Below are 55,163 nucleotides of genomic sequence, written 5' to 3' on the forward strand. Positions count from 1 at the left end.
CGCTTCGTCGACCTGCTCACCCTGGTCTCGGTGATCGCCCCGGCCGTCTACTTTGGTGCGCTCGCCGAACACCCGGCGCAGCGTGCGGTCGGTGGCGGTGGCGCGGGCCGCGAGGACCCGGGCCGGATCGGCGGTCCGCCAGGTGTGGGCGGCGTAGCGCTGCACCATGCGCGGGGCGAAGCTGTAGAAGAGGGAACCGACGAGTTCCGGGCCGACCGGGCCGAGCGGCGCGGCGCGGTAGGCGAAGTACAGGGGCCACCGGTCGTCGGTGGCGTAGCCGAGGGTTCCGGCCTCCTCGTAGGACTCCGGCGCGAAGTAGACGACGGCGTGAACGGGTTCGAGCAGCTGCCACAACCGGCGGATCGTTCCCAGTCCGTGCACACCGCTGTTCGTCATGTCCCTGTCCCCCATGGTCAGTTGAGTGGCGTTGTTGGCAGGTGGCCAGCCTAGGGGGTGCCGGTGGGCCGGGCCGTGGTCGGCCACGACGTGGTCGCTGCCGGAACACGGTGGACTGCGCCCGCAGGGGGTGTTTAAGATCGTGATCAGGGCATCGCGTGTCGGTCACCGGCCGGGTGAGGCATGGAGGCGCCCGTGACGTGCCTTTCGGAGGCATTCACTCATGGCAGTCGAACTGAACCACACGATCATCCACTCCCGTGACAACCGGGAATCGGCCACTTTCCTGGCGGACATCCTCGGACTCGAGATCGGGACCGAATGGGGCCCCTTCATCCCCGTCGAACTCGGCAACGGCGTCACCCTGGACTTCGCCACCATCCCGGCCGAGTCCATCACCCCGCAGCACTACGCGTTCCTCCTCTCCGAGGAGGAGTTCGACGTGTCGTTCGAGAAGATCCGTTCGGCGGGAATCCCCTACTTCGCCGATCCGCACGGCAAGCGGCCCGGCGAGATCAACCACAACGACGGCGGGCGCGGCGTGTACTTCCCGGACCCCGTCGGCCACGGCATGGAGATCATCACCCGCCCGTACGGCTACCAGGAGACAGCGGGCGAGTAGCCCCCGCAGCGTATGAACGAATCCGCAGGCGCCCGTGGTGTGGCGCGCAACCCGAGTACGCCGCTACCGCTGCTCCTGCGGATCCTGCACGCGCGTCAGCCTGACCTCCGGGAGGCTCTGGCCTCCCGGAGGGACCGGCTGCCGGATCCCCTCTACGACGCGATGGTCGCGCATCCGGACGCGGAGGTACGCCGGCGCCTGGCGCGCAACCCGTGCGCGCCGGGGGCCCAGCGGGGGCGGCTCGCGGAGGATGCCGACCCCGAGGTGCGCAGGTTGACGGCCCTGGGGCCCAGCGGCTTCCGCGAGGTGGCCGAGCCGCTGCCCGGCGCGGCCTATGCCCGGCTGGCGGCGGATCCGGTCGTGGCCGTACGGCTCAGCGCGGTGGAGCGGTGGCCGGACCCGCCCGCCGGGGCGCTGGACGCCCTGCTGACCGACCCCGATCCGGCGGTCCGCGAGACCGCTCGCGCCCGGGAGTGCACCGCGCGGCCCGAGCCGGGGCTGCTGCGGGAGGTGCTGCTGCGCGACGAGGGCGATGCCCCGTGGTGGGGCCGGAAGGCCGCGGAGACGGCGCCCCTGGAGCGGGCGCTGGCCGAGGACCTCGTACGGAGCCTGCTCTGGGGGCGGCGCCAGGCGGTCGCGGCCAACCCGCACCTGCCTCCGGACCTGGTGGCGGAACTGGCCCGCGACCCCGATCCGGACGTCCGCCGGGCGGTGGCCATGCGGCAGGAACTGGCGGAGGACCAGCGGGCCGCCATCGACGCGGAGGTGGGCCCGCACGACTACGTCACACCGGCGCGCTGGGCTTCCACCACCGAGGATCCGGCGCTGATGGAGCGGGCGGCGCACTCGCCGTACCTCGGGCTGCGGCGCAGCGCGGCCTGCAACGACCGGCTCCCGCCCGCCCTGGTGGCACACCTGGCGGCCGACGAGGACTTCGTGGTACGGCTGCTGCTGTGCGAACAGCATCCCGCGCCGCCCCCAGACCTGTTGTGGGAGGTCTACCACCACCGTCAGGCCAGTGAGATCACCAGCTTCGAACTGCTGGGGCGTCCGGGTTTCCCTGTGCACCGGTTCGCGCCGCTGGCGCGCAGCGGGACGGAGCACGAGCGGTGGCTCGCGCTACGGGATCCAGGGCTGCCGGAGGCGGTCGTCGACCGGCTCAGCCGGGATCCGAGCGGCGAGGTCCGCCGTGCCGCGGCCACGCATCCCGCGATCGGCCCGGACCGGCTGCTGGAACTCCTGGAACTGCGCGACGACGTCCGGGTGGTGGAGGCCGCGGCCTCGCACCCGGCGCTGCCGGTGCGAGCCATGGAGGCGCAGCTCGCAAGGGCGGGCCTGGCTACGGGCTAGAGGGCAGGGGCTACGGGTTGCGGGCCACCGGCTACCAACTACCGGCCACCGGCCACCGGCCACCCGCTACGGAGCGTCGGGGACCGTGTCGGCCATCCGGGCCATGACCGCGAGCGGCAGCACCGGATTGCGTGCGGCAGCGTCCGCCGTGTGCTCGTCTGCCAGCAGGGCGAGCAGGACCGGCACGGGGAGCCGGGGGTGCCGGGCCGCCATCGCCCGCACGCCGGCGTCCGGATCCGCCAGCAGCCGTACCGCCGCCTCGGCGGAGAGCCGCGGGTCGGTCGCCGCGCGCAGCCGGACCTCCGGGTCCTCGTCACTGCTGAACCGTTCCACCAGCCCGGGCGTCGAGTCCGGGTCGTCGAGGGCGAGCTGCCGCAGCCGGGGGTGCGGGTCCTCGGCGTAGCGCAGCAGGTCGCGCCGCGGGAAGTTCGGGTGCCCGTAGGGGCGGTCGGGGGTGGACAGGCTGCCGTTCCACCACTGCCAGACCTCCAGCAGCATCTCCGCGGGCGCGTCGTCGCACCGCTCGGCGAGGAAGAGGCGTACGACCCGGTCATCGTCCCGGGCCAGCCGCTCCACCACGTCCGGCGGCAGCCGCCGGGCCGTGGCGACGCTGCTGCGCACCAGCAGGTGCGCGGAGGCGGCGAGGCGGCGCATGGCCTCCGGATCCTCGTGCAGGGCCTCGACCCACGGGAGCGGGTGCCGGGTCAGCAGCGGGTCGATGTCCACGCGGACGGCGGCCCGCTGCTCCTCGGTCAGCTCGGGCCGCGTGGACACCGCGAGGCGTACGCCGTCATCCGGGTCGGCGGCCAGCCGTTCGAGGAGGTCCGGGTCCAGGTACGGGTTCCCGGCGAGGGCACGCCGCGTCCGGGGGTCCTCGTCCGCCGCGAGCCGTGCCGCCAGCCGACGCTCCAGCCGGTGGTCGCCGACGAGGTGGCGGTCGCTCTGCGCCGCCTCGAAGAACGCCACGGTGAGCGGTACTTCCTCGTGCCTGGCCAAGGTGACCGCGGTCCGCACGGCCGGGGCGGGGTCCGCGGCGAGCCGGGCCCGTGCCGCGTCACCGAATTCGGGCCAGCCCCCCGCACACGCGGCAGCCCGGACCCGCGGCTCCGGGTCGGCGGCCAGAGCCGTCCGCAGCCGCAGGGGCAGCCCGGAGAAGCGGGCCACCTCCTCCCGGATCCGGACCGAGGAGTCCGCGGCGAGCACCTCGTAGGCCCGGCCGGTCAGTTCGGCGCGGGCGTCGGCCGCGGCGCACAGCATCAGGTGCCGTTTGCGCTGGTCCGGCTCTCCGAGCAGCAGCCTGGACCAGTGCTCGGCCGACATCCCGGCATGCATCCGGGCCTCGGCCAGGCGCCCGCGGACGGCGCGGTCCGGGTGCTCGACGGCCGCGTCCACGACAGCGGAGGGCAGGTCACGGCGCCAGAGTTGTGACGGGGTGGTATCGAGCAGCCGCACCAGGATCTCGTCCGGGGCGGCACGGTTCCAGACCAGGCCGTCCCGACGGGCCTGCCTCAGCCGCTCCCCGACGGCGTCCCCGTACTCCAGCCCGTCCCACTCGTCCCCCGTTGCCCACGCGTCTCCCATCCACCGAAGGTAGACGAGTCCGGGGGCCCGTACGACGTCGGGCCGGACCCTGGAGGGGTCCGGCCCGACGACATGCTGCCGACAACTCTTTGCAGGGGCGGCAGGATTCGAACCTGCGGCCTTCGGTTTTGGAGACCGGCGCTCTGACCAGCTGAGCTACACCCCTTCGGCGAGACCAACCATGACACGGCACGCCCCGAAGATCCACCGAATTCGGCGGGCAACTGGGTGGAAGTTCGCCGCGCGTCACCACACCGGGGGCTTCCGGCCGCCCGATCAGGCCGTTCACCCTGGTCAGCGCGCTACTGGACGGGGTCGTCCGGTCCTGGCCGAGCCGGCCCAGTCGGCTCGCCGTCCGCTCCGTGAGACGGCACGTGCCGGGGGCCGGGCTGCGGACCCGGCGAAGACAGCGACCCGTGGAGCCTGCCCCTGGCGAGCGGCACCAGAGTCCCGTCTTCCGGTCGGCTACCCGGCTGCCACCGGGGCCCACTTCGGGTCGCCCCCTTGACCCACTCTGGTCCAGACCAATAGTTTCCGGCATGCACAGCGCACGCGCACCGCCTCATTCCCCGCATCCGCAAAGGAAGCCCATGCGCCGCAGCATGCTCGGCAGGCTGGCCGTCGCCGCCTGCTCCCTCTCCCTGCTGACCGCCTTCGCGCCCGCCTCCGCCGCCGGCGCGCACGAGGACGACCGCGCGGGCGGCCACGACCGCGCCCACCGAAAAGTCGGCTACTTCACCCAATGGGGCGTCTACGGACGGGACTTCCAGGTCCAGGACCTCGAAGCGAACGGCTCGGCCGGCAAACTGACCCACATCAACTACGCCTTCGGCAACGTCAGCGCGGAAGGAAAGTGCTTCACCGGGAACGTGCCCGGTGAGGCCGACGCCTGGGCCGACTACGGCCGTCCGCTCGACGCCGAGAACTCGGTCGACGGCGTCGCCGACACCTGGGACCAGCCGCTCGCCGGAAACTTCAACCAGCTCCGCGAGCTGAAGGCCAAGCACCCGGGCCTCAAGGTCCTGATCTCCCTGGGCGGTTGGAGCTGGTCCACCCACTTCTCGGACGCCGCCCTCACCCCGGCATCCCGCAAGGCCCTCGTGGAGTCCTGCATCGACCTCTACATCAAGGGCGATCTCCCGCAGGACGGCACCCGCGGCGGTGCGGGCGCGGCCGCCGGCGTCTTCGACGGGATCGACCTCGACTGGGAGTGGCCGGGCTCGGCCGGTGACGCCGACACGAAGTTCCGCCCGGAGGACAAGCGCAACTTCACCGAACTCGTGAAGGAGTTCCGTACGCAGCTCGACGCGTACGCGCACAGCCAGCGCAAGAAGTCCGCGTACGAGCTGACGGCCTTCGTCCCGACCGCCCCCGCCAAGATCGACGCGGGCTTCGACGTCCGCCGGATCATGCGGGACCTCGACTTCGTGACCCTCCAGGGCTACGACTTCCACGTCTCCGGCGAGAAGACCACCGCCCAGCAGTCCGCGCTCTACGCCCGGAACGACTTCAGCGTCGACGGCACGGTGGACGCCTGGCTGCGGCGCGGCGCGCCCGCGAGCAAGCTGGTGGTGGGCATGCCGTTCTACGGGCAGGGCTGGACCGGCGTCAGCGGCGGCGGGGACGGCATGGGCCAGCCCGCGACGGGACCGGCTCCGGCCACCTGGTCCGCCGGGTACGAGGACTACAAGGCGCTGAAGAAGCTGGCCGATTCGGGGACCTACCAGGTCCACCGCGACCGGCGGAACGGCCACGCCTGGCTCTTCGACGGGACCACCCTGTGGACCTACGACGATCCGCAGGTGCTGCGCGCCAAGTCGCGGTACGTCCGCGAAGAGGGCCTGGGCGGCGCCATGTTCTGGTCGCTGGACGCGGACACCGCCGACGGCGAGCTGCTGACGGCCGTGGACCGGGGCCTGCGCGGCCGCTGAGCCGGACCGGGGCGCCTCCGAGGAGGGCGGCGCCCGTACCCCTCCTGAGGGAGGCCCCCCGACGGCGCCGCCGGGCCGCGGACTTCGATCCGGCCCGGCGGCGTCACTCCACACACGCCCACACACGCCCACACACGCTCCACGCACGCGCCGGGCACGCGCCGGGCACGCGCCGGGCAGCGCTAGGACCTGCGGAACTTCCCCCGCGGGGTGGGCGGGAGGCCTCGATACGATCCGCTGATGACCACAGCAAAGATCGACGCGGCCGCCTCCGGCACCTGGACGCTCGGCGACCTGACCGTCAACCGGCTCGGCTTCGGCGCGATGCGCCTGACACACCTCGCCGACGGCTCCCCCAGCGACCGCGACCGGGTGACGGCCGTACTGCGCCGGGCCGTGGAGCTGGGCGTGAACCACATCGACACCGCGGCCTTCTACTTCTCCCCGCTGCGTTCCGCGAACGAGCTGATCAACCGGGCCCTCGCCCCGTACGCCGACGACCTCGTCATCACCACCAAGGTCGGTCCGGGCCGCGACCCCGCCGGCGACTGGTGGTGGGCGGAGCCGGGGCAGTTGCGCGGGCAGGTCGAGGAGAACCTGCGCCAGCTGGGCCGGGACCACCTGGACGTGGTCAACCTGCGCATCCCGCGCCGGGAGACGAGCGGGTCCGTCGCCGAGCACTTCGGGGCGCTCGCCGAGCTCCGCACGGCCGGGCTGATCCGGCACCTGGGGATCTCCAACGCCCGGCCCGACCACCTCGCCGAGGCGCGGGCCATCGCGCCGGTGGTGTGCGTGCAGAACCCGTACGGGCTCGGCTCCCCCGCCGAGGACCACGCCTTCCTGGACCTCTGCGGGGAACAGGGCGTCGCCTTCGTGCCCTTCTTCGCCATCGCGGGCGCGGGCAAGGAGGCCGGGGTGGTCTCGGAGGACGGCGAGCGGGTACGCACCGTGGCCGAGGCACACGGGGTGTCGGCGGCGCAGCTGCGCCTCGCCTGGACCCTCAGCCGCGGGCCGCACGTGCTGGCGATCCCGGGAACGGGGAATCCGCAGCACCTCGTCGAGAACGTGGCCTCCGGGGCGCTGCGCCTGTCCGCGCAGGAGATGGCCCTGCTCGAAGGGGCGTAGGGACTCCCCTGCTCACGCGCTCCGGTGGGCGGCCGCCAGGGCAGCCGTCCGGGCGAAGGGCGGGACGTAGCCGGTGCCGCCGCGCCCGGACACGGACAGGGAGGCGGCGGCCGTGCCGTAGGCCACGGCGTCCGCGAGGGTGTCGCCGAGGGCCAGCCGGGCGGTGGCGGTACCGGTGAAGCAGTCCCCCGCGCCCGTGGCGTCGACCAGATCGGGGTTGACGGGGACGGAGTGGCAGGTGAGTACCCCGTCTTCGTCGAGCAGCAGCCGGTCGGCGCCGGCGGTGACGGCGACCGTACGGGCACCGAGGGCGCGGTAGCGGGCGGCGGCGGTGCGCGGGTCGCCGGTGTCCACCAGGGCCCGTGCGTCGCCCGGGCAGGAGGTCTTGAGCAGGCCGGTCAGGGGCGCGATCCGGGCCAGTAGTTCCCTCGCCTCTTCCCGGCCGGTCAGCCGGGAGCGGAAGTTGGGGTCGTACGAGACGTGCCCGCCCGCCGCGTGCACGGTCTCGGCGGCGGCCAGTACGGCGGCGCGGCTGCTCGGGGAGAGGGCGCCCGTGATGCCGCTGGTGACGAGCGCCGTGGAACCGGTCAGCAGGTGCCGCCAGGAGGCGATGTGCCGGACCGACAGCGTGGATCCGGCGCTGCGCGTGCGCCAGTAGACGAAGGCGCGGTCGCCCTCGGTGTCGGCGGAGAGCAGGTAGGCGCCGTTCGGGTGCGGGGCCCGGCGTACGTGGGAGACGTCCACGCCGAGTTCGGCGGCGCGGCGCAGCAGGGGAACGCTGAGCTCGTCGTCGCCTACGACGGCGAGCAGGGCCGTCCGGGCCCCGGCAGCGGCCGCGGCGGCCGCCGCGTTGAGGGCGTCGCCGGAGTAGGAGATCCGGGCGGGGGTGCCGTCGACGGCGTCCCGCAGGGCGGTGCCGGCGTGGACCTCCACGAGGACCTCGCCGAGGACGAGCACGTCGTACCCGGTCGGCGGGGCGGCGGGCCGGGGCACGGCGGGCCCCGTCACGGGCGGGGCTCCGCGACGGTGCGGTCGGCAGCCCCGTCGGCCCGGCCAGGCCGATCAGGCCGGTCCGCGCAGTCGGCGCAGCACGGCCGGGCCAGCTGGGCGAATACGGCGGCCAGTTCGGCCGGGTCGGCGGGCAGGCCGTCGCCGATGCCGACGGCGCTCGCCCCGGCGGCGAGCCAGTCGTGGACGTCGCCGGGCCGGACGCCCCCGGTCGGGATGATCAGAGCCTCGGGCAGCACGGCCTTGAGGGAGCGGATGAACCGCGGGCCGCCCACGTGGGCCGGGAAGACCTTGGCCGCGCCCGCGGACCGGGCGGCGGAGGCGATCTCCCCCGGGGTGAAGCCGCCTTCGATGAAGACCGCCGCCCGGCGACCGGCGACCTCGCGGACCTCGGGGGCCGGGTACGGGGAGACCAGGAAGGCGGCGCCCGCTTCCAGGGCGGCCTCCGCCTGCCCGGTGGTGGTGACGGTGCCGACGCCGATGAGGGCGCGGCGGCCGTGCGCGTCGGAGAGCGGGACGGTACGGGTGACGGCCTCGGCCCAGCCGGGGGTGGAGGTGGTCAGCTCCACGGCGCGGCAGCCGGCGGCGAGCAGGGCGGCGGCCTGCCGGACGGCCTCGTCGGCATCGGCGTTGCGCAACACGGGCAGCAGCCGCTGGGCGGATATGACCGCGTACGGATGGCAGGACGACAAGGAGCCCTCCTTTTGTTCCACGTAGTGGAACGGAGTATCGTGTACCGGAACCTGTGGTCTAGACCCTACACAGGCTCGGAGATCCCGTGTCAACGGACGAGGCGGCAGAGAAGAAAGAGAAGAAAGACTTGGAAGGGACAGAAAGCGCGGGAGAGGCGTCGGAGCGCGGGCGCGGAGGCCGGACCTCGGCGGCCGGCTCCGCGCTCGAGAAGTCGCTGCGCGTCCTGGAGGCAGTGGCCGCGCCCGGCGGTCCGCACCGCCTCACCGACGTGACGGCGGCGGCCGCGGTCCCGAAGTCGAGCACCTTCCGCATCCTGGCCTCGCTCGTCGAGCAGGGCTTCGTACGCGTGGACGGCGACAGCCGCTACGGCGTGGGCCCTCGGCTGCGCGGGCTGTCCGCCCTGGTCAGCGGAGGGGAGCCGGCGAGCATCGGGCGGATCCTCGGGGAGCTGCAACGCACCACCGGCCAGACGGTCCACCTCGCCCTGCACAGCGGGGAGACCATCACCTACATCCGGAAGCTGGAGGGCGACCAGCCCTTCCAGACGGCTTCCCGGGTCGGCATGCGCATGCCCCTGCACACGACCGCGATCGGCAAGAGCGTCCTGGCCCACCTGCCGGCCGAGGAGGTACGGGCCCTGATCCGCGCCACCGGGCTCCCGCGCCGGACCCCGCGGACGCTCACCACCGAGGAGGCGCTGCACGCGGAGCTGGCGGCGGTGCGCGCGCGGGGATTCGCGCTGGACGACGAGGAGAACGAGCCCACCATCCGCTGTATCGGCGCCGCCGTCCTGGGCCCGGGTGGCCGTCCGGTCGGCGGGGTCAGCGTCACCACCGTCACCTTCCTGGTCTCCCGTGAGGAACTCGAGGCCTACGCACCCGCCCTGCGCGCGGCTACGGAGGCCCTGGCTCCGCTGCTGTGACGGCAGCGCCCAAGGCGTGTCGTCACAGCACCAGTTCCCGGGCGAGGCGCAGATGCCGGTGGCCGTGCTCCAGGCTCCGCCCGGCCGCTTCCAGCGTGCCGGCCACCAGGGCACGGGCCTCCTCCGGCCGCCCGCCGGCGATCAGTGCCCGGGCCCACTCCAGCCGGGCGTGCACCACGTGCGGGTGTTCCTCCCCCAGGACGCCGGTACGGTCGGCCGCCACAGCCGCCCAGGACCGCGCGGCCTCGGCGAAGCGCCCGGCGCGGGCCTCGAGCCCCGCCCGCGCGGCGCGGACGGCCAGGGTGTGCGGGTCGAGGGGGCCGAGCAGGCGCTCCGCGTCCACGAGCAGGGCCGCCAACTGCCGCTCGGCCTCGGCCGTTTCGACTGCTTCGGCTGTTCCAGCCCGTCCAGCTGTTCCAGCCGATTCGGCCCTTTCAGCCCTGTCAGTTCTTGCGGCTCTCTCGGTCGCAGGCGGGGCGGACACGGCCCGGAACCAGATCAGGCCGCGCCGGGTGGCCACCACCTGCGGGTGGTCCGGCCCGTGGCGGCCCAGCCGGTCGGTCAGCAGCGTCTCCAACTGCCGGGCCGCCGACCGGGGGTCTCCGGCCAGGCCGGTGAAGTACGCCAGTTGGTGCCGGGCCGCCAGGGTGTCCGGGTGGCCGGGGCCGAGCGCCGCCCGGGTGTCGGCCACGAGGGTGGCGAACCGGGCGGCGGCGGCCCGGGCGTTGCCCGCCTCCCCGGTGAAGTACGCCAGCTGGTGCCGGGCCGCCAGGGTGTCGGGGTGGCGGGGGCCGAGCCGCAGCTCCCGCCGACGGACGATGCCCGCGAGGTCCGCTGCGGCCCTGCGCGGTCGCCCGGAGTCGCCGACGGCGAGGGCCAGCGGCAGTTCGGCCGCGGTGACCCCGCCGCTCCGGGCCCGGGTGAAGGCCTGGACCGCGCGGCAGAGGCGCCCCTCCTGGTGGGCGACGAGCCCCATGTCGTACGCGTCCTCGGCCTCGGCGCGGGCCAGCAGCCCCTGCCACAGGTGGTCGGGAACGGGCCCGAGGCCCGGTGCGTTCAGCACGTAGCCGCAGGCGGTGTACCCGTGCGCGCGGCTGCCGGTCAGCAGGGCCCCGGTGGTGCGGTCCGCCCCGCGCGCCCAGTCCAGGGCCTCCGCGAAGGGCTCGGGCCGCAGGGCCTCGCCGCCGCGCCCGGCCAGGTAGGGCAGGTGCAGCGCGCGCAGCCACTCCTCGGCGACCGGGCGGCGCAGCCCGGCCCGCCGGCAGTCCACCGCGGCGGCCAGGACGGCCGCGCCGCGCGGATGGGCACCCGCTGCCCATCCGCTGTCCCACCGGGCCGGCAGTCCGGGCGCGCCCGCCAGAACCTCGGCGACGCCGAAGCGCCCGCCAGCGCCCAGGGCCGCCGCGATCCGCGGATCGTCCCGGTGGGCCTCGGCCCGGCGCCGCTCCCCGGGAGACCAGCTCCGGTCCAGGCGGATGACGGTCGCGCGGCCGAGCAGGTCCCGCCGGTCCCGCCAGGCATCGCGGTCGGAACCGGTGAGCCGGCTCGCGTCGCGGGCCTCGTAGCGCCCGTACTCGTCGGTCCGCATCGTGGCGACCACCACCGCCCGGCGCAGCCCGTCCAGTTGGGCGGCGGTGAGGCCGCCCGCGCCGAGGTACTCCTCCAGGTCGTCCAGCCACAGGACGGCGTGCCGGCGGCGCCCGGCGACCCGTACGGCCTCGGGCAGCGCGGCCCGGGTCAGCGGGCGGACGAAGGCGTACCGGGGGTGCAGCGCGCGGGTCACCTCGTACGCGAGCCGGGTCCTGCCCGCCAGGGGCTCGCCCACCACCAGCACGAAACCGGGCCGGGACAGGGCTGCGCGCAGCCTGGGGGCCGCGTCGCGCTCGATGTACGCGGGGGTCGCGGCGCCGGCCTCCACCGAGCGGACTCCCGCCGGATGCACCTCCGCCGCGCGGTCTCCCCCCGGGTCCACCTCCGCCGAGCGGACTCCCCCCGGGTCCACCTCCGCCGAGCGGACTCCCCCCGGCTCCGCCTCCGCCGCGTGGGCCCCGCCCGGGCGCACCCCCGCCGAGTGAGCCCCAGCCGCAGGGGCCCCGACCGTATGGGCCCCGACCGGACTTGCCACCGCCGGGTGGACCCCGGCCGTTTCGGGCCGGTCCAGCGTGCGCAGCCGCGGTATCCGCCCGGCAGGGGTGCGCAGCAGCGCCCCGGCGGCGCCCCCGGCCGGCTTCCCGGACCGCGGCCGGCCGGCGGCCAGAACCGCCAGACCGGCCAGACCGGCCAGACCGGCCAGACCGGCCAGACCGGCCAGACCGGCCAGACCGGCCGCACCGGTCAGCGCCGCCAGCGCGGTCACCCCGGTCACGGCCGCGGCGAGGCGGCTCCGCGTGCGACCTGATCCCCGTAAGAGCAACGTCGGCATGCCGCCCCCCACACCCGTCCCGTAACCGCCCATTGTCACCCGATCAGGCGTTCGGTGACCCCAACGGGCGGGACTGCGGCCGGAGTTCCCGGCCGGGGCGGGCGGCCCCTGGCCCCGGCGCCCAGGGTGGTGGCGGGGCCCGCACCGGGGGATGCGATGCTGACGGCGCCGCGGCGGACCCCCCGCCACACGGCTCCCCCGAGAGGCCACGCACCAGTCTTCGGGATAAGTGTTATCGGAGCCCCACTCGACGGTCTCCCAGTCATTGGGCATCATCGACCGCCGGTACGGACAGGGATCATCACATGAGTACACAGCACACGGCAGAGCTGGTGGCAGCGGCCCGCGCGGGCGACCCCCGCGCGCAGGACGCGCTGGTCAGCGCCTACCTTCCGCTGGTCTACAACATCGTCGGCCGGGCTCTGGGCGGGTCCTGCGACGTGGACGACGTGGTGCAGGACACGATGCTGCGGGCGCTCGACGGACTGGGCGGCCTGCGCTCGGACGAGAGCTTCCGGTCCTGGCTGGTGGCGATCGCGATGAACCGGGTACGGGCCTACTGGCAGGCCCGCCAGAGCGGCTACGGCGAGAGCGCCCTCGAGACGGCCGCGGACATCGCCGACCCGGGCGCCGACTTCGCCGACCTGACCGTCGTACGCCTCCAGCTGGAGGGGCAGCGCCGCGAGACGGCCCGCGCCACGCGCTGGCTGGAACCCGACGACCGGGGGCTGCTCTCGCTCTGGTGGCTGGAGTGCGCCGGCGAGCTGACCCGCGCCGAGATGGCCTCGGCCCTGGAGCTGTCCCCGCAGCACACGGCGGTCCGGGTGCAGCGGATGAAGGCCCAGCTGGAAGCGGCCCGGGTGGTGGAGCGGGCCCTGGACGCGCAGCCCCCGTGCGACGGGCTGCGGACGGTCACGGCGGGCTGGGACGGCCGGCCCTCGGCGCTGTGGCGCAAGCGAATAGCCCGGCACGCGCGGGAATGCGTACGCTGCTCCGGGCTCTGGAGCGGCCTGGTCCCGGCGGAGGGCCTGCTCGCCGGTCTGGCCCTCGTCCCGGTCTCGGCGGCCCTGCTGGCCGGCGTACGGGCGGCCGGCGCGGCGGAATTCGGCCTCGCGGGATCGGCGTCCGCCGACGGCTCCGGGGCGGACTTCGCGGACGCGGCGACCCAGCTCACCCCGGTCGCCACGACCATGCCCGCGGAGGGGGCCGGCGGGGCGCCCGGCAGCCGGGGCGCGCTCCGCAAGCGGCGGCAGAACCGCCGCCGGGTGATCGGGGGCGCGGTGCTCGCCGCGTGCGTCACCGGCGGCGGCCTGGTGTACCTCGGCACGCTCCCCGGTTCCGGTCACTCCGAGGCGGACGGGGGCGCCCCCGCCTCCCCCCTGACCGCACTGTCGGCGACGGACTCCGCCGCCCTCCCCTCGGAATCGGCCTCGCCCACCCCCTCGGCGTCCGCGTCACCGTCTCCCTCCCCCTCGGCCTCGGTTTCCGCGTCCGCCTCGCCCAGCCCGTCGACCGCGAGCCCGAGCCCCTCTCAGCCGCGCAGCAGTTCGCCGACACCGCGTGCCTCCGCGCCGGCGCCGGCTCCCGCCCCGCAGGGCGTGGCGGGCCAGGTGGTGGCCCTGGTCAACAAGGAGCGGGCGGCCGCCGGCTGCGGCCCGCTCAAGGAGGACGCGCAGCTGCGCACGGCCGCCCAGGGGCACTCCGACGACATGGCGAACCGGGACTTCTTCTCCCACACCAGCCCGGACGGCTCGGACCCGGGCAAGCGGACGACCGCCGCCGGGTACCGCTGGTCGACGTACGGGGAGAACATCGCGAAGGGCCAGCAGACCGCCCAGTCGGTCATGGACAGCTGGATGAAGAGCCCGGGCCACCGTGCGAACATCCTCAACTGCTCATTCAAGGACATCGGCGTGGGCATCCACCAGGGCCAGGGCGGCCCCTGGTGGACGCAGAACTTCGGCGCCCGGATGTGAGCGGACACTCCCGCGCCCGGTCCGTGTCTTCCGGCGTGGCCTCACCCGCTCCCGCCCCCGATGAGTCAAAATGGGGGCGGGATAGAGGCTGGAGCGGAACCGCCTGATCAGCGGGCGGCGCGGCGAGGACGGTGGGGTGACGGCAGGGTGAAGAAGGAGCTCCGTCCGCACCAGCGCGAGGCGGTCGACGCCGTGGTGCGGGCGCTGGAGCTGCCCGCCGGGGGCCGGGTGCCCGAGGCCGGACTGCGTACCCAGGTGATCATGGCGACGGGCTCGGGGAAGTCCCTGGTCGCCGTCGGCTCGGCCGAGGAGCTGCGGGCGGGACGGGTGCTGGTGCTGGTGCCCTCCCTGGACCTGCTCGCGCAGACCGCCGGGGCCTGGCGGGAGGGCGGCCGGTCCGGCCGCTACCTCGCCGTGTGCTCGCTCGCCGAGAAGGACGCGGGCGCGCCCACCACGACCGATCCGGCCGAACTGGCCCGCTGGGGCCGCCTCCCGGGGGATCGGGTGACGGTGTTCGCCACGTACGCCTCACTGGGCCTGGGCACCATCGAACGCGCGCACCTCGCCGGGCTGCCCGGCTGGGACCTGATCGTGGTGGACGAGGCGCACCGGACGTCCGGGCGGATCGGCAAACCCTGGGCCGTGGTGCACGACAACGCGCGGATCCCCGCCGTCCGGCGGCTGTACATGACGGCCACGCCGCGGGTCTGGCAGGACGGCGAGGAGGCCGAGGGCGACCGTCCGCCGGGCCGCGGCGAGCTGGTGGCCTCCATGGAGGACGACCCGCGGGGCCCGTTCGGCGCCCGCTGCTACACGCTGTCCCTGTCGGCGGCCATCGACCGCGGGATCTGCGCGCCGTACCGGGTGGTGTGCGTGGACGTCACCGATCCGGGTTTCCAGGCGGCCTCGCTGCTGGGCCGGGACGGACGCTCGGACGCGGTGCGCGGGGCGCGGCTGGCCGCGCTCCAGGCGGCGCTGGTGAAGGCGGCCGCCGACCAGGGCTTCCGGCGGACGCTCGTCTTCCACCACCTGACCAAGGAGGCCGAGGCCTTCGCCGCCGGACTGCCCGCGGTGGCCGCGCGGCTGCGGCTCACCAGCCGGTCCCCCCGGCCGGAGTACCCGCGTACCGTCTGGGCGGACTGGCTGTACGGGCAGCACACGGCGGCGCACCGGCGCCGGGTGCTGGACGCCTTCGCGGACGGCCGGATCGCCGACAAGGCCTTCCTGGGCAGTGTCAGGGTGCTGGGCGAGGGGGTGGACACCAAGGAGTGCGACTCGGTCTTCTGGGCCGACGTACGGGGATCCATGCCCGACCTGGTCCAGGCGGTCGGCCGGGCGCTGCGGATCCGGCCCGGGGAGGGCAAGGTCGCCTCGCTGGTGGTGCCGGTGCTGCTGGGGCCGGGCGAGTCACCCGAGACGATGCTGACCTCGCGGGCGTACGGGGACCTGGCGCGGCTGCTGGAGGCACTGCGGGCCCACGACACCCGGCTCGTGGAGTCCCTGGCCCAGCCGCAGGCGCCGAGCCGCCGGGGCAAGCCCGCCGCGACCTCCGGCGTGTCGGGCGGGGCACGGTCCCTGCTGAGCTTCTCCACGCCCAGGGACCCGGCGCAGCTGGCGGCCTTCATCCGGCTGCGGGTCCTGCATCCGGAGCGCGAGCACTGGCGGCGCGGGGTGGAGGCGGCGCGGATCTACGCCGCCGGGGCCGGGGACCTCAAGGTGCCGTTCGCCTTCCAGGTCCCGGCGGGCGGCGAGGGCTGGCCGCCCGGGCTGGCCCGGTTCCCGCTGGGGCAGTGGATCGCGGACGCGCGGCGCACGTACCGCCGGGGCGCGCTCGGCCGGGAGCGGGCGGCGCAGCTCGATGAACTCGGCATGGTGTGGAGCCACTTCGACGTAGCGTTCGAGGAGGGGCTGGAGGCGGCCCGGGCCTGGGCGGCGGAACACGGCCACCTGCTGCCGCCGGTCGAGGCGACCTGGGGCGGCGCGCCCGTCGGCGTGTGGGTCAAGAACCAGCGGGCGGCGGCCCGCCGCGAGGGGCCCGGGTCGCTCTCGGCGGAGCGCCGGGAGGCCCTCGACGCCATCGACCCCTCCTGGTGCCCGGCCTGGGACATCGCCTGGCAGCGCGCCTTCCATCTGACCCGGGTCCACCTGGACGGGGGCGGCCGGCTGCCGCTGGGCCCCGGCGAGGTGCTCGTACAGGGCCAGGACCTGGGCGTATGGGTGCGCGGCCAGCAGTTGTCCTGGGAGCGGCTGTCCTGGGCCCAGCGCTGGCTCCTGGAGCACACCCTCGGCCTGACCCCGCAGGCCGGGGCGGGGCCGGTGCGGCAGCGCCGCGGCCATGCCCTCGCGTGGGCGGAGCACCTGGAGGCGGCACGGCAGTTCCACTCCCGCGAGCGCCACCTCAGGGTCCCCCGCAAGCACGTGGAGCGGGTCGGCGACCGGGAGCTGCGCCTCGGCTCCTGGATCGCCAATCAGCGCTCCCGCGCGGACTCCCTCGCGCCGGAACGGATCGAGGCGCTGACCGCCCTGGGGATGCACTGGCCGTCCCCGCGTCAGCCGGGGCAGGTCGCGGGTCACTGAGCGGGGCCGGTCAGGCCCCCGTCCGGTCCGTCCGCCTCCCCGCCGGGGGAGGAGGCGTATGGTCCCGGCCGTCGGCTCAGTGGTGGAAGCCGGAGCGGGGTTCGGTGGCCGGGGCCGGCGGGGGCGCCGTCCGGAGGTGTTCCACCGCCCGGCGCAGGTCGGTGACGAGCAGGGCGATCTGATCGCGGGTCACGCCGTGCCGGACCAGGACCCGCTGGATGACCGTCTCCTCGCGGTCGGCGGGCAGCGGGTACGAGGGCACCTGCCAGCCCCTCATCCGCAGCCGGTCGGAGAGGTCGTAGAGGCTGAACCCGGCTCCGGCCGGGTCGCTGAGCGTGTAGGAGACCGCGGGCAGGGCGCCCTGGCCGTCGTACAGGAGGGTGAAGGGGCCCATCGCGGCGATCTCCCGGGCCAGGTACTGGGCGGTCTCGGCGCAGGCCTGCTGGACGCGCCGGTAGCCGCCCCGGCCCAGGCGCAGGAAGAGGTAGTACTGGGCGACGACCTCGCCGCCGGGGCGGGAGAAGTTGAGGGCGAAGGTGGGCATGTCGCCGCCCAGGTAGTCCACGTCGAAGACGAGGTCCGCGGGCAGCAGGTCGGCGGTGCGCCACACGATCCAGCCGACGCCGAGGGGCGCGAGCCCGTACTTGTGGCCGGAGGTGTTGACGGAGGCGACGCGCGGCAGCCGGAAGTCCCACACCACCTCCGGGTGGAGGAAGGGCGCCACGAAGGCGCCGCTGGCTCCGTCCACGTGGATGGGGACGTCCCAGCCGTGCTCGGCCTGGATGCGGTCGAGTTCGGCGGAGATCGCGGCGACGGGCTCGTAGTCGCAGGTGTAGGTGACGCCGAGGATGGCGACGACGCCGATGGTGTTCTCGTCGACGTGCGCGGCGAGCTGATGGGGTCGCAGGCCGGTGGCGCCGGGCTCCAGGGGGACCTGGCGCAGTTCGACGTCGAAGTAGCGGGCGAACTTCTCCCAGCAGATCTGGACCGGGCCGCAGACCAGGTTGGGCCGGTCCGTGGAGCGGCCCTCGGCACGGCGGCGGGCGCGCCAGCGCCATTTGAGGGCGAGGCCGCCGAGCATGGCGGCCTCGCTGGAGCCTGTGGTGGAGCATCCGGTGGCCGCGGCGCCGGGCGGCGCGTTCCAGAGGTCGGCCAGGATGTTGACGCAGCGGGCCTCGATCTCGGCGGTCTGCGGGTACTCGTCCTTGTCGATCATGTTCTTGTCGAGGCACTCGTTCATCAGGCGGTGCACGCCGTCGTCCGACCAGGTGGTGCAGAAGGTGGCCAGGTTCTGGGCGGCGTTGCCGTCGAGGAGCAGTTCGTTGTGGAGCAGCTCGTAGACGACCTCGGTCGACGCGTGGTCGTCGGGCATCCGGTACTTGGGGAGGATCTGGCCGCTCAGTGCGGACGCGAACACGTCCGTGTCGGCATCGATGGCGCGGGTGTCCTTCGTCTGATGAAGAGCCATATCGGGACTATAGGGAAGAACCGGAGGATCCCGGCGGAAGCCAACTCCGGAGCGGCCCCACCCCGACCCCGCTCCGACGCCCGCCCCGACCCCGCTCCGGCACCCACCCCGACTCCGCTCCGGCGCCGCCCCGCCCCCGCCGGGCCGCTCCGGAGCATCTCTTCCGGCCGTCTCCGCGGTGTGACCTCCTCCATAGCGCCCCCGCACAGCCGTAAGAATTACTGTCCAGTAGCATTGGGTCCGCAGATCTTCCCGTCCGAGCCGTCGGAGCCGCTCCGGACGGGAAGATCATCCAACTTGTTGTACCGGCAACTTATCGGCACATGTCCGGATTCCGGCAGCCCGTCTCCCGCGCCCTGATACCTCTCGGGCCATGAACACGATCACCCGCCGTCAAGCCTTAGGCACCTCCGCCGGCGCACTCGCCGCTCTCGGCCTCACCGCCGCCGCCGCGACGGCTGCCGCCGGCACCGAGCCCGCCTCCGCCGCCGCCGTCGGCACCGCCCGCACCGTCGACGAGGTCTACCAGGGCCGCCGTATCCAGATCACCCCCGGAGCGGGCGGCCACCACGGCGGGCACCACTCCCCCGGCATGCCCTCCGTGCGGATAGACGGGCGCGAGCTGCACGTCATGCGCAACGCCGACGGCAGCTGGATCAGCGTGATCAACCATTACGAGACCTACGCCGACCCCACCTCGCTCGCCCGCGCCGCGGTCCGCGATCTCCAGGGCGCTGCCCTCGTCCCGTTCGGAGGTGCGGCATGACCGTCCGCAAGAACCAGGCCGCGCTCACCCCCGAGGAGAAGCGCGCCTTCACCGCCGCCCTGCTGGAGCTCAAGCGCACCGGCAGCTACGACCGCTTCGTCACCACGCACAACGGCTTCATCATGAGCGACACCGACTCCGGCGACCGGGTCGGGCACCGCTCCCCGTCCTTCCTGCCCTGGCACCGGCGCTTCCTGCTGGAATTCGAGGCGGCGCTGCAGAAAGTGGACGCGAGCGTGGCGCTCCCCTACTGGGACTGGACCACGGACAGAACCGCCCGGTCCTCCCTCTGGGCCCCCGACTTCCTCGGCGGCACCGGCCGGGCCCGCGACGGACAGGTCCTCGACGGGCCGTTCGCGTACGCGACGGGGAAGTGGGACATAGCCGTACGGGTGGACGGGCGCGCCTACCTGCGGCGCGCGCTCGGCACCGGCGTGGCCCAGCTGCCGACCAAGGCCGAGGTGGACTCCGTACTCGCCATGCCGGTCTACGACATGGCCCCCTGGAACAGCTCCTCCAACGGCTTCCGCAACCACCTGGAGGGCTGGCGCGGCGCCAACCTGCACAATCGGGTGCACGTGTGGGTCGGCGGGCAGATGGCGACCGGGGTGTCTCCCAACGACCCGGTGTTCTGGATGCACCACGCCTTCATCGACAAGCTGTGGGCCGAGTGGCAGACACGGCATCCGCAGTCCACGTACCTGCCCGGCGCGGGTACCGCGAACGTCGTGGACCTGCACGACACGATGCGGCCCTGGAACGACGTGACCCCGGCGGACATGCTGGACCACCGGAAGTTCTACACCTTCGACACCGAGCCCGCCGCGGCCTCCGCCAGCCAGCGGTAGTGCAGTTCGGGGCGGCCGACCTGGCCGTACCGGGGGGTGCGGTCCGCGCGGCCCGTGTCCACCAGGTGCTCCAGGTAGCGGCGGGCGGTGATCCGGGAGATGCCGGCCGCCTCGGCCGTCCCGGCCGCGGTCAGCCCCTCGGGAGCCGCCCGCAGCAGCGCGGCGACCCGGTCCAGGGTCGGCGCGCTCAGCCCCTTGGGCAGCTGCGCGGGGCGGGGCGCCCGCAGCGCGGCCATCGCCCGGTCCACGTCGTCCTGGCCGGCCGCCTCGCCCGCCGCCGCGCGGAACTCGGCGTAGCGCAGCAGGCGTTCGCGCAGGGTAGGGAAGGCGAAGGGCTTGAGCACGTACTGGACCACGCCGAGGGAGACGCTCTCGCGGACCACGGCCAGGTCCCGCGCCGAGGTCACCACGATCACGTCCACGGGGTGTCCGGCGGCCCGCAGCCCGCGTGCGAAGCGCAGCCCGTGTCCGTCGGGCAGGCCCAGGTCGAGCAGCAGCAGGTCCACCCGGGTCCGTTCCAGGGCGCGGGTGGCCTCGGCGAGCGAGTGGACGACGGCGACGGCCGTGAAGCCCGGCACCCGGCCGATGTACAGCGCGTGCGCGGCGGCGGCGACGGGGTCGTCCTCGACGACCAGCACCCGCACCTCGGCCGGGCCCGCCGGGCCGGCCGCACCGGCCCCGTCCGCCGGGCCGCCCCCGCGGACCGTACCCGTGGGGCCCGGCGCGCCCGTTCTGCCCGTGGTGCTCATGCGCGGACCTCCCGAGCCAGCGGCAGTCGTACGGTGAACTCGGCTCCCCCGCCCGGTACCCCCGCGGCCTCCGCGCTGCCCCCGTGCCGGTGGGCCACCTGCCGGACGAGGGCGAGGCCGAGGCCCCGCCCTTCCCCCTTTCCCGACCAGCCGCGCCGGAACACATCGGCCGCGGCCCCCTCGGGCAGCCCGGGGCCGTTGTCGGCGACGCGCAGCAGCAGCTCGTCACCGTCGGGCCGGACGGTGACCGCGATCCGGCCGCCCGGGACGCCGGTGAGCGCATCCACGGCGTTGTCCACGAGGTTGCCGAGCACCGTGACGAGGTCCCGGGCGGGCGGGTTGCCGGGGCCGCCGTCGATGGCACTGCTGTCCGGGGTGACGACCAGCTCGACCCCCCGTTCGTGCGCCTGGGCGGCCTTGCCGAGCAGGAGCGCCACCAGCACCGGCTCGCCCACGGCGGCGATCACCTCGTCGGTGAGGGCCTGGGCGAGTTCCAGTTCGGCCGTGGCGAAGTCCACCGCCTCCTGGGCCCGGCCGAGCTCGATGAGGGAGACCATGGTGTGCAGCCGGTTGGCCGCCTCGTGGGCCTGGGAGCGCAGGGCCTCGGTGAAGCCCCGCTCGTGGTCCAACTCGCCTGTGAGCACCTGGAGTTCGGTGTGGTCGCGCAGGGTGACCACGGTGCCGCGGCGGCCACCGCCCGCGACGGGTGAACTGCTGACGACGAGCACCCGGTCCGCGGTCAGGTGCACCTCGTCCGTCCGGGGCCGGTCGGCGAGCAGGGCTCCGGTGAGCGGCGCGGGCAGGCCCAGGTCTGCGACCGCGGTACCGGTCATCTCGCCCTGGAGGCCCAGCAGTTCCCGTCCGGCGTCGTTGATCAGGGTGATCCTGCGCTGTCCGTCGAGCATCAGCAGCCCTTCGCGGACGCCGTGCAGGGCCGCCTGGTGGTAGTCGTACATCCGGCTGAGCTCGGCCGCGTTCATGCCGTGGGTGTGCCGGCGCAGCCGTGCGTTGACGATGTACGTGCCGAGGCCGCCGAGGGCGAGGGCGCCGGCCGCGACCCAGGCGAGTGCGGAGAGCTGCGCGGCCAGGCGGGCGCTGATCGCGCGGACGGTGATGCCGGCGCTGACCATGCCGACCACCTCGCCCTCGTCGGTGAGCGGGGTGACCACGCGGATCGAGGGGCCGAGGGTGCCGGTGTAGGTCTCGCTGAAGGTCTCGCCGCGCAGCGCGGGTGCGGTGTTGCCCAGGAACCGCTCGCCGATCCGGCGCGGGTCGGGGTGGGTCCAGCGCCGCCCGGCCGGGTCCATGATCGTGACGAAGTCCACCCCCGAGTCCACTCGCACCCGCTCCGCGTACGGCTGGAGCGCGAGCGAGGGGTCGGTGCCGCGTACGGCCTCCCGTACGGCCTCGCGGACCGACGGGGAGTCGGCGACCGCGCGGGCGACGGCCCCGGCCTGACGCCGGGCGGCGTCCTCGGCCTGGCCGCGCGCGGTGGCGTACGCGAAGACGGCGCAGCCGGCGACGACCACGGCGACCAGCAGCACCTGCATGGCGAAGAGCTGACCGGCGAGGCTACGGGGCGGTCGGGGCAAACGGAACATGGCGCTCAGTGTGCACCCGGCCGTGAACTCAATGAACGCAAGGGTGACCGGGGTCACAGCGCCGGGTGATGGTCCTCCCGGGACGTATTCACCACCAGGAGGCATCGTGGCCGCCAGGCGCGACAGAACGCACTATCTCTACATCGCGGTGATCGCCGCGGTGCTCCTCGGCATCACCGTCGGCTTCGCCGCCCCCGGTGTGGCCGTGGAGCTCAAGCCCCTGGGCACGGGCTTCGTCAACCTCATCAAGATGATGATCTCGCCCGTGATCTTCTGCACGATCGTGCTGGGCATCGGCTCGGTCCGCAAGGCGGCCAAGGTCGGGGCGGTGGGCGGACTCGCCCTCGGCTACTTCATGGTCATGTCCACGGTGGCGCTGGCGATCGGACTGCTGGTCGGCAACCTGCTGGACCCGGGCAGCGGCCTGCACCTGACCGAGGCCGCCCGCAGCGCCGGTGAGGCGCAGGCCAAGGCGGGCGGGGCCGAGAGCACCCCGGAGTTCCTGCTCGGGATCATCCCGACCACCCTGGTGTCCGCCTTCACCGGCGGCGAGGTACTCCAGACGCTGCTGGTGGCGCTGCTGTGCGGGTTCGCGCTGCAGGCCATGGGAACGGCCGGCGAGCCGCTGCTGCGCGGGATCGGGCACGTGCAGAAGCTGGTGTTCCGGGTGCTGGCGATGATCATGTGGGTGGCGCCCGTGGGCGCGTTCGGGGCCATCGCGGCGGTGGTCGGGGCGACCGGCCTCGACGCACTGAAGTCCCTCGCCGTCATCATGATCGGCTTCTACACGACCTGTCTGCTGTTCGTGTTCGTGGTCCTGGGCACGCTGCTGCGGGTGTGTACGGGGGTCAGCGTGTTCGCGCTGCTGCGCTACCTGGGCCGGGAGTTCCTGCTGATCCTGTCCACCTCCTCGTCGGAGTCGGCGCTGCCGCGGCTCATCGCGAAGATGGAGCACCTGGGCGTCTCGCGCCCGGTCACCGGCATCACGGTGCCCACGGGCTACTCCTTCAACCTGGACGGGACCGCGATCTACCTGACGATGTCCTCGCTGTTCGTGGCGGAGGCCATGGGCACGCCGCTCGCGCTGGGCGAGCAGATCTCCCTGCTGCTCTTCATGATCATCGCTTCGAAGGGCGCGGCCGGGGTGACGGGCGCCGGACTGGCCACCCTCGCCGGAGGACTCCAGTCCCACCGACCGGAACTGGTCGACGGCGTCGGTCTGATCGTGGGCATCGACCGGTTCATGAGCGAGGCCCGCGCCCTGACGAACTTCGCGGGCAATGCGGTGGCGACGGTGCTCATCGGCACCTGGACGAAGGAGTTCGACCACCACCGGGCCACCGAAGTCCTCGCGGGACGCCTGCCGTTCGACGAGAAGACGCTGGTCGATGACGCCCACTACGGCGAGCCCGCCGGCAGCCCCGCCCCGGGTGACGCCCTGGGGAAGAGCGAGGCCATGCCGTTCCAGCCGGACGGCCACAAGGACGGCGTACGGGTGTAGAGGGTTCCGGCGCCGATCCGCCGGACACCCCGATCCGGAACGCCCGCACGGGCCGGCCGGGCAGGGCTCGCCCCCACGGTGCCCAGCCCGGCCGGACCCGGCACACACCCGCACAACTCACCCATACTCGGTTCCCGGCCACCGATAAACGAACCCCGGTGTTGTAAAAGGTACTTCCGCACCAGGCGTTGCGTCTGACATCTTGCGTCCACCACTCGTTTCGTACGGCCCGGTAGGTGCGACCCACCGGGTCACCGGAGGACGCATTGATACCCCACATATCCAGCCGACCTCGCCGTACCCTGGTGCTGGCCGCCGCACTCGGCGCCGCACTGACCTTCGGGGCCCCCGCCGCGCTCGCCGGCACCGCCCCTGTCTCCCCCTCCGCTCCCGCCCCGGCACCGGCACCCGCCGCCCAGGCCGCGGCGCCGACTTCCCAGAGTGCGACCTGGGTTGCCGGCACCCGCGCCTACCTCGTGATCACCGCTCCCGGTGACAGCTCGGCGGTGCGCTCGGCCGTCGCCGCCAACGGCGGCACGGTCTTCGCGAACTACGACGCGATCGGCGTGATCGTCGCCCACTCGGCGTCCGGTTCCTTCGCCGCCACCATGCGCGGCGTGAGCGGCGTCCAGCAGGTCGGTGCCACGCGCACCTCGGACGTCCCGGCGGATGCCTACAACCCCGCACTGCCCGCCAACCCGGCGCAGTCGACGACGCCTTCGGGCGAGCCGGTCCGCGTCGACATGACCCAGATCAAGGCCGACCAGGCCTGGGCGGTCACCACCGGCTCCGCCACCGTCAAGGTGGGCATCCTGGACACCGGTGTGGACGACCAGCACCAGGACCTGGCGCCGAACTTCAACGCGGCGGACTCCGCTTCCTGCGCGTACGGCAAGGCGGACACCCGCACCGGCTCCTGGCGGGACGTGGGCACCCACGGCACGCACGTGGCCGGTACCGTCGCGGCCGCCAAGAACGGCAAGGGCGTCATCGGCGTGGCCCCGGGCGTGAAGATCTCCTCGGTGCGCATCGCGGAGCCGGGCTCCTCGCTCTTCTTCGCCGAGAACACCGTCTGCGGCTTCATGTGGGCCGGTGACCACGGCTTCAAGGTCACCAACAACAGCTACTACACGGACCCGTGGCAGTTCAACTGCCCGGACAACGCCGACCAGGCCGCGATCATCGAGGGCGTCAAGCGCGCCCAGGAGTACGCGGAGGGCAAGGGTTCGCTCCAGGTCGCGGCGGCCGGCAACTCCAACCTCGACCTGGCCAACAAGACGACCGACACCGAGAGCCCGAACGACTCGACGCCGGTCACCCGCACCATCACCAATGCCTGCCTGGACATCCCGACCGAGCTCCCGGGCGTGGTCACGGTCTCGGCGATGGGCACGACGGCCAAGGCCTCGTACTCCAACTACGGCCTCAACGTCGTCGACATCACCGCCCCCGGCGGCGACGCCACCGGCATCTACAGCACCCTGCCGGGCGGCAAGTACGGCAGCATGAGCGGCACCTCCATGGCCTCCCCGCACGTGGCCGGTGTGGCCGCGCTGCTGGCCAGCACCAACCCGGGCATCACCCCGGCGCAGCTGCGCGACAAGCTGGCCACCCAGGCCAACGACGTCGCCTGCCCGTCGGACAGCCGCTGCAAGGGCACCACCGCCAAGAACGGCTTCTTCGGCGAGGGCCAGGTCGACGCCCTCAAGGCCGTCGGAGCCACCCCGCCTCCCGGCAAGTACTTCGAGAACCTCGGTGACTTCGCCATCGGCGACAACACCACCGTGGAGAGCCCCCTCACCGTCAGCGGGGTGACCGGCAACGCCCCGGCCACCCTCAAGGTGGGCGTGAACATCGTGCACACCTACACCGGTGACCTCAAGGTCGACCTCGTCGCCCCCGACGGCACCGTCTACACCGTGCACAACCGGACCGGCGGCAGCGCCGACAACATCAACCAGGTCTACACCGTCAACGCCTCCTCCGAGGTCGCGAACGGCACCTGGAAGCTCCGCGTGAACGACAACGCCGGCGGCGACATCGGCAAGATCGACTCCTGGAACCTGACCTTCTAGCAGGTCAGGCACCAACGGCAGGGCCATCGGGGAGGACCTCTCCCCGGTGGCCCTGTGCCGTCAGCGGGTGCGCAGTACGCAGTCCCCGCAGAGCCCGCCGCCGGGCACCTTGTAGTAGAGGCAGCAGCTGCGCCGTACGAAGGCCACCCCGAGCCCGGGCTCGTGGACGAAGGTCCCGGTGCCGGCCAGCGGACCGTCGTCGGCGAGCAGGGCGGCCGCCGACCGTACCGCCGCGTCCCCCTCGACCCGGTCGGTCAGCACCCGCAGCGCCCCGACGAGTCCGGACGCGGCATTGCCGCGCAGCACCTTCGGCGAGACCCCGAACCCGTCCCGCAGCCGCGCGTCGAGCACGGCGAGGTTCCCGAGGACGACGTCGCCCAGGGACCCGGCGGGCAGCGCCACGGGCTCGGGGAGCCACAGCTCCAGCGAGCCCCCGGCGGGCAGCCGCCACCGGATGCGGCCGGGGTCCAGGTCCGGGACCCGCCCGGCGAGGGCCACGCACCCCAGCCCGATCGACCACAGCCGCGAAGCGATCCCGAACTGCGCCGTCGAGGCGGCCACCCGGTCCGGACCGGTGCCGATCCGCCGGCCGACCTCGGCCACGTACGGGCCGAGCCCGTCCCCGTACAGGTCGCCCAGCGGGCGGAATCCGGGGCCGGGCGGCTCCTTCCCGCAGGGCACGGTGAAGAAGGGGCCCACCGCGGCCAGGGTGCGCAGTACCTCGTCCATCCCCGGATGATCTCAGCCCGGGACGCCCGGCACTCCGCCGGGCCGCCCTCGGTCAGAGTCCGGCGAGGAACCCCAGCAGCGCCCGGTTGAAGGCCTCCGGCTGCTCCACCCCCGGCAGATGACCGGCCCGCTCGATGACGGTGAGGACCGAGTGCGGCATCAGCGCGTGCAGGGCCTCGGCCTCGGCGACCGGGGTGTAGACGTCGTCCGCGCCGACCAGCACCAGGCAGGGCTCGGTGGCCGCGGCGAGCACCGGCCGGTAGTCGGGGCGCTCCGCGCGGCCGCGCAGCGCGGCGGCGGCGCCCTCCGGATCGGTGGCCCGCATCATGGCGCCGACGCGGGCCGCGGCCTCGGGCATCCCGCTCACGTTGTAGGGCGCCAGCATCTTGTCGATGACCTCTTCGGCGTACGGCGCCATGCCCTCGGCGAGCAGCCGCTCGGCGACCTCGCGGCGGGATTTCTTCCCGTCCTCACTCTCCGGAACGGGGGAGGTGTCGGACAGTACGAGGGCCCGTACCAGACCCGGGTGGCGCAGCCTCGTCTCCATCGCGATCTGCCCACCCATGGACACTCCGCAAACGACCGCTTGTTCGATTCCCAGGCGGCCGAGGAGGGCGGCGAGATCGTCCGCGAAGTCGGCCAGCAGCGCCACTCCCGGCCGCACTGGGCTTTCCCCGTATCCCCGCAGGTCAGGGGCGATGACCCGGTAGCCGGCAGCCGTCAGGGCGGCCGTCTGGGGGGCCCACATCGTGCGGTTGAACGGATGTCCGTGGATCAGGATTACGGGCGCCCCGTTCCGGGGACCCAAGTCGTCGAAAATCAGTGGCGCGTCATTGCCGAATTGGGGGTTCATGAGAGGACTCTAAGGGGCTACATTGAGCCACTCGCGTTCACCTGACCGCCCGTTGCCTTTCACTCGTGTTTTGCACGGGGGGCGACGTCAGAAACGCAGACTGTGCAACCACCCCACCGCCCAGAAGGACCGAAGGCTCCGTGCCCGTACCCGTACTCCTCGCCGGCCGCACCGTGCGGCTTGAGCCCCTCGCCCCCCACCACACCGAGGCCCTGGCCGTGGCCGGGGCCGAGGATCGTACGACTTACGCCTTCACTCCCGTACCCCACGGCGTGCAGGCGTCCCACGAGTACATCGACCGTGCCCTCGCCGATCAGGCGGCGGGTCGATCGGTCCCGTTCGCGGTGGTCAGAGCCACCGACGGCCGGGTCGTCGGTTCGACCCGGTTCCTGGAGCTCGACTACTGGCAGGGGCCGCTGGTGTGGCCCGCCGTGCCGGGGGTCCCGTTCGGCGATCCGGCGACGGCCGTTCCCGATGCCGCCGAGATCGGGAACACCTGGCTGTCCCCGGGCGCCCAGGGCACCGGCATCAACACCGAGGCGAAGCTGCTCATGCTCCGCCATGCCTTCGAAACCTGGGGGGTGCGCCGCATCTCGCTGCGCGCGGACGCCCGCAACGGCCGGTCCCGGGCCGCGATGGAGCGGCTGGGCTTCACCAGCGAGGGGGTCCGCCGGGCCCACTCGCGGGGGCTGGACGGCGCGGTCCGCAGCACCGCCTTCTACTCGATCCTCGACGAGGAGTGGCCGGCCGTACGGTCGATCATCGAGCTGAGGCTGTCGGCCGCCGCACAGCGCAAGCGGCGACGGCGGACCCTGATCCCCGCCTAGTTCCCCGGTTCGCCCGCCCGGGCGTAACGGTACTGCTCCCCCGGCCCCCGCCCCGGTCGTCCTCCGCCGAGGACGGCCGGGACGGGGGCCGCTGCCGCGCCCGGGCAAGGTCTCCCCTGGCAACGGTCTCTCCTAGGGGACCCCAAGAAAAGGAAAAGTGCGGAACCCTGAGATCCTTTCGTTCATCCTTCGAACGGAAGGATCACGCACTCAGACCACCCCGCCCCACCGGGGCAGCACCAGCCGGAGAGCCACCGCACATGTCGTACGCACCCGACGGGCAGCAGTACCAGCCGTACCGGCCGGAAGGACAGCAGCCGCAGCCGCCGTACGGGCAGCAGCCGTACGGCCCCCAGGGCGGGCAGCAGCCGCCCTACGGGGCGCCGCAGCCGCCGTACGAGCAGGAGCCCCGGTACCAGTACCAGGAGGAGCACCAGCCCGAGCCCGCGCGCCCGCGCAGGTCCCGGGTCCGGCGCTGGGTGGTCGCGGGGGGCACCGTCCTCGCGCTCGCGGGTGTCGCGGCGCTCGTGATGAACCACTTCGAGATACCCCCGTTCACCGACAAGGGCGCGGCCGTCTCCTTCGGGAAGCCGGCCGCCGGCGGTGACGGCAAGCCGGGTGACGCCGCGCAGCAGTCTTCGAGCTCCAAGATGCTGATGCCCACGGGCCCGGCGGCCGAGTTCAAGAACTCGATGACCCTGCCCGACGGCACGCACGTCGCGGTCACCACGCTGGACGGCAAGAAGTCGGGCTTCAAGGGCAAGGTGTGGGTCTGGGCGCCCAAGGAGTACAACGACCCCAAGTTCGCGAAGAGCGGCTTCCCGGTCATGATCGCCCTGCCGGGCGGTGCCGGCTACCCGAACAACTACTGGATGGGCACCGACCTGGGCCTCCAGACCAGCATCAGCAAGTGGTACGCCGAGGGCAAGAGCAAGCCCTTCATCCTGGCCATGCCGGTGCTCAACCCGGAGCCGGACGACAAGGGGATCTACTGGGACGGCTCCGACATACCCGGCCAGCCCAAGATGGGCACGTGGCTGACCGAGGACGTCCCGGACCTGATGAGGGCGAACTTCCGAACCGTCAAGTCCCGTGACGGCTGGGCCTTCATGGGCTCCTCCACCGGCGGGTTCGCGGGTCTGAAGGCGGTGCTCAAGCACCCGGACAAGTTCAAGGCCGTGATCGCCTCCGGCCCGGACATCGTGCCGGACTCCTCCCTCTGGAAGGGCCACGACAAGGAGAAGGCCGAGAACAACCCGGAGATCCTGGCGAAGCAGCTCATCGACCGCAAGGGGCCGGACGTGTACCTCGCCTTCCAGGTCGGGGACAGCGAGAACAACAAGAAGACCCTGCCGGACGTGCAGAAGTTCATCGCCACCTTCGGCAACAAGGGGCCCGTGCACACCGACCTCAGGGTGATCAAGGGCGGCCAGCACAACGCCAAGACCTACGTGCCGAACATGGGCGAGGGGCCGATCCAGTTCATCAGCAAGGTCATGGAAGGACCCGTCGAGTAGCGAACGGCGCTTCCGCCCGCTCCTTCTCCTCCTCCTCGCGCTCCGGCCCGCCGAACACCTTCGGCGGGCCGTTGCCGTTCCAGGGCGCCCAGCCCGGGTCGCCGGTCACGGCGAAGGCCACCCAGGCCGCGTGCATCTCATCGGCCAGCGCCTGCGGGGCGTCCGGCCCCGCCAGCCACGCGCTCTCCGGGACGTCGAGCGTGTCGAAGACGAAGCCCAGCTCCAGGGCGTGGCAGGCGCCGAGCCCCGGGATGCGGGAGGGCCAGCCGAACTCGTAGACGAAGCTCGGCGCGGCCCGTCGCGCTCCGGCGAGCAGCCGCAGCGGGTCGCGCAGCAGCCGGTCGGCGAGCAGGTTCCCGGCCAGCTCGGCCGGGCCCGCCCCGGGCAGGCCCGCGCGCAGGACCCGTACGGCGGCCCGGTCCTTGCCGCCGCGCAGGCGGGCGAGGGCCACGGTGAGCGGGCCCAGCCGGTCCAGGAGCGGCATGGCGCCCGTGGGGGCGAGCCACAGCCGGTGCTCCTGCGCGGTCCAGCCCAGCAGCAGGGGCACTGCGCCCGAGGCCGCCGGGCCGTCCGCGCCCGCAAGGGCTTCGAGGGGGTCGCGCGGGACCGTGTCCGGGTCGGTGACCAGGCCGAAGGCGGCCGTGCCCAGCATCGGGTTGGACCTGCGGAGCACGGCTGCCTGGGCGGCGAGCAGGGTGGGCAGCCCGGTGGCGGTGAAGGCCTCGGCGGTGGCCTCCACCTTGAGCAGCGAGGCCATCCGCCGGACCATCGTGCGGACCCGGTCCCGGGACAGCACCTCGGGCGCCCCGCTCTGCAGGACGGCCCGGGCGAAGAGCCCGGCCGCGCGCGGGGCGGCGAGGAGGGAGCCGATGCTGATGGCTCCGGCGGACTCGCCGAAGACGGTGACGCGCGACGGGTCGCCGCCGAAGGCCCCGATGTTGTCCCGGACCCACTCCAGGGCGGCGATCTGGTCCAGCAGGCCGCGGTTGGCCGGCGCGTCGGGGAAGAGCCCGTAACCGAGCACTCCGAGGCGGTAGTTGAAGGAGACGAGCACGACCCCGTCGCGGGCGAAGGCCGAGCCGTCGTAGACGGGGACGGCCGAGGAGCCGCGCGTGAGCGCCCCGCCGTGGATCCACACCATGACGGGCAGCCGGGCTCCGGGCGCCGGATCGGGGGTCCACACGTTGACGTTCAGGCAGTCGTCGCCGGCGATCTCCGGGTCGGACAGCAGGGAGGCGAAGGGCTCCGGGTACGGGACCTTGGGCGCGGTGGGCCCGTAGCTCCCCGCGTCGCGTACGCCGTCCCAGGCGGCCGGGGGCGCCGGTGCGGCGAAGCGGAGCGCGCCGACGGGAGGGGCGGCGTACGGGATGCCCCGGAAGGCGGCGGTCCCGTCGGCGCCGGTCCGTCCCTCGACCACGCCCGACCCGGTCCTGACCCGGGGGCGGCCGCCGCCCGCTGCGCTCATCTGTGTCCTCCTGGATCCGTCACGGGGCACCTGCGCCGTGCGCGCACGGTCGCACAGCCGTCCAACGGGTGACAAGGCGCGACCGTGCCCGGTCAGGCCCGCCCCCCGGCCCCGTTTCGCCACAGGGCACCGCCCCTCAGGGGCCCCGTACTCCGCTCTCCGCGTGATGTCCTGTCACCAGGTAGGCGCACAGGCCGTGACCCCTGGGCCACCGCTGCGTTGTATGCCATGTCAAATGCCGCAGATTCTGTGGCGCCCCATACCTTTCGAGGAGATCTTGATGTCGCGTATCGCGAAGGCATTCGCCATCACCGCTGTCACCGGTACCGCCGTGGCCGCCGGTGCGGGTCTGGCCGTCGCCGATGCCGGAGCGCACGGTGCGGCGGTCGGCTCCCCCGGTGTCCTGTCGGGCAACCTGCTCCAGGTCCCGGTTCACGTCCCGGTCAACGTCTGCGGCAACACCGTCAACGTGATCGCTCTGCTGAACCCGGCGTTCGGCAACACCTGCGTCAACGCCTCGGGCGGCGGCGGCGACCACCACACCGAGGGCTACGGTCACTGATCACCTGACCGTACGACCGGTTGAAGGGCCCCCGCCACCTGGCGGGGGCCCTTTCCCCTGTCCACGGGCCATCGGGCGGACGACGGGTCATTCGTAGCGGTAGATGCCCTGGTGGCCGAGCATCTGTCGCGGGGTGATATCCCACGGGGGCATCGGTTCGTCCAGGGCGATCACACGGCCGCGCTGGAGGTCCCCGTGCGCGAGCGGGGCACCCGGCAGGTAGCCGGAGGCGGGGTGCCTCTGCTGCCAGCGGTCCCAGACCAGGTCCACGAAGGCGTGGTGCAGCCAGAACGCCGGGTCGTTGGGCGCCGCGCCGCCCGTCATGTGGCCGCCGATCCACTGGTGCACCTTGTTGTGGTTGCGCCAGCGCTCGCTCTTGGGGGCGGCCCAGCCCTCCAGCTTGTTGCGGAAACCGCCGGCGGTGGCGGTGGAGTCCCAGGGCGAGGTGTCGTAGACGGGGTCGTCGATGGCCCACTGGAGTTCGGCAGGGGTGGGCAGCGTGATCGGATTCTGCGGCCGTCCCAGGTTGCGGGTGAGGAAGCGGGACTCCGTGATGCCCACCGTGACGGCCCAGTTGCCCTTCTCGTAGGCGAAGGGACCGGTCATGACCTGCCGGTCGGAGGCGCGTCCGGTGCCGCCGAGGAAGTCGTCGGCCCAGAGTGAGGAGACGGGGCTGGTGTCGGTGGTCCAGTCCCAGTACGGGATCGAGACGCCCGGGTCCACCCTCTGCAGCTGCCGCTCGAAGTCCAGCAGGTAGCAGCGGTGCCAGGGGAAGAAGGACGGGGACATGTGCCCGACGCGGAGCTTGCGGTCGCGGTCGGGCACGAAGTACTTGTCGTGCGTCCGCACGTACCGGTCGTACGTGCCGTCGCGCTTGAGCTCCAGCAAGGCGGCCGTGAACCGCTTCTTCTGGGCGCTGGTGAGGTTCTTCTGGTTCTGCCGGGTGTACAACGCGGACTCCTAGGGGGTGTCTTGCCGTCAGGCCGGTTCAGACCGGGGCGTCTGGTGCCGTGCATCTCAAGGCCGAGGAGGAAGGCGACGCGGAGCGTCGTCGACCGACGAGAACGCCGCGAGGCGCGGCACCAGACGCCCCGGGCCCGGCCTGACCGGCAAGACACCCCTACCCGTGGTGCGGGGCGGCCGTGGACAGTTGGGCGGTGCCCAGTTCGTCGACGGCGGCGCGGGCCAGTTCGAGCCGCGTCGGATAGGACTGGAAATGGTTGATCCCGCTGAGGTAACTGCCGTCGGCCCGGCGCATGACGTGCAGCGCGCGGCCGTCGATCCGGACGCCGGCCTGGTCGACGGCGATGTGCCGGCCCCGGTAGGTCTCCTCGGCGAGCGGGGCCGGGGTGAGCGTCTGACGGGGGCGCCGCGCGCGCAGTACGGGTGCCAGGGCTGCCGCTGTACCGGCGAGCACGGCCGCGGTGAAGGCCGAACGCAGGACCGTGCGGCGGGTCAGTGGTGCGGCGTACATACGGTCTCCCTCGCTCGGTGGCCGCGGCTACGGGTCTAACGCGGCGCGGCGGGCGAGGTCACCCTTGCGGGTGCTCGTCGAGGAGGGTGACGGGCCCGGTACCGGCTGACGGTGCCGCCGATGCGGCCGTCGCCATCGGTACGGGGGACCCGGAGCGGGAGGGAACTGCCGGACGGCGGCCACCCGGGGGCGTCTTGCCCGTCAGCCCGCGACGCGCTGCAGGCGGGGCAGGTGCAGGTCGCGGAAGACCGCGGCCATGCGCAGCGCGAAGACGAGGCCCGCGGAGACGGTGATGTTGAGCGTGTCCGAGGCCCCGGCCCAGTGCAGCCCGAGGTAGGCGGCTGCGCCCGCGAGCGCGGCGGTCGCGTACACCTCCTCGCGCAGCAGCAGCGGCGGGAACTCTCCGCAGAGCACGTCGCGGACCACCTCGCCGGTGACTCCCGTCAGGACGGCGAGGATCAGTACGGCCACGGGCGTGACCTGGGCGTCGATCGCCGCGCGGGCCCCGATGACGGTGACGACGGCGAGGCCGACGGCGTCGACGACCATCAGGGTGCGCTGCGGGAGCTCCCAGCGGCGCAGGTAGAGCATGGTGGCGACGGCGACGGAGGCGATCAGCACGAGCAGCAGCCAGTCGTGCGTCCAGTACAGCGGGTGCCGGTCGAGGATGAGGTCGCGCAGGGTCCCGCCGGAGATGGCGGCCGCGAAGGCGAGGACGAACCCGCCGAAGGGGTCCATGTCGGCGCGGTGCGCGGCGAGGACGCCGGAGGCGGCGAAGGCGGCTATGCCGAGGAGGTAGAGGGCGTGCAGCACGGCGCCTCCTTCACGGAGCGGGGCGGGACGGGACGGGGGACGGGGCAACCCGTAGAGGCTGCCCCACCCCGCCCCGGCCCCGCATCGGCCGTTCGGCCGGTTCGCCTGCGGCGGGCACGCCGACGACCCCACCGGCCTCGGCCCGCCGCCCGGCCCGACCGGCCCGGCCCAACCGGCCCTGCGCATCAGGCTTGCGCACCGGGCGTGCCCACGGGCCGGGCTCCGGCTGCACGCCGGCGGGCGGGCCCGACCGGCTTCAGGGCCCAGGGGGTGTCTCGCCGATCAGGCCGGCCGGCATGATCGGCGACGCCACTTCGACGGCACGGCCTACGGCGCCGGGAGTTCCGCGAAGTCCGCGACCAGGCCGCGGTGGTGGCCCGCCGTGCCCAGGGCCAGGGAGTCGGCCTTGGCGCGCTTGAGGTAGAGGTGGGCGGGGTGTTCCCAGGTCATGCCGATGCCGCCGTGGAGCTGTACGCATTCCTCGGCGGCCCGGACCGCAACCCCGGAGCAGTATGCCTGGGCGACCGCGATGGTCAGCGGCGCGTCCGGGGCTCCCGTCGCGAGGGCGTCGGCCGCGGCGCGGGCCGCCGCGCGGGCGGAGGCCACGTCGAGCCAGAGCCGGGCGAGGCGGTGCTTGAGGGCCTGGAAGGAGCCGACGGGCCGGTTGAACTGGTGCCGGGTCCGCACGTGGGCGACCGTCTCCGCCAGGCACCACTCCGCCAGGCCGAGCTGTTCCGAGGCGAGGAGTCCGGCTCCGGCGAGCAGGGCGCCCGCTACGGCGGCCCGCGCGACGCCCGGGTCGGCCAGCCGGGTGCCCGAGGCCCTGTCGAGGGTGACGGTGGCGACCGGCCGGGTGAGGTCCAGGGAGACCGGCTCGGTCAGCACGGCCTCGGCCGCGGGGACGGCGTACAGCCCGGTGTCGGCGAGCACCAGCAGGACGTCGGCGGCCACCGCGTCGGCTACGGAGCTGACGGAGCCGGTCAGGGTCCCGGCGCCGGTGTCCCGTACGCCGGCCGGCAGGGGGGCGCCGGGGGCCAGGGTCAGCGGGAGGGCGGGGATGCACACCTGCCGGCCGGAGGCCACCTCTCTGAGCAGCCCCGTCAGCTCGGGCGAGGACGGCTCGCACCCGAGCAGGATCTCCGTGGCGAGGACCCCGCTGGTCAGGTAGGGCACCGGGGCCACGGCCCGGCCCAGCTCCTCCAGGACCACGGCCGCCTCGCGGTGGCCGGCGCCCTGGCCGCCCAGCTTCTCGGGCACCAGCAGGCCGGCCGCCCCGATACCGGCGGCGAGGGTCTGCCACACCGCCGGGTCGTGCGGGCGTCCGCTCTCGGCGCGTGCCAGCACGCTCGCGGCGTCGCAGCGGTCGGCGAGCAGGGACCGCACGGCGGAGCGCAGTTCCTCCTCGGTCTCGGAGTAGAGCAGGTCGTAGGGGGCGCTCGGGCTGGTCATCGGGCCAGGTCCTTCCAGGCGAGGTCCTTGTCGTCGCGCGGCTCGGAGGGCAGGTCCAGGACGCGTTCGGCGACGATGTTGAGGAGGATTTCGCTGGTGCCGCCCTCGATGCTGTTGCCCTTGGCGCGCAGGTAGCGGTAGCCGGCGTCGCGGCCGGTGAAGTCGACCAGTTCGGGGCGGCGCATGGTCCAGTCCTCGTACAAGAGGCCTTCTTCGCCGAGGAGTTCCACCTCCAGTCCGCTGATCTCCTGGTTGAGGCGGGCGAAGGTGAGCTTCATGCCCGACCCCTCGGGGCCGGGTGCCCCGGCGGCGAGCTGCTGGCGCAGCCGTTCGCCGGTCAGGCGCGCGACCTCGGCCTCGACCCACAGTTCCAGCAGGCGTTGGTGGAGGGCGTGGGTGCGCAGGGCGGGGCGCTCGCGCCAGGCGGCGGCCACCGGGGCGATCATGCCACCCTCGCGCGGGATGCGCATGCCGCCGATGGAGACGCGCTCGTTCATCAGGGTGGTACGGGCGACCGCCCATCCCTGGCCGACGGCGCCGAGGCGGTGGCTGTCGGGGATGCGTACGCCGGTGAGGAAGACCTCGTTGAACTCGGCCTCGCCGGTGATCTGCCGCAGCGGTCGGACCTCGACGCCGGGGGCGTGCATGTCGCAGAGGAAGTAGGTGATGCCCTGGTGCTTGGGCAGGCCCGGTTCGGTGCGGGCGATGAGGATGCCCCAGCGGGCGGTGTGGGCGCTGGAGGTCCACACCTTCTGGCCGTCCACCACCCACTCGTGCGAGGACTCGTCGAGGACGGCCCGGGTGCCGAGGGCGGCGAGGTCGGATCCGGCGCCCGGTTCGCTGAAGAGCTGGCACCAGACCTCCTCCCCCACCCACAGGGGGCGCAGGAAGCGGCGCTTCTGCTCCTCGGTGCCGTACGCGAGGATCGTGGGCGCGGCCATGCCGAGGCCGATGCCGATCCGGCGCGGGTCGTTGTCGGGAGCTCCGGCGGCTTCCAGCGCGGCGTCGACGACGGCCTGGAGGGAGCGGGGGGCGCCGAGTCCGCCGAGGCCCTGGGGGTAGTGGACCCAGGCGAGTCCGGCGTCGAAGCGGGCGCGCAGGAAGTCCTCGCGGGGGGTGTCCGCGGGCGGGTGCGCGGCGAGCAGGTCCCGTACGCGGGTGCGCAGTTCCTCGGCGGTGACGGCGGTGCCGGACGTAAGGGGAGTGGCGGGCGTGCCGGTCATCGGGGGCCTCCGTCCAGCAGGGCCGGTACGACGACCAGGCGGCCGGTGGTGGTCCCGTCGGCGACGCGCTGCACGGCGTCGGCCGCGGCGGCGAGCGGGAGGCGTTCGCTGACGAGCGGCTTGATGACGCCCTCGGTGGCGAGCCGGGTGAGTTCGGTGTGGCAGGCGAGGATCGCGGCGGGCTCCTTGGCCGCGTACAGCCCCCAGTGCAGGCCGAGGACGGCGTAGTTCTTCACCAGCGCGTGGTTGAGGGCGGGGGCGGGGATGGTGCCGCTCGCGAAGCCGACGACGACGATCCGGCCCTCGAAGGCCACGCATTTCGCGGAGGCGGTGTAGGCGTCGCCGCCGACCGGGTCGTAGACGACGTCGGCGCCGCGCCCGCCGGTGAACTCCTTGACCCGGGCGACGAGGTCCTCGGCCGTACGGTCGATCACGAGGTCGCAGCCGAGTTCCTCGGCGGTGCGCGCCTTGGCCTTGCCGCCGACGACCCCGATGACGGTGGCTCCGGCGGCCTTGCCGAGCTGGACGGCGGCGCTGCCGACCCCGCCGGCGGCGGCGTGCACGAGGAGGGTCTCGCCGGGCTGGAGGCGGGCCCGGCGGTGGAGGCCGAACCAGCCGGTCTGGTAGCCGATGTGCAGGGCGGCCGCCTCGGCGTCGTCGAGGGCTTCCGGAGCGGGGAGCAGGGCGCGGGCGGGTGCGGTGACGTACTCGGCGAAACCGCCGTGCGGCAGGCTCGGGTTGGCGATGACGCGGCGGCCGTCCTCGGTCTCACCGCAGATCTCCACACCGGGGGTGAAGGGCAGCGGGGGCCGGATCTGGTACTGCCCGCGCGCCAGCAGCGCGTCGGGGAAGTTGACGTTGGCGGCGAGTACCTTGAGCCTCACCTCGCCCTCGCCGGGTACCGGTTCGGGAATCTCCTCGAGGCGCATGGCCTCACGGGGTTCGCCGGGGGTATGTACGCGCCAAGCCTGCATCCGGGGCCTCCAGCCGCCGTCGAGGAACCACACTCCGCGGCATACTAAGCGGTCGCTTGCCACCTTGGGAACCATGTGGACCGGTCACGCGGGGACCGGCAGGGGCCGGACCGGGGCCGACCGGTCACGCCCGGAAGAAACATGCGTCATTCCGGCCGCTTCCGTACCGGATGAGGCAGCATGTGTCGTGCACGTGTCATGACTCAACGGGGAACAGCACCTGTCCAGGGGGGACACCACATGAGAAGAACCATGTCCGCGGCCGGCGCCGCGATCGCCTTGACCGGCCTGATCACGGCGGCGGGCCCGGCCACGGCCGCACCGGCGACGTGCACGCCGAAGATCCAGGTGCTGGGACACCTGACGCCCGACGCGTACCACCCGGACAGCCTGCCCGCCCAGGGCGTCCTGGACCTCGGCGCGGGCAACCTCGCCGTCGGCGTCTCCGGCTCCAAGCCCGTGTACTGGACGGGCACCAGGCTCCACCGGGTCCCGCTGCCCGACGCCACCCGGACCGGCGAGGTGCTCGCCGTCAACAGGAACGGGCTGATGGTCGGGCGACTGGTCGGCGACGGCGGCTACCTGTTCACCTACCGGGCGGGCGACGCCGCGGTCACCCCGCTGCCGGGGAGCGACTGGTCGGACCAGGAGGCCGACGTCAACGACGCCGGCCACGTCGTCGCCCGCAGCTCCTCCTGGGTGGGCACCGTCTGGAAGGACGGGCAGAAGGTCCGCGAGCTGCCGGTACCGGACGGGGCCGACCCCGGGACCCGCATCAAGATGGTCACCGCCATCAACGCCCGCGGCGACATCCTGGGCCAGGCGAAGCAGGACTACGAGGTGCCCGAGACCGGCGAGCACCGCGAGGGCACCTACCCGGTGCTGTGGCCGGCCGACGGCGGCCCCGCCAAGGCCCTGGTGCCCACCAGCGGCAACAGCAGCTTCGCGGAGAGCTACGTCCAGGACCTCGACGAGAGCGGCCGGATCGTCGGCTACGACTGGCTCGGGCCCTGGCACGAGTACAAGCCGTGGGTCTGGGCTCCCCCGCACACCGGGCCCGGCACGTCCCCCGGCGTGCTGAACACGCACCCGTACGGCACCTTCGAGGCGATCAGCCAGACCACCGGCGTGAGCGTCGGCACCGCCAAGTTCCACCCGGAGTCCCGGACGCTCCCGGACCAGGCCCAGCTGTGGACCGGCACCGGTCCGGTCCTGGCCCTGCCCCGGCTCGCAGCGGGCGGGGCCAGCACGGCCGAGGCGGTGTCGGACGACGGCCGGGTCGGCGGGTCGGCCGTGAACGCGAACGGCAAGCACAGGCCCGTGATCTGGACCTGCGCGGTCAAGCAGGCGTACCTGCCGCAGTCCTAGGTACTCGGCCGTACTCGCTCGGTCCGACAACGCGGCGAGGCGCCGTACCAGGCGGCGCGGGCCCGCGAGGATCGCCCGGAACAGGGCCTAGCCAGGGCGTTCACGGGCATGGTGATCTGAGCGTCCGCACGCTATCGATGGGCGCATGGAGAACCTCCCGCGCGGTCTGCCCGCGCCGCCGCCGCCCGGCGCCGCCGCCCTGCCTGCCGGTTCGTACGCGGGGCAGGTGGTCCTGGTGACCGGCGGCGGCACCGGGCTGGGCAAGGCCATCGCCACCGAGTTCGCCCGGCTCGGCGCCGATCTGGTGATCGCGAGCCGCCGCTCCGAGCAGCTGGAGGCGGCGCGCGTGGAGCTGGCGGCCGTCCCCGGCGCCGGCCGCGTGGCGGCGGCCGTCTGCGACATCAGGGACCCCGAGCGGGTCGCGGAGGTCTTCGACGCGGCCGAGGCGGCGCTGGGCCTGCCGGACGTCCTGGTCAACAACGCCGCCGCCAACTTCCCCTGCCCGGCCGAGGACCTGTCCCCCAACGCCTGGCGGGCAGTGGTGGACATCACCCTGACCGGCACCTGGTTCATGACCCGCGAGTTCGGCCGGCGCCACCTCGCCGCGGGGACACCCGGGTCGATCGTGAACATCGGCGCCTCGTACGCCTGGACGGGCGGGCCCGGCTTCGCCCACAGCGCCGCGGCCAAGGCCGGGGTGAAGAGCCTGGTGGAGACGCTCGCCGTGGAGTGGGGCCCGTACGGCATCCAGATCAACGGGCTCGTCCCCGGGCTGTTCCCGCACGCGGACATGACCGAGGACATCCGGGGCGGCCTGGAGCGTGCCGCGCCCGGCTCCCGGGACTCCCGCCAGCCCGCCCTGCGGGTCGGCGCTCCGCACGAACTGGGCTGGGCCGCCACCTTCCTGGCCTCGCCGTACGCCCGCTTCGTCACCGGGCACACCCTGGTGGTCGACGGGGCGAACTGGCAGCGGAGGACGGTGGTCAGCCCGGAGGTCGTCCCGGTGCGCGAGCAGTTGGGGCGCGGCCCGTTCGGAGCCTGAGCGCGCGCCGGGCCCCTCCCCCTGCCGGGGTCGGGCCTGCGGTCAGGCTCCGTTGAAGTGCGGCGGCCGCCGGGCAGCCTTCGCGCCGTAGCCCTCGCGGCAGTCGTCCGAGGTGAGGGTGAGGGCCGCGGTCATCGCGACGCGGTCGAGGGCCGCGGGCAGGGCCGCGTCGGCATAGGCGTCGACGGCGCGCTTGATGCCCTGGACGGCGAGGGGGGCGTTCGCGGCGATCTCCGCCGCCACCTCCCGGGCGGTGGACTCCAGCTCCGGTCCGGGGACGACCAGTTGGACCAGGTGCAGCCGTTCGGCCGTGGCCGCGTCGATCCGGCGGCCCGTCAGGGCCAGGTACTTGGCCCAGCCCGCGCCCGCCTCGCGGGCGATGCGCAGGTCTCCGCCCGCGTCCACGGCCACGCCCAGCTGGGCCTCCGGCAGGGCGAAGACGGCGTCCTCGGCGGCCACCCGGACGTCGGCCATCAGGGCCAGTTCGAAGCCGAAGCCGAGGCAGTACCCCTGGACTGCGGCGACCACCGGCTGCGGGAGCCGGGCGAGGACCGCGAAGCGCTCGTGGACCCAGCGGATGCCCTCGTAGTAGTTGCGGGTGCGCTCGGCGGCGGATCCGCCCGTGACGGCGCCGCCGGGGGCGTTCACGTCGATGCCCGCACAGAAGGCCCGGCCCTCGGCCCGCAGCAGGACCACCCGTACGGCGGGGTCGAAGCGGATCCGGTCCGCCAGCAGGCCCAGCTGGCGGGTGGACTCCCAGCTCCAGCCGTTGAGCCGCTCCGGCCGGCACAGGGTGAGGACCGCGACGCCGTCCGCGACCTCCAGCCGGATGCGCTCCTCGCCCTCCGCGATGTCCGTGGTGATGGTGTCGATCACCGTGTCCCCGCACCCCCCGCACCCCCGCTGTCTTCTGACGGATCGTCAGCTTAGGGGTGGTCGGGTCAGCGCGGGAAGACCTCGAACGGGACCGCCGGGCGGCCGCCGAACCGGGCCGCCGTCTGCTGGGCGTTGCCGGTGAGGAAGGTGCGGACGTACTCCTCGGGGTTCTGGTCCGTCAGGACCCTGATGTACTCCTTGTGCTCCAGCAGGGACTTCACCGACCGCTCCAGGCCGGGACCGGCGTCGGCCGCGTGCGTCGGCGTGACGGATCCGGAGACCGCGACCCAGCGCACCCCGTCCCACGGCTCCAGGCCCTGCTCCGAGATGAGTTCGGGGAAGATCCACCGGTTGCCGGCGTCGCCCGCCGCGTCCAGGGTGGCCCGGCCGACGGCCTTGTGGTCGGGGGTGTTCCAGGCGCCGCCGCCGTTCGCCCCGCCCCACGTGTCGCGGTGGTTGAGGGTGATGACGAGCTCGGGGCGGTGCCTGCGGATGGCCGCGGCGATGTCGCGGCGCAGGTCCAGGCCGTACTCGACGACCCCGTCGCGGTAGTCGAGGAACTCCACCACGGACACGCCGACGACGGCCGCGCTCGCGCGCTGCTCCGCCTCGCGCAGCGGGCCGCAGTCGGCCGGGGCGAGGGTGTCGATGCCCGCCTCCCCGCGCGTGGCGAGGAGGTAGACGACCTCACGGCCGCCGTCCGTCCAGTCGGCGATCGCGGCCGCGCAGCCGTACTCGAGGTCGTCGGGGTGCGCCACCACGGCGAGGGCGCGCTGCCAGTCGGTGGGCATGGGCTCCAACGGAGCGGGCTGGTCCAGGTGTTCGGTCATGACGGCACAATAGGCGAATGGACCGACACGGACAGGTGGTGGCCCTCCTGGACGCCACCGGCACCTTCTTCGAGCCGTCCCGTACGGCGTTCCCCGGGGCGGACGGGGCCGACTGGGCCCGGGCCGCGCTGCTCGATCCGGGCGCTGCCGGGCCGGACGGGACCTGGCTGCTGGACTTCCGGTGCTTCGCGATCGCCCGGCCGGGGGGCCGCTGGGTGCTGGTGGACGCCGGGGTCGGCCCGGCGGAGGGGCCCGCCGCGGGCTGGGCGCCGGTGCCGGGACGGCTGCCCGCCGTCCTCGCGGCCGCCGGGATCGCTCCGGCCGAGGTGGAGACCGTGGTCCTGACGCATCTGCACGAGGACCACGCGGGCTGGTCGGCGGGGGCCGACGGGCAGCCGTTCTTCCCGGCCGCGCGGTACGTGGTCCAGCGCGACGAGGTCGCGGCGCTGGACCGGACGGACCCGGTGTGGGACTGGACGGTGGCGCCGCTGCGGGCGAGCGGACAGCTGCACGAGGTGGACGGCAGGCACCGGCTGGCCCCGGGGATCACCCTGCTGCCGACGCCCGGGCACACACCGGGGCACCAGTCGGTGCTGGTGGAGCAGGCCGACGGGGCCAGGGACGTGCTGGTCACCGGCGATGCGCTGGTGCACGCCGTGCAGTTGGGCAATCCTGCCGTCGCGTACTCCCGCGAGCGCGACCTGGCGGTCGCCCGGGCCTCGCGGGAGGAGCTGCTGGCCCGGGCCGTGGAGCGCGGCGCCCTGCTGGCCACCGCGCACCTCACCCGACCCTTCGTGGAGCCCGCCTGACGCGGTCGCCCGCAGGTCGGGCCGTCAGAACTCCACGACCGAGCGGAGCACCTCGCCCCGTTCCATCCGGGCGAACGCGGCTTCGACCCCGTCGAGGGGGATGGTCTCGGAGACGAAGGCGTCCAGGTCGAGACGGCCCTGCAGGTAGAGGTCGATGAGGAGCGGGAAGTCCCGCTCGGGCAGGCAGTCCCCGTACCAGGATGACTTCAGGGCGCCGCCGCGGCCGAAGACGTCGAGGAGCGGCAGTTCGAGCTTCATCTCCGGCGTGGGCACCCCGACCAGGACCACGGTCCCCGCGAGGTCGCGCGCGTAGAACGCCTGGCGGTAGGTCTCGGGGCGGCCCACCGCCTCGATGACCACGTCCGCGCCGTTGCCGTCGGTGAGCGCCTGGACGGCCTTGACCACGTCCTCCGTACGGCCGTTGACGGTGTGCGTGGCACCCAGGCCCCGCGCCCATTCCAGCTTTCGGTCGTCCAGGTCCACCGCGATGATCTTCGAGGCGCCCGCCAGCCGGGCCCCCGCCACGGCCGCGTTGCCCACTCCCCCGCAGCCGATGACGGCCACGGAGTCGCCCCGTCCGACGTTGCCGGTGTTCAGGGCCGCGCCGAGGCCGGCCATCACCCCGCAGCCGAGGAGTCCGGCGGCGCCGGGGGCGGCGGCCGGGTCCACCTTGGTGCACTGGCCGGCCGCGACCAGGGTCTTCTCGGCGAAGGCTCCGATGCCGAGCGCCGGGGAGAGCCTGGTGCCGTCCTCCAGCGTCATGGACTGGGTGGCGTTGTGCGTGGCGAAGCAGTACCAGGGACGTCCCCGCTTGCAGGCCCGGCAGGTGCCGCACACCGCCCGCCAGTTGAGGACCACGAAGTCGCCGGGGGCCACGGAGGTGACGTCCGGGCCGACCGATTCCACGATCCCGGCGGCCTCGTGGCCGAGCAGGAAGGGGAACTCGTCGTTGATGCCGCCCTCGCGGTAGTGCAGGTCGGTGTGGCAGACCCCGCAGGCCTGGACCCGTACCAGCGCCTCGCCGGGTCCCGGGTCGGGCACGAGGATCGTCGTCGTCTCCACCGGTGCGCCCTTGCTCCGGGCAATGACCCCTCGTACGCGATGTGTCACGTCCTACCCCGCTCTCGTCGACTGTCGTCCGAACGTACACGGGCTACGGTGCGTACGGGAGTTGCGTCACTCCGAGGCGCGCGATCCGGCCAGTTCCGGCGGTACGGCGGCCCGCAGGGCGGCGCCGAAGGCGGCCACGGCCGGGTGGGCGGCGGCTCCGCTGCGGAAGGCGATCCGGGTGCGGCGCGCCATGGGCAGGCGGGTCAGGCGGACGCCCAGCTCCTCGTGGCCGGCGATGCCGAGCTGCGGTACGAAGGCCACGCCCTGCCCGGCCGCTACGAGGGCCAGGACGGTCACGAACTCGTCGACCTGGTGGCGGACCCGGGGCGCGAACCCGGCCGCCTGGCAGGCCCGTACGGTCATGGCGTGGCAGAGGGTGCCGGGCGTGGCCGTGATCCACGAGGCGTCCGCGTGGGCCCGCAGGACCGCGCCCTGGTCGGGGCCGGGGCCGGGGCCTTGTCCCGGGCCGGGGTGGAGCTCTGGGCCGGCACCGGGTCCGGGGCGGTCGGGAGTCCCCGCCGCGGGCGCGGCCAGGTACATCGCCTCCGCGTAGAGCGGCTCGGCGGCCAGCCCCGGCTCACGGCGCGCGGGGACGAAGTCGTACTCGTGCACCAGGGCCACGTCCAGGTCCCCGGCCCGCAGGGCGTGCGCGACCGCCGCCGGGTCGGTCTCCGAGACCATCGGCTCCAGGGCCGGGTGGCGCCGGGCGAGGGTGGTCAGGGCGGCCGGGACGATGGCCCGGGTGGCGGTGGGGAAGGAGCCGATCCGCAGGACGCCGGCCAGGCCGCTGCGCGCCTCGGCGAGGTCGGCATCGGCCTGTTCGAGGCGTTCGAGTACGGCCTCGGCGTGCCGGACGAGGTTCTGCCCGGCCGGGGTGAGCCGGACCCTGCGGCCGGTGCGCTCCAGCAGGGGCAGACCGGCCTCGCGTTCGAGGACGCCGAGTTGCTGGGACACCGCCGAAGGGCTGAAGGCGAGGGCCTGGGCCACGGCGGCGATCGTCCCGCGGTGGGCCAGTTCACGGAGTAGACGCAGGCGTCGGACGTCGAGCATCGGCTCAGCTTACGGGTGGGATAAGAAACGCGAACTGGATTCGACGCTCGGCACGGGCGAGGGTCGACGCATGACACATGACACCGCGGCCACGACCACGACCACGGCCCCCACCCCGACCCCGACCCCGACCGCCCACGCCCTGCCCGAGGACCGCACCGGCGAACTCCCCCGAGCCGTCGGCCTCGAAGGGATCCACGTCCCGCTCGTCACCCCCTTCACCCCCGGCGGGGACATCGCCGCCGGGGCTCTGGAGTCGCTCGCCCACGAGGTGCTCGACGCCGGTGCCACCGGGATCGTCGCCCTCGGCACCACCGCCGAGGCGGCCGCCCTCGACGAGGCGGAGCGGGACCTGGTCACCGATGTGTGCGCCCGGGTCTGCGCGGAGCGGGGCGCACTGCTGACCGTGGGCGCCGGGGCGAGCGGCACCCGGGCCGCGGAGGCCTCGCTGGTCCGGCTGGCGCGCTGGCCGCAGGCGCGGGCGGCGCTGGTGACCGTGCCCCCGTTCGTACGCCCCTCCGCCGCGGGGGTGCTGGCGCACTTCGCGCGGCTGGCCGCCGTGAGCCCCGTACCGCTGATCGTCTATCACGTCCCGTACCGCACCGGGCAGTCGCTGGACGCGGCCGCGCTGCGGGCGCTGGGATCGCTCCCGGGGGTCGCCGGGGTGAAGTACGCGGGCGGCGGCATCGGCCAGGACGCGGTGGACCTGCTCGGCGGCCTGCCGGAGGGTTTCGAGGTGCTGGCGGGCGACGACGCGTACCTCTCGCCGCTGCTCGCGCTGGGCGCGTCCGGCGGGATCCTGGCCTCGGCGCACCTGGCGACGGCCCGGTTCGCGGAGCTGGCCGCTGCCTGGCGGGCCGGTGACGTGGCGCGGGCCCGGCCACTGGGTCACGCCCTGGCCCGGATGTCGGCGGCGGTGTTCGCGGAACCCAATCCGTCGGTCGTCAAGGGCGTCCTGCACGCGCAGGGCCGGATCCCGTCTCCTGACGTACGGCTCCCCCTGCTGCCGGCCTCGGCGGCGGGCGTGGGGGCCGCTCTGGAGCGGCTCGCGGAGCTCTGACGGCGGCGGAGGACCGCGGGCGCTGCCGGACGGCCCCGGGACCGACCCCAGACGGCCTCGAAACGGCCTCGAAACGGCAATTCAACCGCCGGAAAGGATCCGGTTTGGTCGATTCGCCTGCAACGCGCATGTCGCCCGAATCCGGCCTACAGAGAGCGGACTTGTCCCTCTGCGCCCAGGGCATGACGACGGGCCGCCGACCCGTGATGTGAGTCACTCGGGAAACGTCAACATCATTTCCCCCGAGAGGCGGATTCCCTTTTCCCCGAAAGGAAATTGGCTATTGCGCGAAGCGCCCTACAAGGTCATTTTCGGGGCGGACGGCAGGAAGTCGATCTACCGGTGGAATTCGGGCCTTGTTCGGGCGCGGCGGACTCGCCTACGGTCACCCTCATTCCCGGTGGCCCGCCGTTGAAACCGGCCACTCCGGGGCCACTCCGTCCCCCACGTGAGGAATTGCGCCATGTCCGCAAAGGGAAAGCACCGCAAGCCGAAGCACCACGCGATCACCCGCAAGCTGGCCCTTGTCGGCACAGGCGGCGCGGCGCTCACCCTCCCCCTGGTCGGCGCGACCACCGCCGGGGCCGCGGAGGTGACCGCGGCTCCCGCCAAGGCTCCCGCCACCTATTCCGTGGTCGCCGGTGACACGCTTTCCAAGATCGCGGCGAAGCATTCCCTGAGCGGCTGGGAGCAGCTCTACGCGGCGAACCGCAGTGCCGTCGGCGCCAACCCGTCGGTGATCCGCCCCGGCCTGAAGCTGACCATCGGCGCCCAGGCGAAGACCGCGGCCGCCGCCAAGCCGGCCACCGCATACGCGAACAATCTCGACGGGTGGATCCGCGAGTCCCTGGACGTCATGGCCAAGCACGGCATTCCCGGTACGTACAACGGAATTCACCGCAACATCATGCGGGAGTCCTCGGGCAATCCGATGGCGATCAACAACTGGGACATCAATGCCCGGAACGGCATTCCCAGCAAGGGCCTGCTCCAGGTGATCGACCCGACGTTCCGGGCCTATCACGTGCCCGGCACCTCGCAGGACTCGTACGACCCGGTCGCCAACATCACCGCGGCCTGCAACTACGCGGCCGCCCGTTACGGTTCGATCGACAACGTCAACGGTCCTTACTAGACGCCCGGGCAACGGCCTGCCGGGACCGGCCCGTCCGGGCGCGGGCGAGGGTGCGCAGGGGTGCCACCAGGCCGTAGCCGACGTCCCGGCGCAGGGCGGCCGCGCCCGCGCGTTCCACGGCGGTCAGCTGGTGCGCCATCAGCTCCGCCATGGTCGCGACCACCGGCCGCAGCCCGGGCTCGGCGAGGCCGAGGATGCCGTCGGTCGCTTCCAGGGCCGTGCGGGCCCGCCGGGCCTCGGCGGCGAGGAGCGCGCGTACGGCCGGGGTGTCGCGGGCCTGTTCGAGGTCGGCGCGGGTCACCTCGTGCTCGGCGAGGCGGGCGCGCGGGATGCACAGCCGGCCGTCGGCGAGGTCCCCGGCGAGGTCGGCGAGGAAGTCGACGCGTTGGGCGGCGTCCACGAACCGCCGCCAGCCCGCAGCCTGTTCGGCGTCCGGGCCGCCCTGGTACTGCAGGCCCGTGAAGACCAGTACCCCGGGCCAGGCGTAGTCGTCCAGGTAGGTCTGGAAGTCCTCCTCCGTCCCGAAGCCGTCGAAGGCGGCTTCGGTGGTGGCGGCGCCGTCGAGGAACCGGGAGACCCACTGCGCGGGCAGGGCGCGGGTACTCACCGCGTGGGCGTAGGCGCGCAGCAGGGGGTCGGGGTTGTCCCCGGTCTCCAGGGCTGCTCCGACACGCTCCGCCAGGGCGGTGAGGCCGGCGTTCCGCTGCTGCGGTGTGCCGGTCTCCGCCACGTCGTCGACGAGGTTCATGAAGGCGAGTCCGGCGGCCAGCCACGGCACGAGGGACGGCTCGGCGAGCAGCCGCAGGGCCAGGTACGGGGCGGGTTCCCGGCGGACCACGCGGCGGGCGGCGTGGGTGTAGTCGTTCCGCAGCCGGGAGCCGGATATCCCGGCCCGGTCGAGCGTGCTGCGCCAGGTGGGCATGGTGACGGCGCTCCCTCGAAGCGATTCCTCGGACGTACGCGGACCAGGATCTCAGGAGCGGTAGACCTTCCTGACCGTGCCGTCGGTTCCGGCGAGGACGTAGCCGCCCTGACCGTACTCGTCGGTGAGGTAGGGGCGCATGGACGGGCTCTGGTCCATCATCCAGGGCTCGACGATCACGTAGCGCGTGGTGGGGTTCGCCACTCCGAGGTCCCGCTGGGACTGTTCGAGGAGGGCGGGCAGGGCGTCCCACTCGACCTTGGCCATGTCCATGAGCGGCGCGCGGTCCTTGACGGTGCCGGCCGGGCCGGTGCGGGTGACCTCGCCGCCCCGGTACTGCCAGGAGTCGACGGTCTTGGCTCCGGGGGCGGTGGGGACCGAGGCGATGGCGTACTCCTCGTAGATCCGCAGGTTCACGAAGGTGGTCGTGCCCGTCTGCTGCTTCAGGGCGGCCAGCGCGGTCCGGATGCCGTCGGGGGTGAGCAGGCCGCCCTGGGGGGCGCTCGCCTTGGGCGTGGCGGGACCGGACGTGGCGGGCCCTGACGCGCCCGCCACGGGCGTACCGGCGGCCGGCCCGCTGGGCGCCGGGCCGGGCGCCGAGGCTGCCGGGGTACCGCGCGCACCGCTCTTCGGGCCGTCCTCCGAGCCGGTGCCGCCGGGCAGCCACTGGACGATCCCGATCACCCCGGCGGTCAGGACGGCCGCGAGGGCTGCGGCGAGCACCACCGGGCGCCGGCGCCGGCCGGGAGCCGGCGGGAGCGGCACCGTGGCCGCGTACGGGGACGACCCCGGGTACGGCGTAGGGGTCCCGTGGGCCGGGGGGCCGTACTGGCCCAGCGCCGGCGGGGGTGTGACGGGCACGGCGTTGCCGCCGGGAGCAGTGCTCGCGTTCCGGAGCAGCTGTTCCAGCTGCTCCGCGTCGGGCCGGGCGGCCGGGTCCCGTACGAGCAGCCGTTCCAGTACGGGTCCCAGCGCACCGGAGCGCACCGGCGCGGGGATCGGCTCGTCGAGCACGGCGACCACGGTGGCCAGGCTGGTGGCGCGGCGGAGCGGATGGACGCCCTCGGCGGCCACGTACAGCAGCATGCCCAGCGACCAGAGGTCCGAGGCGGCCAGCCCCTCCTCCCCGCGCACCCGCTCGGGCGCGATGTACTCCGGGGAGCCGATGAGCACCCCGGTGGAGGTGAGCCCGGCGGAGCCGTGCAGGGCCGCGATGCCGAAGTCCGTCAGCACGGCCCCGCCGTCGGGCCGCAGCAGCACGTTGGCCGGTTTCACATCGCGGTGCAGCACCCCTTCGGCGTGGGCGGCGCGCAGCGCGGAGAGCACCTCCAGGCCGAGCCGTAGCACCTGCGCCACCGGCAACGGGCCGGAGTCCAGCCGGTCGTGGAGCGAGCCGCCCCGGACGAGCTCCATCACGATCCACGGATGCGCGTCCGCACCGCCCGCTCCACCTGCGCCGCCCGCTCCACCCTCGGCGGCGGGGTCCACGATGTGATGGATGGTCACCACGTGCGGGTGGGCGAGCCGCGCGAGGGCGCGGGCCTCGCGCACCGCCCGTGCGCGCAGCTGGACGGCGAGGCCGGGCTGGGCGGCGGCGGTCGCCGGGTCCGGCGGGCGCACCTCCTTCAGGGCGACCTCGCGGTCCAGCGCGATGTCGCGGGCGCGCCACACCGTGCCCATGCCGCCGCTGCCCAGCGGTTCGACCAGCTCGAAGCGCCCGCCGATGAGCCGTCTGCCGGCCTCACTCGTGTCCATGGCCGGACATCGTAGGCGCCGCCGGGATCAGCAGCGCCGCCGGTCCACCGTGACGGTGCCCTGCGCGGTGGCCACGGTCCGGTCGTAGCACCCGCCGCCGGCCGCGGAGCCGTACAGCCGGTAGCGGGCCGAGGTGGTGCCGACCGCGTGCCGCTGGTCGCGCGGGACGTTCGCCGTGTAGGTGGCGTCGCCCGTGTACCGGTCGTCGAGCCGGACCCGGTCGACGACGCGACCGCCGCGCAGGGTGACGGTGTCCGCGGCGTCGCCCAGCGAGAGGACGGTGCGCAGCCGGTCCCCGGCGCCGAGGGTGGTCTCGCCGTCCATCGTGTAGGTCCGCGTCGTGCGGGTGGTGCTCTTCCCCCGGGTCACGCTCTCCTCATCGGTCCAGGTGGCGGTGAGGGCGTCGCGGTTCTCGCCCTCGGTCCAGCGGTGCACCGAGGTGTTGCGGACGGCGCGGGTGACGGTGGTGGCGACCCGCCCGTGGGAGGTGTCCAGGTATCCGGCGACCGTCAGTTCGTGTCCGCCCTCGGTGTCCAGCCGGTGCTCGGCGCCGGGCGTCCAGCGGGAGGAGCCCCGCGGCTCGCTCTGCTCGTGCCGGGTCAGGGATCCGGTGACGACCTCCCGGGCCTCGTCCTGCCACAGCAGCAGGTTGGTGGGCGTGCTCCAGCCGCTCTGCCCGGCCGGCACGCCCGCCACGGACACCTCGATCCGGTGGGAGCGGCCGTCGTTGAGCAGGCCGGCGAAGGGGGTCAGGTCGTAGAGGACCGGCTGGACGTCGAAGGCCCGGGGGCCGGGGGTGACGTACCAGAGAAAGGGGTTGGACCAGCCGCCGGTCCAGACGGTGGGGAAGGGCGCGGCGATGCCGGCGAGCCGTCCGTCCACGGAGATCCGGACCTCGCGGTAGGGGCCGTCGGCGGCCTTGCAGGAGTACGGGGCCGCGTCGGGGGTGGTCATGTACCAGTACTCCTCGCAGCCGCCGCCCGAGCCGGTGGCGTACACCTCGGCGAGGAGCCGCTCGGTGTTGCGCGGGGTCGTGACGTCCGGGGAGGTGAGGGCGAGGACCCGGTCGGGGGTCTCGGCGGGCGCGGTGGATCCGGTGCGGGCCTCGGCGGCGTAGAAGGTGAGGGTGACCTTGACGTCGATGACCCCGGTGTACGTGTCGTCGACGACGTTGCCGATGAGCATCTCGACGGGTTGCGGACGGGAGAGGGTGTCCCGGTAGCGGCTGACGTCCTTCTCTACGGACCAGGTGATGCCGTCGGGTGACGGCTGGGGCGTGGAGGTGCGGAGGATCTCCACGCCGCCGAGGGAGAGGTGGCCGAGGCGGTCGTACTGGCGGCCCTTGACCTTGCCGTCGAGCCGCAGCACCACCTTGGCCCAGCCGTCGGCGCCGCATCCCGTGGGCGGCACGTAGCTCCCCCGGTACGGGGTGAAGTCTCGGAACTGGGCCTCGGCGAGGGTGACCTGGCAGGACCGGGTCGCGGGCCGGGCGACGGGCGGGGCGGCGGTGAGGGGGTCGTGCCAGTCGGTGCCGAACTCGGCGGGCGGGGTCACGCCCGTCCCTGCCCCGGGGGCGGCGGGGGCCGTGGCGTTCGCGGGTCCCGCGGTGCCGGCCAGGGTGGCCGCGGCGAGGGTCAGCGCGCCCAGCAGGCCCATGATCCTGTGTCGTCTCATGGGCCCGCAGTGAAACCCGGAGGCCCCGCTTCCCGCCAGGCCCCTGCCGCAGACATGGCGTGATCCCGTCCCCCGGCGCCGCGGGTACGGGGCCGGCGTACCGGGGATCCCGTGCGGCGGACACGGGGGCCGGGCGGGTCAGTTCGCGGTGGCGAGCACCACGACGCCGTCGTCGTCCGCGTGGACCGTGTCGCCGGCGCGGAAGGTGACCTCGCCGATCGTGACGGGCTCGTCCACCGTGCCCGCGCCGGTCTTGCCGCTCTTGCGCGGGACCGTGCCCAGCGCCTTGACGCCGAGGCCGAGCTCCCCGAGGGCCACGCTGTCGCGGACCGCGCCGCTGATGATCAGGCCCGCCCAGCCGTTGCGTTCGGCGGCGCCGCCGATCAGGTCGCCGATGAGGGCGGTGCGCAGGGACCCGCCGCCGTCGACGACGAGTACGGCGCCCTCGCCCGGGGTGTTGACCAGCTCGCGCAGCAGCGCGTTGTCCTCGTGGCAGGACAGCGTCCGCACCGGGCCTGCGAACTGCCGGTGGCCACCGTACTGGTGGAACTGGACGGCGCAGATGCCGAGCGCCTCGCCGTGCTCGTCGTACAGGTCGGTGGTGGGGACGGGAGTGACGCTCATGGCTGTACCGGTTCCTCACTGCTGGTGCTGGTGCTGTCGTGTCGGGCCAGGCAGCCAGGGTAATCGGCGGTACGCGGCCCCCTCAGGGCCCGGTCCGTCAGCGCTTCAGGGCGCGGTACCGCTTGAGCAGCGCGGTGATCTTCTCGGGGTCCGCCTTGCCGTTCAGCTCGGCGAGGAGGTCGTCGGGGCAGAGCTCGTAGAGGTCGCCCCACCAACGGCCGCCCTTGGTCTTCCAGATCCGGTACCCGCCGGGTACGCCCCGTGCCACGTAGTCGCGCCGGCTCATGCCCCCGCCCCCTCAGTCGCGCGAGTTGCCGAAGAGCAGACGGTAGCCGACGAGCAGGACGAGCGAGCCGCCGATGGCGGCGCCCCAGGTGGCGAGGTCGAAGAACTCCGTCTGGATCGGGCGGTCCAGGAACTTCGCGGAGAGCCAGCCGCCGATGAAGGCTCCGGCGACGCCGATGAGGGTGGTGCCGATCAGACCGCCGGGATCGCGGCCGGGCAGCAGGACCTTGGCGACGGCTCCGGCCAGCAGGCCCAGGACGATCCAGCTGGCGATCCCCATGCCGGTCACTCCGTTTCGGTGGTTCGGGTGTTCTCCGAGGAGGACGCGTCCGGGGCCGGAACGGTTCTCCGGCCGCCCGCCGCCGACGGGCTCAGGCCGCCACGCGGCCGATCGGCGCGACGGGAGCGACGGGCGTGCCGGGCGCGACGGCCATGCCTGGCGGGACGGGCGTGCCTGGCGGGACGGACGTGCCGGGCGGGGCCGCCGCAGTGGGCACAGGAGGTGCCAGGGAGCCGGGAGTGGCAGGCGTGGCGGTGGCCGGGGTCTGCGCAGCGCCGGGCGGGGTCCGGGTCAGCAGGAGCACCCCGCGTGCCGCCGCGACGGCTCCGGCCGCCGCCAGCAGCATCCCCACCGCGCCGCCCTGGAGGCGTTCGCCGAGCAGCACCATGCCGATGGCGGCCGCCGCCAGCGGATTGGCCAGGTTGACCACGGCGAGCGGGGCCCCGAGCCCGCCCCGGTAGGCCCGCTGGGACAGCAGCATCCCGCCGACCGCGAACACCACGACGAGCAGGGCCACCGCGACCACCCGGAGGCTGAGCAGGGCTCCGCCGCGGCCGGCCGCCACGGCCACGGTCTGGGTCAGCGCCGAGGCGGCCGCGGAGGCCAGCCCGGAGGCCGTCGCGTGCCGCAGCCCCGAGCGCGGGTCCTTGGCGGCGGTCAGCATGAGGATCACGGCGGCCGTGGCCCCGGAGACGGCCAGCGCCTCGGCCAGGGTGAGGGTGTCGTCGGGGGCCGGCCCGGAGGCGGGGAGCAGCAGCAGGCCGAGCCCGGCGACGGTGGCGAAGGTGCCCCGCCATTCGGTGGCCGCCACCCGGCGCCCGGCTCCGCGCGCGCCCAGCGGGACGGCGGCCACGAGGGTGAGCGCTCCGAGCGGCTGGACCAGGGTGAGCGGCCCGTACCGCAGGGCGGCGGCGTGCAGCAGCGCAGCGGCCGCGTTCAGCCCGGCCGACCACCACCAGGCGCCGGAGCCGAGCAGCGCCCTGGCGCTGCGGGCGACGGCGGCGCGGGCCAGCCGCTCCTGGGCGACGGCGGCGGCCGCGTAGGTCACGGCGGAGGCCAGACAGAGCCCCACGGCGAGGGCGGTGGCGTTCACCGCCGGGCCCCTACGCCCTCGGGGAGGCTCCGCGGCCGCGGCAGACCCCGTACGGCATCGGTGTCGGCCTCGTCCGCGCCCGGCGCCGGGTCCGCGTCGCCGTCCGCCGGGCGCCCCGGCCGCGGGACGAGCAGCAGGGCCGCCCCGAGCAGGACGGTCGCCACGATCGCGTCGAGCCAGTAGTGGTTGGCGGTACCGACGATCACGAGCAGGGTCACCAGCGGGTGCAGCAGCCACAGGGCGCGCCATCGCGACCGGGTGGCCGCGATCATGCCGAGCGCGAGCATCAGCGCCCAGCCGAAGTGCAGGGAGGGCATCGCCGCGAACTGGTTGGCCATGGTGTCGGAGGCCGGCGCGGCCCCGTACACGGTGGGTCCGTAGACCTGCCCGGTGTCGATCAGGTGGGCTTCGCCGAGCATCCGCGGGGGCGCGAGCGGGAAGCCGAGGTGCAGGGCGAGGGCGGCTCCGGTGAGCACGGCCAGGACGCGGCGCGCCCACAGGTAGTGGACCGGGCGGCGCAGGTAGAGCCAGACGAGGAAGAGCGCGGTCGCGGGGAAGTGGACGGCCGCGTAGTAGGTGTTCGCGGTGTGGACGAGGGCGTCCCAGTGCAGCAGCAGGCGCTGGACCGCGCCCTCGCCGGGCAGGTGCAGGGCGCGTTCGGCGTCCCATGTCCGCGCGGCGTTGCGGAAGGCCTCCTCGGTGCGGTCCGTGGAGAGCATCCGGCCGGCCTTGTAGACGGTGAACAGTCCCACGACGAGCAGCAACTCGCGTATGAGACGGCGGCGCGCGGCTCTCCGTCCGGCTGCCGGTCCGGCAGGTGTGGTCTGGGACATCCCCCGGTCTCTCTTTCCTGGTGCTCGGATCTCGTTCTGCGGCTGGTCGGGGCCGCGAGCACAGCGACACGCCAGTGTATCGATACATTCGCGTATCGATACGCTGGTGTTCCGATACGCTTCCGTTCCCGTACACTTTTGTACGGGACACAGCCCGAGGACACGTGAGGAGAGCCGCACCATGACGTCGACGCCGACGCCCTCCCCCGCGCGGCGCTCCAAGATCACCCCGGAGCGCGAGCAGGAGTTCTACGACGCCGTACTGGACCAGTTGCGCGAGCACGGCTACGAGGCCCTGACCATGGAGGGCGTCGCCGCCCGGGCCAGCTGCGGCAAGTCCACGCTCTACCGCCAGTGGAAGACCAAGCCGCAGCTCGTCGCCGCCGCCCTGCGCGCGGGCCGGCGGGGCACGCTCGTCGCGGTGGACACCGGGACGCTGGCCGGCGACCTGCACGAGGCCGCACGGATCGCGGCCGGCACCTCGGGGCGCGACACCCGGCTCACCCAGGCCCTGGGGCATGCCGTGCTCAGCGACGAGGAGTTGCAGGCAGCCCTGCGCGAGGCGCTCGTGGAGCCGGAGCTGGCGGCCTTCGACGCGATGGTGGCGCGGGCCGTGGCGCGGGGCGAGATCGCCGCGGACCACCCTGCGGTGGAGTTCCTGCCGGCCCAGCTGATGGGCGTGCTCCGGATCCGGCCCGTCCTGGAGGGCCGGTACGCCGACGCCGACTACCTGGTCCGGTTCGTCGACGCGGCCCTGCTCCCGGCCCTGGGCCTGACACCACCGGCCGCCCAGGCCCCCTGAACCGGCGGGCCGCCGTCCCGATGACCGGACGGTGACCTGCCCGCGCTGCCTCGTGGGGACGGCGGCAGCGCGCCACCCGGACCGGGGGGGGGGGGGGGCCGGCCCGGGGGTGGGGGCC

The 55,163-nt window shown here is 74.0% G+C and carries 48 protein-coding genes, 1 tRNA gene and 1 pseudogene; 20 read left to right on the forward strand and 30 right to left on the reverse strand.

From position 1 onward, the window contains the following. Window positions 1–396, reverse strand: a pseudogene (locus AB0D94_RS29360) (hypothetical protein); the annotation flags it as partial. Between the two features lie 223 nt (window positions 397–619). Between AB0D94_RS29360 and AB0D94_RS29365 the strand changes: the two are divergent. Together AB0D94_RS29365 and AB0D94_RS29370 are read left to right on the forward strand one after the other, a co-directional pair. Next, window positions 620–1,018: a VOC family protein gene (locus AB0D94_RS29365; RefSeq protein WP_362057651.1), complete on the forward strand. Its 399-nt coding sequence runs from the start codon at window positions 620–622 to the stop codon at window positions 1,016–1,018. A 12-nt stretch (window positions 1,019–1,030) separates the two neighbouring features. Then, window positions 1,031–2,368, forward strand: a complete 1,338-nt coding sequence (locus AB0D94_RS29370) for an LRV domain-containing protein (RefSeq protein ID WP_362057654.1) — start codon at window positions 1,031–1,033, stop codon at window positions 2,366–2,368. Window positions 2,369–2,434: 66 nt separating this feature from the next. Here the strand turns inward: AB0D94_RS29370 and AB0D94_RS29375 are convergent, their stop codons facing one another. Together AB0D94_RS29375 and AB0D94_RS29380 are read right to left on the reverse strand one after the other, a co-directional pair. Then, window positions 2,435–3,949 (reverse strand): PE-PGRS family protein, encoded by a 1,515-nt coding sequence (locus AB0D94_RS29375; RefSeq protein WP_362057657.1) that lies wholly within the window; start codon window positions 3,947–3,949, stop codon window positions 2,435–2,437. A gap of 92 nt (window positions 3,950–4,041) precedes the next feature. After that, a tRNA-Trp gene (locus AB0D94_RS29380) sits at window positions 4,042–4,115 on the reverse strand. A gap of 424 nt (window positions 4,116–4,539) precedes the next feature. Between AB0D94_RS29380 and AB0D94_RS29385 the strand changes: the two genes are divergently transcribed. Continuing rightward, a complete protein-coding gene (locus tag AB0D94_RS29385) occupies window positions 4,540–5,880 on the forward strand; it encodes a glycoside hydrolase family 18 protein (protein ID WP_362057661.1) in 1,341 nt (446 codons plus the stop codon). A gap of 240 nt (window positions 5,881–6,120) precedes the next feature. Continuing rightward, window positions 6,121–7,005, forward strand: a complete 885-nt coding sequence (locus AB0D94_RS29390) for an aldo/keto reductase (protein WP_362057664.1) — start codon at window positions 6,121–6,123, stop codon at window positions 7,003–7,005. A 12-nt stretch (window positions 7,006–7,017) separates the two neighbouring features. Here AB0D94_RS29390 and AB0D94_RS29395 read toward each other — a convergent pair whose 3' ends face one another. Together AB0D94_RS29395 and AB0D94_RS29400 are read right to left on the reverse strand one after the other, a co-directional pair. Further along, window positions 7,018–8,013: a PfkB family carbohydrate kinase gene (locus tag AB0D94_RS29395; RefSeq protein WP_362057667.1), complete on the reverse strand. Its 996-nt coding sequence runs from the start codon at window positions 8,011–8,013 to the stop codon at window positions 7,018–7,020. Beyond that, window positions 8,010–8,705, reverse strand: coding sequence for a bifunctional 4-hydroxy-2-oxoglutarate aldolase/2-dehydro-3-deoxy-phosphogluconate aldolase (locus AB0D94_RS29400; protein ID WP_362057670.1), 696 nt, complete (start codon window positions 8,703–8,705; stop codon window positions 8,010–8,012). The genes AB0D94_RS29395 and AB0D94_RS29400 overlap by 4 nt, the downstream gene beginning before the upstream one ends. 128 nt (window positions 8,706–8,833) lie before the next feature. On the opposite strand from AB0D94_RS29400, the gene AB0D94_RS29405 reads away from it, so the two are divergent. After that, window positions 8,834–9,628 (forward strand): IclR family transcriptional regulator, encoded by a 795-nt coding sequence (locus AB0D94_RS29405; RefSeq protein WP_362057673.1) that lies wholly within the window; start codon window positions 8,834–8,836, stop codon window positions 9,626–9,628. 22 nt (window positions 9,629–9,650) lie between these two features. On the opposite strand, the gene AB0D94_RS29410 is transcribed toward AB0D94_RS29405, so the two are convergent. Beyond that, on the reverse strand, window positions 9,651–11,993 hold the full coding sequence (locus AB0D94_RS29410) for a tetratricopeptide repeat protein (RefSeq protein WP_362057677.1): 2,343 nt from the start codon (window positions 11,991–11,993) through the stop codon (window positions 9,651–9,653). Between the two features lie 362 nt (window positions 11,994–12,355). Here AB0D94_RS29410 and AB0D94_RS29415 point away from each other — a divergent pair, with 362 nt between their 5' ends. Both AB0D94_RS29415 and AB0D94_RS29420 read left to right on the forward strand, forming a co-directional pair. Next, window positions 12,356–14,026, forward strand: coding sequence for a sigma-70 family RNA polymerase sigma factor (locus AB0D94_RS29415; RefSeq protein ID WP_362057680.1), 1,671 nt, complete (start codon window positions 12,356–12,358; stop codon window positions 14,024–14,026). A gap of 147 nt (window positions 14,027–14,173) precedes the next feature. Then, the gene (locus AB0D94_RS29420; protein ID WP_362057683.1) at window positions 14,174–16,603 is read left to right on the forward strand and encodes a Helicase associated domain protein; all 2,430 of its coding nucleotides are present in this window, start codon (window positions 14,174–14,176) and stop codon (window positions 16,601–16,603) included. 76 nt (window positions 16,604–16,679) lie between these two features. On the opposite strand, the gene AB0D94_RS29425 is transcribed toward AB0D94_RS29420, so the two are convergent. Further along, complete coding sequence (locus AB0D94_RS29425) at window positions 16,680–18,071, reverse strand: glutamate decarboxylase (RefSeq protein WP_362057686.1); 1,392 nt, start codon at window positions 18,069–18,071, stop codon at window positions 16,680–16,682. A gap of 373 nt (window positions 18,072–18,444) precedes the next feature. On the opposite strand from AB0D94_RS29425, the gene AB0D94_RS29430 reads away from it, so the two are divergent. After that, a complete protein-coding gene (locus AB0D94_RS29430) occupies window positions 18,445–18,837 on the forward strand; it encodes a tyrosinase cofactor (protein ID WP_362057689.1) in 393 nt (130 codons plus the stop codon). Beyond that, a complete protein-coding gene (locus tag AB0D94_RS29435) occupies window positions 18,834–19,685 on the forward strand; it encodes a tyrosinase family protein (RefSeq protein ID WP_362057692.1) in 852 nt (283 codons plus the stop codon). Before AB0D94_RS29430 ends, AB0D94_RS29435 begins: the two co-directional genes overlap by 4 nt. On the opposite strand, the gene AB0D94_RS29440 is transcribed toward AB0D94_RS29435, so the two are convergent. Continuing rightward, the gene (locus tag AB0D94_RS29440) at window positions 19,637–20,329 is read right to left on the reverse strand and encodes a response regulator (protein WP_362057790.1); all 693 of its coding nucleotides are present in this window, start codon (window positions 20,327–20,329) and stop codon (window positions 19,637–19,639) included. The genes AB0D94_RS29435 and AB0D94_RS29440 overlap by 49 nt on opposite strands. Before the next feature lie 101 nt (window positions 20,330–20,430). Next, a complete protein-coding gene (locus tag AB0D94_RS29445; RefSeq protein WP_362057695.1) occupies window positions 20,431–22,035 on the reverse strand; it encodes a sensor histidine kinase in 1,605 nt (534 codons plus the stop codon). Window positions 22,036–22,141: 106 nt separating this feature from the next. Here AB0D94_RS29445 and AB0D94_RS29450 point away from each other — a divergent pair, with 106 nt between their 5' ends. Both AB0D94_RS29450 and AB0D94_RS29455 read left to right on the forward strand, forming a co-directional pair. Next, on the forward strand, window positions 22,142–23,536 hold the full coding sequence (locus tag AB0D94_RS29450; RefSeq protein WP_362057698.1) for a cation:dicarboxylase symporter family transporter: 1,395 nt from the start codon (window positions 22,142–22,144) through the stop codon (window positions 23,534–23,536). A 305-nt stretch (window positions 23,537–23,841) separates the two neighbouring features. Further along, a complete protein-coding gene (locus AB0D94_RS29455; RefSeq protein WP_362057793.1) occupies window positions 23,842–25,611 on the forward strand; it encodes a S8 family serine peptidase in 1,770 nt (589 codons plus the stop codon). Between the two features lie 60 nt (window positions 25,612–25,671). Here the strand turns inward: AB0D94_RS29455 and AB0D94_RS29460 are convergent, their stop codons facing one another. Together AB0D94_RS29460 and AB0D94_RS29465 are read right to left on the reverse strand one after the other, a co-directional pair. After that, entirely contained in the window at window positions 25,672–26,340 is a 669-nt protein-coding gene (locus AB0D94_RS29460) for a (2Fe-2S)-binding protein (protein ID WP_362057701.1), read from the reverse strand. 52 nt (window positions 26,341–26,392) lie between these two features. Then, entirely contained in the window at window positions 26,393–27,193 is an 801-nt protein-coding gene (locus AB0D94_RS29465) for an alpha/beta fold hydrolase (protein WP_362057704.1), read from the reverse strand. Window positions 27,194–27,333: 140 nt separating this feature from the next. Between AB0D94_RS29465 and AB0D94_RS29470 the strand changes: the two genes are divergently transcribed. Beyond that, window positions 27,334–28,020: a GNAT family protein gene (locus tag AB0D94_RS29470; RefSeq protein ID WP_362057707.1), complete on the forward strand. Its 687-nt coding sequence runs from the start codon at window positions 27,334–27,336 to the stop codon at window positions 28,018–28,020. 260 nt (window positions 28,021–28,280) lie between these two features. Further along, complete coding sequence (locus AB0D94_RS29475; protein ID WP_362057710.1) at window positions 28,281–29,537, forward strand: alpha/beta hydrolase-fold protein; 1,257 nt, start codon at window positions 28,281–28,283, stop codon at window positions 29,535–29,537. On the opposite strand, the gene AB0D94_RS29480 is transcribed toward AB0D94_RS29475, so the two are convergent. Then, window positions 29,515–31,002 (reverse strand): carboxylesterase family protein, encoded by a 1,488-nt coding sequence (locus tag AB0D94_RS29480; protein WP_362057713.1) that lies wholly within the window; start codon window positions 31,000–31,002, stop codon window positions 29,515–29,517. The genes AB0D94_RS29475 and AB0D94_RS29480 overlap by 23 nt on opposite strands. 280 nt (window positions 31,003–31,282) lie before the next feature. On the opposite strand from AB0D94_RS29480, the gene AB0D94_RS29485 reads away from it, so the two are divergent. Beyond that, a complete protein-coding gene (locus tag AB0D94_RS29485) occupies window positions 31,283–31,564 on the forward strand; it encodes a chaplin (protein WP_362057716.1) in 282 nt (93 codons plus the stop codon). Between the two features lie 87 nt (window positions 31,565–31,651). Here AB0D94_RS29485 and AB0D94_RS29490 read toward each other — a convergent pair whose 3' ends face one another. From AB0D94_RS29490 to AB0D94_RS29515, 6 genes are all read right to left on the reverse strand, one after another. Next, window positions 31,652–32,515: a tyrosinase family protein gene (locus tag AB0D94_RS29490; RefSeq protein WP_362057718.1), complete on the reverse strand. Its 864-nt coding sequence runs from the start codon at window positions 32,513–32,515 to the stop codon at window positions 31,652–31,654. A gap of 169 nt (window positions 32,516–32,684) precedes the next feature. Further along, a complete protein-coding gene (locus AB0D94_RS29495; protein ID WP_362057721.1) occupies window positions 32,685–33,038 on the reverse strand; it encodes a tyrosinase family oxidase copper chaperone in 354 nt (117 codons plus the stop codon). Window positions 33,039–33,239: 201 nt separating this feature from the next. Beyond that, entirely contained in the window at window positions 33,240–33,851 is a 612-nt protein-coding gene (locus tag AB0D94_RS29500) for a trimeric intracellular cation channel family protein (RefSeq protein WP_362057724.1), read from the reverse strand. 327 nt (window positions 33,852–34,178) lie between these two features. Next, window positions 34,179–35,300, reverse strand: coding sequence for an acyl-CoA dehydrogenase family protein (locus AB0D94_RS29505; RefSeq protein ID WP_362057727.1), 1,122 nt, complete (start codon window positions 35,298–35,300; stop codon window positions 34,179–34,181). After that, window positions 35,297–36,523 (reverse strand): acyl-CoA dehydrogenase family protein, encoded by a 1,227-nt coding sequence (locus tag AB0D94_RS29510; protein ID WP_362057730.1) that lies wholly within the window; start codon window positions 36,521–36,523, stop codon window positions 35,297–35,299. The genes AB0D94_RS29505 and AB0D94_RS29510 overlap by 4 nt, the downstream gene beginning before the upstream one ends. Then, window positions 36,520–37,497, reverse strand: a complete 978-nt coding sequence (locus AB0D94_RS29515) for an NADPH:quinone oxidoreductase family protein (RefSeq protein WP_362057733.1) — start codon at window positions 37,495–37,497, stop codon at window positions 36,520–36,522. The genes AB0D94_RS29510 and AB0D94_RS29515 overlap by 4 nt, the downstream gene beginning before the upstream one ends. A gap of 240 nt (window positions 37,498–37,737) precedes the next feature. On the opposite strand from AB0D94_RS29515, the gene AB0D94_RS29520 reads away from it, so the two are divergent. Together AB0D94_RS29520 and AB0D94_RS29525 are read left to right on the forward strand one after the other, a co-directional pair. Further along, the gene (locus tag AB0D94_RS29520) at window positions 37,738–38,865 is read left to right on the forward strand and encodes a hypothetical protein (RefSeq protein ID WP_362057736.1); all 1,128 of its coding nucleotides are present in this window, start codon (window positions 37,738–37,740) and stop codon (window positions 38,863–38,865) included. A gap of 145 nt (window positions 38,866–39,010) precedes the next feature. Then, entirely contained in the window at window positions 39,011–39,907 is an 897-nt protein-coding gene (locus tag AB0D94_RS29525) for an SDR family oxidoreductase (protein ID WP_362057739.1), read from the forward strand. Window positions 39,908–39,949: 42 nt separating this feature from the next. On the opposite strand, the gene AB0D94_RS29530 is transcribed toward AB0D94_RS29525, so the two are convergent. Together AB0D94_RS29530 and AB0D94_RS29535 are read right to left on the reverse strand one after the other, a co-directional pair. Continuing rightward, window positions 39,950–40,783: an enoyl-CoA hydratase/isomerase family protein gene (locus AB0D94_RS29530; protein ID WP_362057742.1), complete on the reverse strand. Its 834-nt coding sequence runs from the start codon at window positions 40,781–40,783 to the stop codon at window positions 39,950–39,952. Window positions 40,784–40,848: 65 nt separating this feature from the next. After that, window positions 40,849–41,613 (reverse strand): PIG-L deacetylase family protein, encoded by a 765-nt coding sequence (locus tag AB0D94_RS29535; RefSeq protein ID WP_362057745.1) that lies wholly within the window; start codon window positions 41,611–41,613, stop codon window positions 40,849–40,851. Window positions 41,614–41,630: 17 nt separating this feature from the next. Here AB0D94_RS29535 and AB0D94_RS29540 point away from each other — a divergent pair, with 17 nt between their 5' ends. Beyond that, window positions 41,631–42,422 carry an MBL fold metallo-hydrolase gene (locus AB0D94_RS29540; protein WP_362057748.1) on the forward strand — a complete coding sequence of 264 codons (792 nt, stop codon included), beginning with the start codon at window positions 41,631–41,633 and terminating at the stop codon, window positions 42,420–42,422. 24 nt (window positions 42,423–42,446) lie between these two features. Here the strand turns inward: AB0D94_RS29540 and AB0D94_RS29545 are convergent, their stop codons facing one another. Then, window positions 42,447–43,532, reverse strand: coding sequence for an S-(hydroxymethyl)mycothiol dehydrogenase (locus AB0D94_RS29545; protein ID WP_362057751.1), 1,086 nt, complete (start codon window positions 43,530–43,532; stop codon window positions 42,447–42,449). A gap of 66 nt (window positions 43,533–43,598) precedes the next feature. Continuing rightward, on the reverse strand, window positions 43,599–44,582 hold the full coding sequence (locus AB0D94_RS29550; protein WP_362057754.1) for a LysR substrate-binding domain-containing protein: 984 nt from the start codon (window positions 44,580–44,582) through the stop codon (window positions 43,599–43,601). A gap of 70 nt (window positions 44,583–44,652) precedes the next feature. Between AB0D94_RS29550 and AB0D94_RS29555 the strand changes: the two genes are divergently transcribed. Next, a complete protein-coding gene (locus AB0D94_RS29555) occupies window positions 44,653–45,642 on the forward strand; it encodes a dihydrodipicolinate synthase family protein (RefSeq protein WP_362057757.1) in 990 nt (329 codons plus the stop codon). A 463-nt stretch (window positions 45,643–46,105) separates the two neighbouring features. Continuing rightward, complete coding sequence (locus tag AB0D94_RS29560) at window positions 46,106–46,777, forward strand: LysM peptidoglycan-binding domain-containing protein (protein WP_362057760.1); 672 nt, start codon at window positions 46,106–46,108, stop codon at window positions 46,775–46,777. On the opposite strand, the gene AB0D94_RS29565 is transcribed toward AB0D94_RS29560, so the two are convergent. From AB0D94_RS29565 to AB0D94_RS29600, 8 genes are all read right to left on the reverse strand, one after another. Continuing rightward, window positions 46,761–47,699, reverse strand: a complete 939-nt coding sequence (locus AB0D94_RS29565) for a squalene/phytoene synthase family protein (RefSeq protein ID WP_362057763.1) — start codon at window positions 47,697–47,699, stop codon at window positions 46,761–46,763. The genes AB0D94_RS29560 and AB0D94_RS29565 overlap by 17 nt on opposite strands. A 51-nt stretch (window positions 47,700–47,750) precedes the next feature. Next, window positions 47,751–49,454 carry a serine/threonine-protein kinase gene (locus tag AB0D94_RS29570; RefSeq protein WP_362057766.1) on the reverse strand — a complete coding sequence of 568 codons (1,704 nt, stop codon included), beginning with the start codon at window positions 49,452–49,454 and terminating at the stop codon, window positions 47,751–47,753. A 27-nt stretch (window positions 49,455–49,481) separates the two neighbouring features. After that, the gene (locus tag AB0D94_RS29575) at window positions 49,482–51,128 is read right to left on the reverse strand and encodes a peptide-N4-asparagine amidase (RefSeq protein WP_362057769.1); all 1,647 of its coding nucleotides are present in this window, start codon (window positions 51,126–51,128) and stop codon (window positions 49,482–49,484) included. A 138-nt stretch (window positions 51,129–51,266) separates the two neighbouring features. Further along, window positions 51,267–51,752 carry a ribonuclease E activity regulator RraA gene (gene rraA, locus AB0D94_RS29580; protein ID WP_362057772.1) on the reverse strand — a complete coding sequence of 162 codons (486 nt, stop codon included), beginning with the start codon at window positions 51,750–51,752 and terminating at the stop codon, window positions 51,267–51,269. Window positions 51,753–51,849: 97 nt separating this feature from the next. Then, on the reverse strand, window positions 51,850–52,038 hold the full coding sequence (locus AB0D94_RS29585; protein ID WP_362057775.1) for a hypothetical protein: 189 nt from the start codon (window positions 52,036–52,038) through the stop codon (window positions 51,850–51,852). Between the two features lie 12 nt (window positions 52,039–52,050). Then, window positions 52,051–52,317, reverse strand: a complete 267-nt coding sequence (locus tag AB0D94_RS29590; protein WP_362057778.1) for a GlsB/YeaQ/YmgE family stress response membrane protein — start codon at window positions 52,315–52,317, stop codon at window positions 52,051–52,053. A gap of 91 nt (window positions 52,318–52,408) precedes the next feature. Beyond that, entirely contained in the window at window positions 52,409–53,410 is a 1,002-nt protein-coding gene (locus tag AB0D94_RS29595) for a hypothetical protein (protein WP_362057781.1), read from the reverse strand. After that, the gene (locus AB0D94_RS29600; protein WP_362057784.1) at window positions 53,407–54,243 is read right to left on the reverse strand and encodes a phosphatase PAP2 family protein; all 837 of its coding nucleotides are present in this window, start codon (window positions 54,241–54,243) and stop codon (window positions 53,407–53,409) included. The genes AB0D94_RS29595 and AB0D94_RS29600 overlap by 4 nt, the downstream gene beginning before the upstream one ends. 181 nt (window positions 54,244–54,424) lie before the next feature. On the opposite strand from AB0D94_RS29600, the gene AB0D94_RS29605 reads away from it, so the two are divergent. After that, a complete protein-coding gene (locus tag AB0D94_RS29605) occupies window positions 54,425–55,045 on the forward strand; it encodes a TetR/AcrR family transcriptional regulator (RefSeq protein ID WP_362057787.1) in 621 nt (206 codons plus the stop codon). The last annotated feature ends 118 nt before the right edge of the window (window positions 55,046–55,163 follow it).

The sequence above is a fragment of the Streptomyces sp. NPDC048255 genome (assembly GCF_040652415.1).
Lineage (GTDB): Bacteria > Actinomycetota > Actinomycetes > Streptomycetales > Streptomycetaceae > Streptomyces.

Excerpts from the sequence above, each read along its gene's own strand:
- AB0D94_RS29365 (WP_362057651.1), top strand. The coding sequence starts at position 620 with ATGGCAGTCGAACTGAACCACACGATCATCCACTCCCGTGACAACCGG.
- AB0D94_RS29370 (WP_362057654.1), top strand. The coding sequence starts at position 1,031 with ATGAACGAATCCGCAGGCGCCCGTGGTGTGGCGCGCAACCCGAGTACG.
- AB0D94_RS29375 (WP_362057657.1), bottom strand. The coding sequence starts at position 3,949 with ATGGGAGACGCGTGGGCAACGGGGGACGAGTGGGACGGGCTGGAGTAC.
- AB0D94_RS29385 (WP_362057661.1), top strand. The coding sequence starts at position 4,540 with ATGCGCCGCAGCATGCTCGGCAGGCTGGCCGTCGCCGCCTGCTCCCTC.
- AB0D94_RS29390 (WP_362057664.1), top strand. The coding sequence starts at position 6,121 with ATGACCACAGCAAAGATCGACGCGGCCGCCTCCGGCACCTGGACGCTC.
- AB0D94_RS29415 (WP_362057680.1), top strand. The coding sequence starts at position 12,356 with ATGAGTACACAGCACACGGCAGAGCTGGTGGCAGCGGCCCGCGCGGGC.
- AB0D94_RS29425 (WP_362057686.1), bottom strand. The coding sequence starts at position 18,071 with ATGGCTCTTCATCAGACGAAGGACACCCGCGCCATCGATGCCGACACG.
- AB0D94_RS29430 (WP_362057689.1), top strand. The coding sequence starts at position 18,445 with ATGAACACGATCACCCGCCGTCAAGCCTTAGGCACCTCCGCCGGCGCA.
- AB0D94_RS29435 (WP_362057692.1), top strand. The coding sequence starts at position 18,834 with ATGACCGTCCGCAAGAACCAGGCCGCGCTCACCCCCGAGGAGAAGCGC.
- AB0D94_RS29445 (WP_362057695.1), bottom strand. The coding sequence starts at position 22,035 with ATGTTCCGTTTGCCCCGACCGCCCCGTAGCCTCGCCGGTCAGCTCTTC.
- AB0D94_RS29460 (WP_362057701.1), bottom strand. The coding sequence starts at position 26,340 with ATGGACGAGGTACTGCGCACCCTGGCCGCGGTGGGCCCCTTCTTCACC.
- AB0D94_RS29465 (WP_362057704.1), bottom strand. The coding sequence starts at position 27,193 with ATGAACCCCCAATTCGGCAATGACGCGCCACTGATTTTCGACGACTTG.
- AB0D94_RS29475 (WP_362057710.1), top strand. The coding sequence starts at position 28,281 with ATGTCGTACGCACCCGACGGGCAGCAGTACCAGCCGTACCGGCCGGAA.
- AB0D94_RS29480 (WP_362057713.1), bottom strand. The coding sequence starts at position 31,002 with ATGAGCGCAGCGGGCGGCGGCCGCCCCCGGGTCAGGACCGGGTCGGGC.
- AB0D94_RS29485 (WP_362057716.1), top strand. The coding sequence starts at position 31,283 with ATGTCGCGTATCGCGAAGGCATTCGCCATCACCGCTGTCACCGGTACC.
- AB0D94_RS29495 (WP_362057721.1), bottom strand. The coding sequence starts at position 33,038 with ATGTACGCCGCACCACTGACCCGCCGCACGGTCCTGCGTTCGGCCTTC.
- AB0D94_RS29505 (WP_362057727.1), bottom strand. The coding sequence starts at position 35,300 with ATGACCAGCCCGAGCGCCCCCTACGACCTGCTCTACTCCGAGACCGAG.
- AB0D94_RS29510 (WP_362057730.1), bottom strand. The coding sequence starts at position 36,523 with ATGACCGGCACGCCCGCCACTCCCCTTACGTCCGGCACCGCCGTCACC.
- AB0D94_RS29515 (WP_362057733.1), bottom strand. The coding sequence starts at position 37,497 with ATGCAGGCTTGGCGCGTACATACCCCCGGCGAACCCCGTGAGGCCATG.
- AB0D94_RS29520 (WP_362057736.1), top strand. The coding sequence starts at position 37,738 with ATGAGAAGAACCATGTCCGCGGCCGGCGCCGCGATCGCCTTGACCGGC.
- AB0D94_RS29525 (WP_362057739.1), top strand. The coding sequence starts at position 39,011 with ATGGAGAACCTCCCGCGCGGTCTGCCCGCGCCGCCGCCGCCCGGCGCC.
- AB0D94_RS29535 (WP_362057745.1), bottom strand. The coding sequence starts at position 41,613 with ATGACCGAACACCTGGACCAGCCCGCTCCGTTGGAGCCCATGCCCACC.
- AB0D94_RS29540 (WP_362057748.1), top strand. The coding sequence starts at position 41,631 with ATGGACCGACACGGACAGGTGGTGGCCCTCCTGGACGCCACCGGCACC.
- AB0D94_RS29550 (WP_362057754.1), bottom strand. The coding sequence starts at position 44,582 with ATGCTCGACGTCCGACGCCTGCGTCTACTCCGTGAACTGGCCCACCGC.
- AB0D94_RS29555 (WP_362057757.1), top strand. The coding sequence starts at position 44,653 with ATGACACATGACACCGCGGCCACGACCACGACCACGGCCCCCACCCCG.
- AB0D94_RS29560 (WP_362057760.1), top strand. The coding sequence starts at position 46,106 with ATGTCCGCAAAGGGAAAGCACCGCAAGCCGAAGCACCACGCGATCACC.
- AB0D94_RS29565 (WP_362057763.1), bottom strand. The coding sequence starts at position 47,699 with ATGCCCACCTGGCGCAGCACGCTCGACCGGGCCGGGATATCCGGCTCC.
- AB0D94_RS29570 (WP_362057766.1), bottom strand. The coding sequence starts at position 49,454 with ATGGACACGAGTGAGGCCGGCAGACGGCTCATCGGCGGGCGCTTCGAG.
- AB0D94_RS29575 (WP_362057769.1), bottom strand. The coding sequence starts at position 51,128 with ATGAGACGACACAGGATCATGGGCCTGCTGGGCGCGCTGACCCTCGCC.
- rraA (WP_362057772.1), bottom strand. The coding sequence starts at position 51,752 with ATGAGCGTCACTCCCGTCCCCACCACCGACCTGTACGACGAGCACGGC.
- AB0D94_RS29585 (WP_362057775.1), bottom strand. The coding sequence starts at position 52,038 with ATGAGCCGGCGCGACTACGTGGCACGGGGCGTACCCGGCGGGTACCGG.
- AB0D94_RS29590 (WP_362057778.1), bottom strand. The coding sequence starts at position 52,317 with ATGGGGATCGCCAGCTGGATCGTCCTGGGCCTGCTGGCCGGAGCCGTC.
- AB0D94_RS29600 (WP_362057784.1), bottom strand. The coding sequence starts at position 54,243 with ATGTCCCAGACCACACCTGCCGGACCGGCAGCCGGACGGAGAGCCGCG.
- AB0D94_RS29605 (WP_362057787.1), top strand. The coding sequence starts at position 54,425 with ATGACGTCGACGCCGACGCCCTCCCCCGCGCGGCGCTCCAAGATCACC.